We start from the raw sequence: 45845 nt of genomic DNA, 5'->3' as shown, positions 1-45845 counted from the left end.
CGTGCGACGCAGCCGAAGCGGCCTGAAAGATCCGAAGCGGCCCACCGGCTGCTTCATCTTCGCCGGTCCCACGGGCGTGGGGAAAACGCTCCTGGCCAAGGCCCTGGCCGAGTTCATGTTTGGCGACGAAGACGCGCTGATCCAGGTCGACATGAGCGAGTACATGGAAAAACACAACATCAGCCGGCTGATCGGCGCGCCGCCTGGATACGTGGGCTACGAAGAAGGCGGCCAGTTGACCGAGAAGATCCGACGCCGCCCGTACTCCGTGGTGCTGTTGGACGAAATCGAGAAGGCTCACCCCGACGTCTTCAACGTGCTGCTGCAGGTGCTGGACGATGGTCGCCTGACCGCTGGTCAGGGCCGTACGGTCGACTTCCGCAACACCATCCTGATCATGACCTCGAACCTCGGTTCGGAGTTCCTCGCCAGCCAGGGCGAGGGGGATGATGTCGAGGACGCGCGGCCGATGGTGATGGACGTCGTTCGCCGCCACTTCCGTCCGGAGTTCCTGAACCGGATCGACGAGATCATCCTCTTCAAGCGGCTCGGCCGCGCGGAGATGGACAACATCGTCGATATCCAGCTGCAGCGAGTCGAGAAGCTGCTGGCCGACCGGCGCATGTCGATCGTGCTGGACTCCGCCGCCCGGCACTGGATGGCCGACAAGGGCTACGACCCGGTCTATGGCGCGCGACCTCTGAAGCGCGTCATCCAGAAGGAACTGGTCGACCCCATCGCCCGCAAGCTGCTCGCGGGCGATCTGGAGGACGGTTCGGTCATTCAGGTCGGCGCCTCGGCCGATGGCCTGGAGATCGGCCGGGCCAAGGTCCACTAAACGACGAACGCCCCGGGGGTGACCCCGGGGCGTTCTTCATTTCTCGACGCGCAGGTGGCCGCGGTCGCTACAGATCCACGCTCACGGCGCGGCCGTTGCGGATTTCCACCCGGCGCATGACGGCGATGTCTGGCCCCGTGCCAGGGGCAATTGGCTTGGCGACGGTGATCACATACCAGGCGCCGTTGGCCAGGCCCGAAAAGCTGAAGCGGCTGCCCGCGTCGCAGACCGTGCGCTTGACGAAGGCCGAGTAGTCGCCGCTGGGGGCGTTCGGCGTGCGGGCGCGGACCTCGTCGGCCGGCAGGGCCGAGCGATCAGGCGACTTGTAGAGGATGGTCATCCGCCGCCGCGTCCATGGCGTCTCGGGCGTCAGGACGACGCCGGCGCCTTCGCAGCTGTAGCGGGTCTGGCCCGACTTGAAGACCAACCGGCCATCCACGCGACCCTGGCCCGGAACGGCCGACCAGGAGAAATCACCGGCGCGGAACGTATTGGCCGAGGGCGGCCCATCGGCGCCGGGCGGCGGCGGAGGCGGGGGACCCAGGGTCGGCGCGCAGGCGGCGACCAGAAGCAGGGCGGCGGAGGCGGAGATAAGGCGGGTGCGTGACATGTCGCGCGCACCTTATGCGTCTGATTGCACCCACGCCAAGAGCTTGGTTGAGCGTGTTCGATCACGCCTGGGTCTCAGTCGTCGCCGCGAACCTTGCCACGCATGGATTTCACCCCGCCTCGGTGCACCTTGGCCTCGACCCGCCGTTTTTTCGCAGCCAGGGTCGGCCGGGTCTTCTTCCGGGGCGGAGGCGGGGGTTCGGCGGCCTGACGAATCAGCCCCAGCAGCCGTTCCAGCGCCTCGGCCCGGTTGCGTTCCTGGGTCCGATGGGTCATCGCCACCAGCACTAACACGCCGTCCTGCGTCACCTTGCGCCCCGCCAGTTTCATCAGCCGGATCGCCACGTCGTTCGGCAACGAGGGCGAGCGCCGCACGTCGAACCGCAGCTCCACGGCGGTGGATACCTTGTTGACGTTCTGACCGCCCGGACCGGCCGAGCGGATGAACCGCTCGGTCAGTTCGTCCTCCGAGAGGCTGATGGTGGGGGTGACTTCGATCACCGGCTTTTCCGATTTCCTCGTTTGATCTACGTTCAGCGCATGCGCGCCGTGACCGCCCTTATGCACGTGACCATTCAAACCGCCCAGGCCGGGTTGGTGGAAGAGGTCGTGCGCTAGGAGCAACCGAGCGTTCGCATTCGACACCAGCCCCGCCGGCGACGGACGGGGCTTTTTTCTTTGGCTCCGTTCTCCGGCCCACCGAGAGACCATGATGAGCCAAGATGAAATCCTGATCAGGGCGTCCGAACCGGAGGACGTGCCCGACCTGACCGAGGCGCTGAACCAGCCGCGCGCCGTCTGGGGGACAATGCAACTGCCCTTCACCAGCATCGCCACTCGGCGCGAGCGCTTCAAGGTGACGTCAGCAAGCCAAACGCTGCTGGTCGCCGTGATCGATGGAAAGGTCATCGGCAGCTTGGGCCTGAGCCGGCGGGAGGGGCGGCGTAGCCATGTCGGCACTTTCGGCATGGCGGTCCACGACGCCTATGCCGGCCGGGGCGCGGGCGCGGCGCTGATCGCCGCGGCGGTAGAGCAGGCCGACCGATGGCTCAACCTGCGCCGGCTCGAACTCACGGTGTGGGCCGACAACGCCCGGGCGATCGCGCTCTATGAACGTTTCGGCTTCGAGCGCGAGGGTCGTATGGGCGACTATGCCTGGCGGGACGGGGCGTATGCCGACGCCATCGCGATGGCCAGGATCAGGAGCTAGCGGGGGCCGAGCAGGCCGCGCAACGACCGCGGGCTTCCAGGGTGATGGTCGAAACCTGGTAGCCCGCCTTCGTGGCGGCGGCGAGCTGGGCCGTGAAGTCCGGTTCGAACTCGTCGGCCGCTCCGCAGCAGTCGCAGATCAGGAACGCGGCCCGGTGGCTCTGCCCGTCGATGCGGCAGGGAACATATGCGTTCAGGCTTTCGATCCGATGCGCAAAACCCAGGCGTTCCAGGAATTCGAGCGCCCGATAGACGGTTGGAGGCTTGGCTGGTTCGCCGTGTGCGCCGAAGGCTGCGATTAGGTCGTAGGCCTTCTGGGGGGAATTGGATTCGAGCAGCAGCTCAAGGACGCGGCGGCGGGGAGCGGTCAGCCGCTCCTGTGTCGCGGCGCAGCGCTGTTCGGCCGCGCCAAGCGCATGGTTCAGCGCCGAGCCCTTGAGGCCCGGATGCACGCCGTCTGGATGATGGCACTCGGCTCCCATGTCCCTTGGCTACCCGCCTCTTGACCTCTCGGCAAGCAAAGGCGCTTGACGGCCGGTTATGTTATCTCATAACAGGAGGTGTTATTTCGTAACAGCGAGGGGCGATTTCAAGTCCCTCGCCTGTATTCTGTTCGAGGCGTCCTCCGAATGAGCAAGTTCCACCTTCTCGCCGCCAGCGGCATCGCGGCCCTGATCGGCACCCCGGCCTGGGCCGATGCGGCGAAGGAGGTCTCGGAGGTGGTGGTCACCGCCGCGCCTTACGTCGTCTCGATGGATTCCTCCACCACCAGCGTCGAGGTGCTGCGCCGCGATGATCTGGACACGGCCCCGGCCGCTGGCCTGGGCGATGTTCTGTCGGGTCTGCCCGGCGTGCGCTCGACCTTCTTTGGTCCTGGCGCCAGCCGCCCGGTGATCCGGGGCCTCGCCGGTCCTCGGGTAATGGTGCTGACCAACGGGGTGGGCATGATCGACGCTTCGGCCCTCTCCCCGGACCACCAGGTGGCGACCGACCCGCAGGAGGCCGAGCGCATCGAAGTGCTGCGTGGGCCCTCGGCGCTCGCTTATGGCGGCTCGGCGATCGGCGGCGTCGTGAATATCATCGACGACCGGATCTCGGACAAGGTGGTGCAGGGTTTCCACGGCCGTATGCTGGCCGCGACCTCCACCGTCGACGACGGCACGACCGCTTCGGCGGCCTTCAAGGCCGGCGTCGGCAACTGGGTGTTCAGCCTGGATGGCCTGCGCCGCGAGAGCTCGAACTACGACATTCCGGTCCCGGCGGAGTCGCGCCGCGCCATGCAGGCTGAGGGCGAGGCCTATCCTGGCCCCAACGCCTCGACCGTGGAGAACACGGCGGTCGACCTCTACGCTTATGGCGGCGGCGTTTCATATGTCGGCGAGAAGGGCTTCCTGGGCCTGGCGGTCAAGCGGACCGACAGCACCTACGGCGTGCCCGGTCATTCGCATGAAGCCCACGACGACCACGATCATGAGCATGACCATGACCACGATCATGAGGAAGAAGAGGGCGGGGTGGTCATCGACCTGAAGCAGACACGCTACGACCTGCGCGGAGGTCTGGACCTGGACCTGGGCATCTTCAACCAGCTCAAGGTGTCGGCGGGCTATGCCGACTACGAGCATGCCGAGCTCGAAAATGGCGTGGTTGGCACGCGGTTCCTGTCGGACGGTTGGGAAGCGCGCGCCGAACTGGTCCAAGTTGAACGCGACGGTTGGCAGGGGGCAGTCGGCTTCCAGGCCCTGTCGCGCAACCTCGACGCCGTGGGTGACGAGGCCTATGTGCCCTCCACCGAAACCAAGGAATACGGGGTTTTCACCCTGCAGCGCCTGGATCGCGACACCTGGGGCGTCGAAGGCGGCCTGCGTCTCGACCATCGCGAACTGAAAACGCCCGACATGTCGCGCGACTTCACTAATGTCTCGGCCAGCATCGGCGCGTTTCTGCGTCCGGCTGACGGCTGGTTCCTCGGTTTGAGCGGGTCGCGCACCAGCCGGGCGCCGACCGAAGCCGAGCTGTTCGCCAACGGCGCTCACGCGGCCACGCGCGGTTTCGAGGTCGGCGATCCGAGCCTCGACTCCGAGGTATCCTACTCGCTGGACGCCACGATCCACTATGGCGCCGGCCCTTGGGAGGCCGACCTCCATGCCTTCGCCGTCAAGTACGACGGGTTCATCGACCTGCGGGCCACCGGCGCCGAGGATCCCGTCAGCGGCTTTGCGATCTACGACTATCTGCAGACCGACGCCGAGTTCTATGGCGCTGAAGCCGAGGTCTCCTACCGCCTGTGGCAGGACGGCGACCGCAGCTTCTCGCTGGAAGGCGCCGCCGACTATGTGCACGGCGAGACCGACCTGGGCGTCCCGGCGCGTATCCCGCCGTGGTCGGTGACCGGACGGGCGGTGTTCGACGGCGGCTGGTGGACGGGCAAGCTGGAGCTGCGTCAGGTCGGCGAGCAGGATCGGGTGGCTGACTTCGAATTGCCGACCGACAGCTACCGCATGATCAACGCCTCGCTCAGCGCCACCCCCTTTGACGACAAGAACCTAAAACTGTTCGCCGAGGCGCGGAATATCAACGACGCCGAGGCGCGCGAGCACGCCTCGTTCTTGAAGGACCTTGCGCCTCTGCCAGGACGCAGCTTCCGGATCGGAGCGGGCTACAAGTTCTGACGCCAGGCGAAGGGGCGGCCCGCCTCTTAAGCGCTTACCTGCGAAGCCTCGGGCCGCCCAGCCAATCGCCTTACCGATCAGGAGCGTGACGAGCAGCAGCACAGGCGGGCTGAGCGACTAGTCGAAACGCGTTTCGGTTCGAGCTGTTCGGACTCCGAAGCAGCCGGCCGTGGATCGTATATGCTAAAGATGCTTGTCGGGCGGGGAGTAGCGTCTTTGAGCGAAGTGAAGGCGGCGATACGATCAGCGACGGGTGGCCGGGATTTCCCGTTCTACAACGGTGAGCCCCTCCGAATTTCCCTGCCGGGTTGGTTGATTGTTCTCGCGACGGCGGCCGGGGGCTTTGCCGGGCTCATGATCGCACCGACGCTGGCGCCTGGGCGGCTTGGCGGGTGGCTCGGGATTGCTTTCTTCGTGGCGCTGCCGCTGCTCGGCCTCCGCGTGGCGGCGGGCAAGTACTGGACCGCCATCTTCCACCGGCCCACCGCCAGGGACATCTGGATCGGCCTGGCCTTTGCGCCCTGCACTCTGCTGGTTTCAGGGATCGTTGCGCTTGGCATGATGCGCCTGGAGCTCACCGCCGCTAATCCCGTCGTTGCGATGATGCATCAGCTTCAAGGAGCTGACCTCGCCCTATCCATCGCGGCGACGGCGCCGCAGCTTCTCGGCGAGGAACTGATCACGATCATTCCTTTCCTCGCCTTGCTGACCCTTCTCACCGCGAGGTGCGGGCTTTCGCGCAGGGTGGCCATCATCGGCGCGTGGATCGGGTCGGCGCTGTTGTTCGGCGCCCTGCACCTGCCGACCTATCAGTGGCATTTGGGTCAGGTGCTGCTGATCATCGGCACGGCTCGGCTGGTCCTGACTGTCCCCTACCTCATCACCAAGAACATCTGGTCCTCGACCATCGCCCACATCACCAACGACTGGCTCATCTTCGCGGTGGTTCTGATCCTGCCCAAGCTTGGGTGAAGAGGAGCTAGCTTGCGACGGGTTCGGCCTTGGGGAAGCTCCACCGGTGCTCGCGCACTTCCGCCCTCGGACGATACAGCCGCACCAGGTAGTTCCATCCTGGGGGCGTTGGCACGCAGTTCGGCGTTTGATCGTCGCATCCGCCGAACTGTATGGCGATCGAGCCGTCGGCGCTCTTCTTGGCCGTGATGCTGTTGATCGTATAGGCGTTTCGGCTGTTCGGTTCGAAATAGCCGGCGGCGTTGTAGACGCTGATCGACCAGAAGCCGTCGACCGGCACATCCTTGACCGTGAGCCGATAGACCGTCTTGCCGTCGTTTTTATCCGGCGTATCGCCAATGTACATCGCCTCGGAGTCGGGATTGCCGCCCCAACCCGCCGCCGCGCCGATCAGTCGGCGAAGCGGATCGACCTCCTCGCGCGACCCGAACGCATGCTCAAAGCTCGACAGGCCCGAGGCGAGCACCTTCAGCGCGTCTCGGGTTCGGGCCAGGCTCGCCTGATCCCAGGCGGGCAGCTCAACCGCCCCAACGCCGGCTTGGCTGGCCGTCACGGCGTCCTGCAGCCGGCGGACTTCATCAAGGTCGGCTGCGTCGGCGGGATCTGCCAGCGTGCGAATGAGCGCAGCGACGTAGCGTGTGCCGATGCTTGCCTTGGTCAGCACGTGCTTGGCTGGCGCGTGCTCTACGCCGTGGGTGTAGTGGTCTTGGTCGATGATCTGCAGTGCCATGTAGCGCACGCCTGCATCTGGCAGGGTGATTGTCACGTCGCCCGCATCGAGGTCGAAGAGCGCCTGGCTATAGAGGGTGTCGCGATTGAGCCGGACGATGTCCTGCTTATCAATCGAAGCCGGTTCCCTCACATGTACGAACTTGCCGAGCGCGCCGTTCTTGGCGAAGCCCACCAAATAGTTGTCGGTTTCGGCGCGGACGAAATTGTCGGCATTTACGATCAGGGACACCTGGGGGCTCCTTGCTGAGGCTTGGGCAGCCCATCAGAGAGGCGACGGCCAGGCGCATCAATCGGCAATAACCCTGACCCTCAACCTGTGATTGCCCGGCAAGCGCAATCTCAAGGCACAAAAAATCCCTCCCCGGGTGGGGAGGGATTGAATGTTGTCCAGCCTTGGATCTGAAGCCTAGGCTTCCTCGGTCTCGTTCGGCGGAGCGCCTTCGCCGCCCTCGAAGCTGCGCGGGGCGCGGCGACGACGGGCCTTGGGCTTTTCTTCACCCTCGGCGGCGGGAGCGACCTCGGCCTTGGGGGCGCGGGGCGCACGCGGCGCTTTCAGGAAGGCGGGCGCATGGCTTTCGCCGCCATCTTCGTCGCGCAGAACCGGGGAGGCGCGTTCTTCGCTGGGGACCAGAGGCGAGGCCTTCGGCTCCACCACGGCCAACGGGTCGCGCTCGGGGCGGTCCTCGCGGTCGCGGCGGTTTTCATAGCGTTCGCCACGCGGGCGATCTTCACGCTCAGTCCGCGGACGGTCGTCGCGCTGGCGATCTTCGCGTGGGCGGTCCTCGCGCGGACGTTCGTCACGAGGACGATCATCACGAGGCCGTTCGTCACGAGGACGATCATCGCGCGGACGGTCGTCGCGTTGACGATCTTCACGGGGACGATCGTCACGGGCGTCGCGCTGGCCTTGTTGACCTTGCTGGTTTTGTTGACCATCGCGCGGACGCTCGTCGCGGTCGCGCCAACGGTCGCGGCTGCGGCCCTCGAAGCGATCGTTACGATCATTGCGGGGGCGGTCGTCGCGCTGGCCGCCCTGACGGTCTTCGCGCGGGCGGTCGTCACGTGGACGATCGTCACGCCAACGCTCGGCGCGCGGCTGCTGGCCCTCGCCCTCGTTGTTGTTGCTATCTGAGTTATAGGCCTCGCCCGACGCTTCGGCCTCGGCGACGGCGGCCGCCTGGGCGCCGCTCTCGTCCTCGAAGTCGATCTCGAACCCGCTGAGGTTCTCGCGGCCGATGATCTCGGCGGCGGGTTTGGTCGGCTGCATGGCGCGCACGACGCGGAAATAGTGCTCGGCGTGCTGCAGGTAGCCCTCGGCGAGCACCCGGTCGCCAGCCGACGACGCGTCGCGGGCGAGCTGCTGATACTTTTCGAAAACGTGCTGGGCGTTGCCGCGCACCTTAACGCCGTCGGGACCGTTCGAATCGAACGACCGGTTCGCGTTTTGCTGCTGCGGCTTGCCGCCACCGCCGCCGCCACGATTGCGGCCGCGCTGGCGCTTCATACCCTTGAAATCTCTCATTCTTTGTGTCCGCCGCCGCTTCGGTCTCGCCGGTAAGCGCGCGGTCTATCCTCTCGCCTTGGTCGGGCAAATCGCCCGTCAGTCCATGTTGAAGACGTAAGTGTTCCCCGTCGTCCGCCCGGACCTTGAGGCGCGAGACACGCTAGGCCTGCGCGCCTGCCGGGCCGGCTGGCCATCCTGCTTTACAGGGCGGCCTCAACCTCTAGCACCGGCGAATTGGGTGGAGACAGGATGAAGACTTAGCGATTCAGGAGCCGGTTTCCAAGGGGTTTTTCACGCCGACCACAACGCGGTCGTTGGTCGACAAGTCCTTGATGGTCCATACGTCGCCAGCGCCGACCTCGTTGAACAGGGCCTCGACCGCATCCTTCTGGTCATAGCCGATCTCTACGGCGAAGAGCCCGCCCGGCTTCAACACGCGCAGGATCTCCGGAGCCAGGTGCCGATAGGCGTCCAGGCCGTCAGCGCCGCCGTCCAGCGCCACGCGCGGTTCGTGGTCTTTCACCTCGGGCTCGAGGGTCTCTATGACCTCGCTGGCGATGTAGGGCGGGTTGGAGACCACGACGTCGAAGCTGGCGTCGGCCAAGCCCTCGGTCCAATTGCCGCGGGCGAAGGCGATCTGATTGGCGAGCCCCAGATTGGCGGCGTTCTCGCGCGCGACAGCCAGGGCTTCGTCGGAGATGTCGGTCGCCAAGCCCTTGGCCCTGGGCCGTTCAGCCAGGATCGACAGCACGATAGCGCCGGAGCCGACGCCCAGGTCCAGGATATGGAAGGGGGCCGTTTCGTCGGGGAACTTCTTCAGAACGTAGTCGACGATCACTTCGGTGTCGGGGCGCGGCGTCAGCACATCGGGCGTGACCGACAGCATGATCTTCCAGAACCCCTTGCGGCCGAGAATATGGCTGACCGGCTGGCGGCGTTCGCGGCGGGCCAGATAGTCGGCCAGGCGCTCTTCCTGCTCAGGCGTCAGGGTGCGGTAGGGATCGGTGACGATGTCGGCCCGGGTCGCCTCGGCGGCGGCCTCGACCAACAGGCGGGCGTCGATGACTGGTCCGGCGAGCCCGGCGGTCTCCAGACGGGCCTTGGCCGATTGCCAAGCTTGCAACAGGGTCAGGCTCATTGAGCGGGCTCCATCGTCGGCTGCGTGCAGGCGTCGCCAACGGCGATCTGTCCCCCGTCGGTGACGTGGACATAGATGCCCAGGTTCATGTGGCCGTAATTGTCGAACAGCGCCTTGACGACATCCATGTCGCGCTCGGCGGTGACAGGATCGACGTGGGTGGCCGCGCAACGGACGATCGGCTTGTACACCTTGGCGCGGGCGAAGCCGACCATCAGGTCGCGTCCGGCCCATTCGTTCTCGATCCAGGCAGGCCAACCCTCGACCAGCACATTGCCGCGGAAACGCAGCGGATCGACCGGCCGGCCCATCTTGGCCTCAAGGTCGCGGATGCTGGCCAGGTTGAGGATCGAGACGTGACCGAGCGGGTGGTCCATGAACCGGTGACCGTCGGCGGAAATGACCTGCAGCGGACCGGTCGCCTCCTCGCCCAGCAATGTGGCCAGCCAGGTCGCGAAGGCCGCGCGGCCGGAATCTTGAGACAGCGATCCGGAGAAGCGGGCTGACCCGGGGCGGTCGCGGTCAGCGTCGCGCTGGCCTCGTCATAAGCCGTACGGGCCTTGGCGACCTCCGGGATGGCGGCCAGGACCGTGAACTTCTGCTTGGGAATAAATCCCGGCGCACAGGGATCGAAACCGGAAGGGCCGTTCTCCACGGCGTACAATCGGTCGCACGGGAAGGGACCCCCGGCGGTCAATTCGGCATGGCTCAGCCGTTCGGGGGTGAAGCCCTTCACGGGGTGGCGATAGAGCGCTGCGATGTGACCGGTCATGGGCCCTGGTACCTGCAAGTCTGGCGGCGGGACAAGCAGCATATGATTTGACCACCCGTGCGGCGAGCCCTTGCGTCTTGGCGACCGCCGCGATTGGATCGGGGCGGAACGCGCGCCGGTCTTGGGTGTTGTTGCAGCTCTGGCGTGAGGTCCGAAGCGTGAAGCGGCCATCAGTTTCGGTAAAAACGCTCGCCTCGCTCGCTAGCAGGGCCGCGCCGTGGGTGGGGCTGGCCGTTGTCACCACCCTTTGGCGTCGTAGCCTGCGCGCCGCGCCGCGGTCCGATCTCGACCTGGAGCCGCAGGCCACACCAGAGGTCTTTGAAGCCGCCGAACCCGGCCGGGGGCGGCTGGCGGGGTCGCCCTACCACATACCCTTGCGCGGCTGGCGAGACATACTCTGGCGAACCTTCAAGGAGATCGAGCGCGATCGGCTGCCGGCAGTGGCGGGCGGGGTCACGTTCTACAGTTTGCTGGCCCTGTTCCCGGCCATCGGGGTGTTCGTCTCGCTCTACGGCATATTCGCCGACTTCGAGGCCATGCACGCCCAGATGTACGAGATGTCGAAGGTCATCCCGAGCGAGGTCGTGAATATCATCGGCGACCAGATGCTGTTGCTGGCGAGCCGCCCGCAGGCCTCCCTTTCTGTCGCCTTCCTGGTAAGCCTGCTGTTGTCGCTTTGGACGGCGAACGCCGGCATGAAGGCGCTCTTCGACGGCCTCAACATCGCCTATGGAGAGCGCGACAAACGCACCTTCGTCAAGCGCACGGCCCTGACCTACGGCTTCACCTTCGCGGCCCTGGTGTTCCTGGTTGTGATGACCGCGATTCTGGTCGCCGCCCCAGTGGCGCTCGCGCGTGTCGGACTTTACGAACTCGCCGTCATTTGGGTCCCGCTACGTTGGATGATCCTGGTGGCCATGGCGGCGGCCGCCTTCTCGTTCATCTACCGGTTCGCGCCCTGCCGGGCCTCGCCGCGATGGCGATGGGTAACCATTGGCGGAACTTTCGCCGCGTGCCTGTGGCTAGGCGGGTCGCTGATCTTCTCCTGGTACATCAATAACATCGCCCATTTCGACGTCACCTATGGCGCGCTGGGGGCGGTGATCGGCTTTATGATGTGGATCTGGTTCTCGGTGATGGTCGTGCTGCTTGGCGCGGAGCTGAACGCCGAGATCGAACATCAGACCGCGCGCGATTCGACCACCGGTCCGGAACTGCCGCTGGGCGCGCGTGGGGCGGTCATGGCCGACAATGTCGGCCGCGCTTTCCACATCGGCAAGTTCAAGGATCAGGCGATCGACGATGGTCGCCGTCAGGTCCAGCGGGTCCGCGGGATCTTGCGCCGTTAGTTGAACTCGTCTTCCAGCGCCGCCAGACGCGCGGCCTGATCCTCGGCGATCAGCGGATTGATCACGTCGTCCAGGGCCTCGCCCTCAATCACCTTGGTCAGGTTGTAGAGGGTCAGGTTGATGCGGTGGTCAGTAACCCGGCCTTGCGGGAAATTGTAGGTGCGGATGCGCTCTGAACGGTCGCCTGAACCGACCTGGCTCTTGCGAGCGTCGGCGCGGGCGGTGTCGAGGGCCTCGCGCTGTTGGTCGTAGAGCCTAGCCTGCAGGACCTTCAGGGCGCGGGCGCGGTTCTGGTGCTGCGACTTTTCCGATGAAGTCACCACGATTCCGGTCGGAAGGTGGGTGATGCGGACGGCTGAGTCGGTCTTGTTGACGTGCTGGCCGCCGGCGCCGGACGAGCGGTAGGTGTCGATACGCAGGTCCGCGTCGCGGATCTCGATCTCGACGTTCTCGACCTCGGGCAGCACGGCCACCGTGGCGGCTGAGGTGTGGATGCGGCCGCCGGCCTCGGTTTCGGGCACGCGCTGGACGCGGTGAACGCCGCTCTCGAACTTCAGTCGGCCAAACACGCCGTCGCCGGTGATCGAGGCGATGATTTCCTTGTAGCCGCCGACCTCGCCCTCGGAGATTGAGTCGATCTCCACGCGCCAGCCATGGTTTTGGGCGTAGCGTTGGTACATGCGGAACAGGTCGCCGGCGAACAACGCCGCCTCGTCGCCGCCGGTCCCGGCGCGTACTTCCAGGATCGCCGAGGCGTTCTCGTCGCGGTCCTTCGGCGCCAGCAGCAGGGCGACCTCGTGCTCCAGCCCCGGCAGCCGGTCGTTCAGCGCCTGGAGTTCATCCTGCGCCAGCGACGCCATCTCTGGATCGCCGGCCTTGGCCATCTCTTCAAGCTCGGGCAGTTCTTCACGCGCGCGGGCGACAGCCATGACGGCGTCGGCCACTGGCTTCAACTCGGCGTGCTCCTTGGACAACCGCACGATCTCGGCGCCTTCGGTGGCCGCGCCCATGCGCGCCTCGATCTCGCGGAAGCGGTCGAGGACCTGATCCAATCTGGCCTGGGGAAGACGCAAGCGGGTATCCAGTCACGGGTGAATGTGGGGACGCTTCTCTAGCGGTCTGGAGCGCCAATGCCAAACGCCCAACGAAAAGGGCCCCCTCCACGCGTGAGGGGGCCCTTCCTGAACCGCTTGCGCGGAAACGTCTTAGACGCGCACGCCCGAAAGCGGGGCGTTGCCGAAGGCACCCAGCTTGACATTGCCGGTCAGGGCGTCGCCGGCCACGGTGGCCGTGAATTCCAAGGTCATCGGCATGGGCTGGCTGATCGAGCTCGACCAGGTCAGGGTGTCGCCATCGACCTTGCCCTCGATGGTCTGCTCGCCCATCCGGCCGCTCGTCGTGCCGGTGAAGGTGTCGCCGCTCGTCTTGATCGAGGCTTCGACCTCTTGAGCGCCCATCGGCGATTGAATCGTGATCTTCCAGTTGCCGTCAGCGGACATGGTGTTTCTCCCTGGTTTTGGATCAGCACCTAACCAAGGCTGCGAACGCGACGCAAGAGGTGACGGGGGAGTCATCTTTGACAAAGTGCGAATTCGAAATTGCGGGCAGCCCCGGGCCTTAGGAGATGTTCTCTCCCAGAGAGAAACCGACCCCGCGTAGAGCGCTGATCAAGCCGACGATCCGATCATAGGCCTCGTTGGCGCCGCTCATCATCTCGGCCGAGGTGAAGACCGCGCCCGGAACGACAAGGCCTCCCGAAATGCGTTCGACCAGGCCCATATGGATGAACATCTCCACATACCGATCCAGCATGTCGCGCGGCACCCCCAGCGACCGCTGCAACTGATCGTCGGTCACGGGCTTGCTGGTGCTGTCGGGGCCGATGTCGCGAAGGCCGGAATAGCGTTCGTCGCCGATCAGGTGCTCGCCGTTCGCGCTCCAGATGCTGGTGAAGACCAGCAGGGCGAACAGGTCGCCGTCGTGCAACTGGGCCAGCGACCGCAGCGCCTTCAGGATCTCCAGCGTCGTGACGCGTAGGACCGCGCGTCGATTGTCCACGGCCTGGCTGGATGGAAGACTCACGACGGCTCCTGAAGTGCGGGGACGATTCAGGCGTCGCCGAAGCTGAAGCCAGCGTTCCGCATTGCAGCCACCATGCCCACCACCCGCGCGTAGAGATCGTTCGCGCCGCTCACCATTCCAGGTTGGGTGAAGACAGCAGAAGGAACCACCAGACCGCCCGGGGTTCGCTCAACGACGCCGTTCGCGATCATCTTTTCGACATAGGACGTCAGGATGTGATCGGGCATCGGCGTCGTGCGGCGCAGTTCGTCGATGGAGACCGGCCGGCGTTGCGTGTCCGGGGGAATATTCTTCAACGGGGCGTATCGATCGTCGCCGATCAGGTGCTGGCTGTTCAGCACCCAGATGGCGGTGAAGATGAGATATTCGATAACGTCGTCGCCGTGGACGGGGGCCATGGCGGTGGAGATACGCACCATCTCATGGGCGACGATGCGTACAATCGCTCGGCGATTGTCTGTGGGAATGGGGGTTACGGTGGTCACGACAAGCACCTCGGAAACACTATCGAGGCCTAGTTAGCGCCCTTAACCGTAACAGTTGGTGAAACCAAATTCGCGCGACGCGAGAATTATTCCGCCGCCTGAAGGGTGTCGTCCTGGGCTTTGGCAAGCTCGGCGGCCCTGGCCTCCACGAGTTCGACGATGTGATCGACCATCTGGCCGTTGTCCATCTTGTGGTCGGGCTTGCCGGCCACATAGATCATGCCCGCGCCCTTGCCGCCGCCGGTGAAGCCGATGTCCGTCATCAGGGCCTCGCCCGGACCGTTCACCACGCAGCCGATGATCGAAAGGCTCATCGGCTGGGAGATGTGCGCCAGCCGCTGTTCCAGGAGTTCCACCGTCTGGATGACGATGAAGCCCTGCCGCGCGCAGGACGGGCAGGCGATGATGTTCACGCCGCGGTGGCGCAGGCCCAGCGACTTCAGGATGTCGAAGCCGACCTTGATTTCCTCCACCGGATCGGCCGCCAAGCTGACCCGGATCGTGTCGCCGATCCCGGCCCACAGCAGCGAACCCATTCCGATGGCGGACTTCACCGTGCCGTTGCGCAGGGCGCCGGCTTCGGTGACGCCGACATGCAGCGGGCAATCGATCGCCTCGGCCAGTTGCTGATAGGCCGCGACGGTCATGAAGACGTCGGAGGCCTTCACGCTAATCTTGAACTCGTGGAAGTCGTTGTCTTGCAGGATACGGGCGTGGTCGAGCGCGCTCTCGACCATGGCGGCGGGGCAGGGCTCGCCGTACTTCTCCAGCAGGTGCGGCTCCAGGCTGCCGGCGTTGACGCCGATGCGCATCGAGCAGCCGTGATCGCGAGCCGCCTGGATGACTTCGCGCACGCGGTCGGCCCGGCCGATATTGCCCGGATTGATCCTCAGGCAGGCTGCGCCGGCCTTGGCCGCCTCGATGCCGCGCTTGTAGTGGAAGTGGATGTCCGCAACGAGCGGGACCTTGGACTCCCGGGCGATGGTCTTGAACGCCGCCGTTGAATCCTCATCGGGGCACGACACCCGCACGATGTCGGCGCCGGCCTCTTCGAGTTGACGGATCTGGTCTATGGTCGCCGCGGCGTCCGCCGTCAGCGTGTTGGTCATCGACTGCACCGTGATCGGGGCGTCGCCGCCGACCTCCACATTGCCGACGCGGATCTTACGCGAGACGCGCCGGTCGATGGCGCGCCAGGGACGGACGTGGGTGTGGTCTTGCACGGTCATGGCCTGGGAAAATAGGGCCTCGCGCGGCAAAACGCGAGGCCGGCGTGTGGATCAGCTGATGTCCTTACCCGGTTCCAGCCCGCAATCGAGCAGGGACTGCCAGACCGCCTCGGCGTTCTCGGCGAACTTGAAGAGATTGAGGTCGTCGGCCGCGACCATGCCCTCGGCGACCATGGCGTCGAAATTGATCACCGAGCGCCAGTAGGTCTCATCGAACAGGACCACCGGGATCGGCGGCGACTTGCCGGTCTGGCGCAGGGTTAGGATCTCGAACAGTTCGTCCAGCGTGCCGAATCCGCCCGGGAATACGACCAGGGCGTTGGCGCGCATGGCTAGGTGCATCTTTCGCATTCCGAAATAGTGGAAGCGGAAGGTCAGCTCCGGCGTCGAGTACGGGTTGGGAAACTGTTCGTGCGGCAGGGTGATGTTGAAGCCGATGGACGGGGCGCCGGCGTCTGACGCGCCCCTGTTGGCCGCCTCCATGATGCCAGGGCCGCCGCCCGTGGCGATCACATTGTCCCGCGGCTTGCCGCTCGACAGGATCGCCCCGCCGCGTTCGGAGGCGATGCGCCCAAATTCGCGGGCGGCGGCGTACCAGCTGGGGTGATTGCCGTTGCCGTTCTCGCCGACCCGGGCGCTGCCGAACACCACAATGGTTGAGCGCACGCCCCAGGCCCGCAGCGCCTCGTCCGCCTTGGCGAACTCCAGCAGGAAGCGCACGCCGCGCATCGAGTCGCCGAGCAGGAAGTCCTCGTCCAGCGACGCCAGGCGGTAGGAGGGGGAAGCCACCTGGGCTGCGTTGGCCAGCTCCCGATCGATTCCGTCTTCGCCTGCGCTCATGATTCTACTCTCTCAACTGACTTGGCCTCCAGCTTCGCCGCGCGGCCGGGGCAATACAACCGCGCCCCCGGCCCGCTCTTGGCGGCGGCGCGGCTAGATGTTCCTCAAAGCTTGTTCTTGAAGAAACGCACGACCTCCCGGTTGAAGGTCTCGTGGAAGGCGGCGCGGTCGAAGCCAGGGGTGGGCGCGCAGATTTCCGGAGCCGCCGCAGCCAGCCGCTCGCCGCAGGGGGCCAGGAAGTCGAAGTGCCGGGCTCCCTCGACGACGTGATACTCCGGCGGCCGCGGAAGAGCCCCGCGGACGGCTTCGGCATAGAAGGGGCTGGGCAGGATCTGGTCATGGCCGGCGCGCCATAGCTGGACCGGCTGGCGCACGCTGGCCAATCCTTCGCGATCAAAGGTGAAACCCAGGGCCGGCGCCGCGGCGACCACCGCCTTGATGCGGGGGTCATGAACCCAGCGGGACGGCAGGCTGGGCGGTTGGAAACCGGCGGAGACCAGGCGGCAGTCATAGAAGCCTGGATGATCGCGGCAGTGCTCGGTCATGCGCGACAGGTCCGGCTCGCCGCCCGCCGCCGCCAGCACCGTGAACCCGCCCGACGAGAAGCCGAAGGCGCCGACCCGGCCAGGGTCCAGGGCGGCGTGGCCGTCCCAGTCCTTCAGCATGTAGTCGACCAGGACATGCAGCTGGCGCGGGCGTTCTGCGACGTCGGCGGCGCGGCTGTGGTCGCGCCAGTTGTCGCCCGTGTGAGTCAGGCTGGCGACGACGAACCCGGCCTGGGCCAGGGCGCGCGCGGTGTCCTCATGCCCGCGAAAGTCGCCGCCCGTGCCGTGGGACATGACGATCAGGCGGCGGTTCTGACCTGGGGCGGTGTCGGTGGGCCGCCAGACGCCGACCTCGATGGGCAATTGCGCGCCGTCAGGGGCGGCGAGCTTTTGGAACACTACGTCCGGCGCGGTCGGCGCTGCGGCGAGGGCAATAGCAAAGGCGAGGGCGGCGATCATAGGCGGGCTCCGAATGGGGAAGGTGTCGAGCGTCGTGCGCCGGCCGTTGCAGGCTCCGCCAGCGGTGTTTCGCCAATGGGCGAACGGGCGCGCGGTGCGGCGAACGGGGGTGCAGCGCGCGAGGCTGACCGCTAGGGTGGCGCATGGCTTCTGACGCATGGCTAGGAACGTGGCGGACCTCGCTGGCGACCGGGTTTGTCCTGTCGACCGCGCTGGGTGTCGTGCTGGGCGTAATCGGGCCGTTCGGAAGCTATCAGGGCGGCGGCCTTGGGGTGCGGGTGCTCTATTGGACAGCCAGCCTTTGGGCCGGCTGGCTGCTGTTTGGGGTGGCGCTCCCTGTCGTGGCTAGATCTGCGGTCCGGCGGCGCTGGCCATGGTGGGCCTGGTTGCCGGCTGCGGTGGTGGTCTTGGCGATCCCGGCGGCGCTTGTCGGCCGGCTGCTGGCGCAGGCGGTCTGGCCTGGCGTCGGACGTATCGGCGCGGTGGAGTGGTATGGCCAGTTTCTGGCGATCAGCGCCCTGGCCAATGGGCTGATCTTCTGGCGAGTGCTGGCTGGTCAGCCTGAGGCGCCGGCGCCCGACTCCGCCGATCCACGCGACCGCCTGCCGCCGGCCCTGGGGCGCGAAGTCCTGTGCCTGCGGATGGAGGACCACTATGTGCGGGTCCACACGCCGCGCGGCTCGGCTCTGGTGCTCATGTCCCTGGGCCAGGCGATCGCCGGCATGACCGACCTCGAGGGCTTGCAGACGCACCGGTCATGGTGGGTCGCCCGGCGCGCGGTCGAGGGTGTTGTCGAGGACGGCCGCAATCTTCGCCTGCAACTGTCGGGCGGACTGGAGGCGCCGATCTCGCGCGCCCGGATCGGCGAATTACGCGCCCAGGGCTGGCTGCCGGATAGCCGGCCCTAGCCGGCGACAGCCAGTTGGGCCTTGGCCGGTTCACGCTGCGCGCCGCTGGCCAGATAGGCGACCAGGGCGGTGCGGAGGTCCTGCAGAATGGCCTCGAACTTGGCGTCGTCGGGCTCCAGCAGAGTGAAGCGGAAGCCTTCAAGGTCGGAGTTGAAGCCTGTGGACAGCGGCACCACGCAGATCCCGGTATTGCCGAGCAGGTGATAGACGAACCGCGCGTCGAGCGCCTCGCCCAGGTGCGGGGCGATGATGGCCTCGACCTTCGGCGCCATAGGCAGACTTTGGCTTGGCGTCAGGGCTCCGGCCCGGAACACCGCGGTCATATAGAAGGCACCGCGGGCCGGATGAATAATCAGCTCCGGCAGGCTGCCCAGCACCTCGACCGAGCGCCGGGCGCGTTGGTCGTAGGCCGAGACCCGGGTCTCGAGATAAGGATAGTAGCGCGGATCGCCCATGACCCGCGGCAGCACCTTCTGCGGAAGGGTGGTGGCGCAGACCTCCAGCATCTTGGCTTCCAGCAGCGACTTGGCGAAGCGGTCGAAGCTCTGGTCCTGGTCGCGGTTATAAATCTCGATCCAGCCGCAGCGGGCGCCGGGCCACGGGAATTCCTTGGAGATGCCGCGCATGGCGATGGCCGGCACCTTGCCGATGACCGAAGCCAGCTTGCGCATGCCGCTGTCGGCATAGGCTAGGTTCGAATAGATCTCGTCGGAGATGACGAACAGGCCGTGGCGCGCGGCGATGTCGACGATCGCCGCGAGCGTTTCCTCCGGGTAGACGAAGCCCGTCGGGTTGTCCGGATTGATGATGATGATCGCGGCGATGTCGGGGTTGCCGATCACCTTGGCCTCAAGATCGGCCAGGTCGGGCTTCCAGCCGTTTTCAGGATCCAGGCGATAGGTGATGTGCGGCGCGCCGGCGTGCGCGGCTTCGGCCGACGAATGGGTCGGATAGGCTGGGTTGGGGCCGATCACCCGCGCCTTGGGATGCAGGGCGCCATAGATGGTCGAGATCGCGTCGCCCAGCCCATTGAAGAACAGGATGTCGTCGGCCGTGATCTGGATGCCGCCTTCGAGATTGCGCTCGTTGGCGATGTAGTTGCGCGCCTCTTCCAGGCCCTTGGTCGGCGAATAGGCGAAGCTAAGGTCTTCGCCCGCCGCCTGGATCACCATCTGCTTGATCCAGTCGGGCACGCGCTCGCCCTTGGCGACCGGGTCGCCGATATTCTCCCAGCGGATCGCTGCGCCGGTCGCCTCGGTGGCGCGAGCCACCTCCACGATCTGGCGAATTTCGTAGCGTAGGTTGTCCGCGCCGGGATGGACGATTTGCGTGCGCAAGAACTGGGTACCTTTATTCTGCGGGGCGCGCCTGCGCCGCCGCGGCTTTCGCTGATCAGTCGCCAGCGGTTCCTAGTCAATGGCGCGTGGCGTGTAGAGGGTGAAAAAGATCCTGGTCAGGACAGTCTGTCGCGGAAGTCGCGATAGTCGAACTCCCGGATCAGCTTCAGGGAGTCTGTGTCGCTGTTCCACAGTGCGATCGCCGGCAGCGGCACGCCGTTGAAGGTGTTGGTCTTGACCATCGAGTAGTGCGCCTGGTCCAGGAACGCGATGCGGGTTCCGGGCGCGGGCCGCTCGGCGAAGACGTAGTCGCCGATGATGTCGCCGGCCAGGCAGGAGGGCCCGCCAAGCCGGATCCTCACGCCCTCCTCGCGCTCGTCCAGCATCGCGGGCCGATAGGGCGCCTCGATGACGTCCGGCATGTGGCAAGTGGCCGAGATGTCGGTGACTGCGACGGGCACAGAATTGTCGAAGGTATCGAGGATTTCGCCGACCAGTATGCCCGCGTCGAGCGCGATCGCCTCGCCGGGTTCGAGATAGACCTCGACCCCGTGGCGCTCGCCGATCTGGCGTAGGAAGGCGATCAGATCCTCACGCTGGTAGTCGGCGCGGGTGACATGGTGCCCGCCGCCGAGGTTCAGCCACTTCAGTTGGGTCAGCGCGCCCTCCAGCTTGGACTCCACCGCCTCCCAGACGCGGCGCAGCGGCTCGAAGTCCTGCTCGCACAGGGCGTGGATGTGCAGGCCATCGACCCCTTCGAGGTGTTCGGGACGAAGCTGCGAGACCGGGAAGCCGAGCCGTGAGCCACGCTGGCAGGGATCGTACTTTTCGACCTCCGACTCGCTGTGCTCTGGGTTCAGACGCAGGCCGATCTCGAACACCTGGCCCTGTTGGCGCGCGGTGGCGATCTCACCCTTGAAGCGCGCCAACTGGTCCGGCGAATTGAAGATCACCGTGTCGGACAGGGCCAGGATCTCGGGCAGGTCTTCGCGTTTGTAGGCGGGGGAGTAGGTCGTCAGCTCGCCGGAATAGTGCTCACGCGCCAGCCGCGCCTCCCACAGACCGGACGCGCAGACCCCGTCGAGATATTCGCCCACGACGTCGGCCAGCGACCACATGGAGAACGCCTTAAGCGCCAGCAGCACCTTGGCGCCGCCCCGTTCGCCGACATCCTTCAGGACGGCCAGATTGCGCCGAACCGCCGCCTCGTCGACGACGAAACAGGGGGATGGCACGCGGCTCAGGTCGAAACGTGCAAATGCGCCGGGCCCGGCCGCCTTTGTTTCCATGTGTCTCAGATCAATCAGAATGCGAGGGGAGAAGGCAGTTCCTTGACCTGCCAGGGCAGCCCGTGCCGATTCAGCATGTCCATGAACGGATCGGGATCCAGCTGCTCCATGTTGAAGACGCCCTCGCCCTTCCACTGGCCGGTCAGCATCAGCGCCGCGCCGATCATGGCCGGGACGCCAGTCGTGTAGCTCACGGCCTGGCTTCCGGTTTCGGCGTAGGCGGCCTCGTGGTCGCAGACATTGTTGACGTAAAACGTCTTCTGCTGGCCGTCTTTCTCGCCGGTGGCGATGGTGCCGATATTGGTCTTGCCGCGTGTCGTCGGGCCAAGCGAGGACGGCTCGGGCAGCAGCGCTTTCAGGAACTGCAGCGGGATGATCTCGCGGCCTTCGAACATCACCGGATCGATGCGGGTCATGCCGACGTTCTGCAGCACTTCCAGGTGCTTCAGGTAGGCGTCGCCGAACGTCATCCAGAAGCGGATGCGCTTGATCTCCGGGTAGAACTTGGCGAGGGACTCAAGTTCCTCGTGGTACATCAGGTACATGTTGCGCGGTCCGACCTGATCGAAGTCGAACGTCTGCTTCTGGGCTAGGGCCGGCCCCTCAATCCATTGCCCGTTCTCCCAGTGGCGCGACGGCGCGGTCACTTCGCGGATGTTGATCTCGGGATTGAAGTTGGTGGCGAACGGGTGTCCGTGATCGCCGCCGTTGCAGTCCAGGATGTCGAGCGTGTCGATCCGGTCCAGCAAATGCTTGTGGGTGTAGGTGGTGAACACCGATGTCACGCCAGGGTCGAACCCGCAGCCGAGCAGGGCCATCAGGCCGGCGTCCTTGAAGCGGTCCTGATAGGCCCACTGCCAGCTATATTCGAACTTGGCCTCGTCCCGCGGCTCATAGTTGGCGGTGTCGAGATAGTTTACGCCCGCCTCAAGGCAGGCGTCCATGATGGCCAGGTCCTGGTAAGGTAGGGCCAGGTTGACCACCAGCGCCGGCTGCACGGCCCGGATCAGCGCCACGGTCGCGCTCACATCGTCAGCGTCGAGCTCGGCCGTCCCAATGGTCACGCCGGTTCTTTGTTTGACGGAAGCTGCCACGGCTTCGCATTTGTGTATCCGGCGGCTCGCCAGTGTGATGTGCGAGAAGACTTCCTTGCACATCGCCATCTTGTGGACGGCGACCGAACCGACGCCGCCGGCGCCGATAACAAGCACCTTACTCATCTGTGACATTCCTAACGCTGAACAAGCTTTCGCATGACCGCCGAGACGCGGCGACCGTGCGAATATCACGATGACGGCCGCTTCGCGAACCACCCTTGTTACCTATAGGGAATGTCCGTTGCGCGACGAACTGATGCACATCGCGCGCGCAGAGGCCCGATCAGGCGCTGAATTGGGTCTGCGGAGGGGCGCCCGATACGGTCGCTAGCCGCCCGTCAGTTTCGAGGGCGAGATAGTGGGCGAGGGCAGCAGGCCCTTGGATTGGCCGTCGACAAACACCTGGAATGCGGTCGCGTCGGTGGTGTCGATGGTCAGGCCGGCCAGGTTCGGCACCCGGTAGGCCTCGCCGGCCGCGAGCTGCCGGGCGAAATAGACCACGCCGCCGCCGCCGCGCACGATAAGCGAAGCTCCCTTCAGGGCCTGGACCGTCACGGTGGAGGTTCCCGGCTGAGCGCCATAGACCGCGCCCTTAGGCGTGAAGGTGGGCGGCAAGGGGCGAGCGGGAATTGCGGCTTCCGGGGCGGTCGGGTTGGCGGCGGACGCCTTGCGTGCGGCGATCACCGCGTCGGACGAACCGCCCGCGGCGGTCGCCTCGGCCAGGCCCGGCGTTTCATAGGGGATCGGGGTGGTCGACTCGACCGGGGCAGGCAGCGGCGCGCCGAGCGACACCGGCCCTGCGGCGGCGCCCAGCTTGGCGCCCGCCATGGCTGATTCCGGCGCCCGATGCGGCGGCGGGGCGTCCTGGCTCATTGCGCGCTGGGCGATGTTCCAAAGAATGATGGCGGCGAGCACCAGCATGCCGGCGCCGACGATCAACGTCAGGCGTGGGTCCTTGGTCTCGCTCACCCCGATCGGCGCGCGCAGGGCGTTGTCGGTGAGCGGCTCTTCGCGGCGGAAACGATCGACGGCGGCTTCACCGTCCAGGCCCAACGCGTTGGCGTAGGCGCGCACATAGCCGACCGTGAACGGGCGTGAGGGCAGCTCGTCGAGTCGCATTTCCTCGATCGCGGCGAGGTAGCTACGACGGATTCGCGTGGTGTCGGCGAGATCTTGCAGGTTCAGGCCGCGGAATTCGCGGGCGGCTTTCAGAGCCGCGCCAACATCGGGGCCAGTGTCCAAGGTAGGCGTCAAGGACTCGTGACGGTTCGCGTCGCGATCACCGTCCATCTGTAAATGCAGACCTGTAACCCCGCCAGTATCGAGCGGCATGGCTACCTAGCGCCCCTTGCTAGAGTTGCGATTTTAAGGCGAAATTACGCGCCGTCGACATTACTGTCTAAACCCTAATATTACGTTGTGGGTATCATCGTAGGCATTGGGATTCAATGCGCTATTCAGACGCGGACCGGTGTTCGCTAACTTTCGCGTCGCGAATTCTAGATGGCCAAATACAATTTACGCGCGAGGGTCTCGATCTCGTTGCGAATAGTCCCCGCTGACCCCCGGATCAGGGTTTGCACGCCGCGCCGCGCGGCTTCCCGATCGCAGGACAGCACCATCTGCTTGACCGGGCCGATACCCGCCGGCGGCATGGACAGCCGGTCGAAGCCCAGCGCCACCAGCACGAACGCTTCGAGCGGCCGGCCGGCCATCTCGCCGCAGACTGAGACCGGCGTGCCGGTTTCCTCGCAGGCCTTCTGGATGGTCTCCAGCGCCCGCAGGGCCGGAGGCGACAGGAAGTCGTAGCGGTCGGCCACACGTGGGTTTCCCCGGTCGGCGGCGAACAGATACTGCATCAGGTCGTTGGTGCCGACGCTGACGAAGTCGGTCATCGGCAGCAGGGCGTCCAGGTGCCAAATCAGCGAGGGCGCCTCGATCATCGCACCGACATCCAGGCGCGAAGGGGCCGGGCGGCCGCGGCGCTGGGCCCAGGCGACCTCGTGATCGACCAGGGCGCGGGCGGCGCGGAACTCGTCCACGCTGGCCACCAGCGGGAACATGATGCGCAGTGGCCGGCCTCGAGCGGCGGCGATCAGGGCGCGCAATTGCAGGCGCAGCAGGGCCGGGCGATCCAATCCCATGCGGATGGCGCGCCATCCAAGGGCCGGGTTCTCTTCGCGCTCGGCCTCCATGTAGGGAAGCACCTTGTCGCCGCCGAGATCGAGGGTGCGGAAGGTTACGGCGCGGTCGCCGGCGGCGTCCATGACCCGGCCGTAGAGCGCGGCCTGGGCGTTGAAGCGCGGCATCTCCTCGGCGACCATGAACTGGAACTCGGTACGGAACAGGCCGATGCCCTCGGCGCCGGTCTCCTCCAGGATGTCCAGGTCGACGTCGAGGCCCGCGTTCATGAGCAGTGTGATCTTGGCGCCGTCGCGCGTGAAGGCGGGCGTATCGCGCAGCTTGGCGAACTCGGCGCGGCGTTGGAGGCGGACTTCCAACCGCGCCTGAAGGGCCTTCACCACGTCGGGGCGCGGCCGCAGATAGGCCTCGCCGGTTTCGGCGTCGACGATGACCGGATCGCCTTCCGACACCCTGTCACGCAGGCCGGTCAGCCGCCCTACGCAAGGGATGTCGAGGGCGCGGGCCACAATCGCGGCATGGCTGGCCGAGGAGCCTTCCTCAAGCAACAGTCCGCGCAGCTTGGTGCGATCATATTCCAGCAGGTCGGCGGGGCCGAGGTTGCGGGCGATGAGGATAGCGTCCTGCGGCAACTCGCGGGGCGCATGGCCGTCGCCCGACAGGTGGCGCAGCAACCGGTCGGCCAGATCCTCGAAGTCGTGCAGCCGTTCACGCAGATAGGGGTCGCGCGCCTGGCCCAGCCGCGCGCGGTGTTCGGATCGCACGCGCTCGACCGCCGCCTCTGCGGTGAGACCATTGCGCACGGCGTCTTCCAGCGAGCGGTTCCAGCCCCGGTCGTGGGCGAACATACGGTAGGTTTCGAGCACCTCGTAGGATGCTTCGACCAGGCCGTGCTGGCCTTCCAGCATGGTGTCGATCTGGGCCTGAAGGCCGGCGATCGCGGTCTTCAGCTTCTCTTCCTCGGCGACCACGTCCTCGGCGAGCAGTTGCGAGGGGGCGACCGGAGGTTCGTGCAGGACTGCAACGCCAAGAGCCAGACCGTCAGCGAACTTGGAGCCGATCAGCCGTTCGGGGCGGTGGGGCGCGATCTCGACGCCCTTCAGTTCGCCTTCCAGCTCGCTGCCGGCGACCATCTCGGCCAGCACCATGGCGACGATCTGCAGGTCTTCGACCTCGTCGTCCGTATAGCCCCGCTCGGTGCGGTTCTGGACGACCAGCACGCCAATGGCCCGGCCGCCGCGCAGCAGCGGCACGCCCATGAAGGCGTGGAACGGATCTTCGCCGGTTTCCGGGCGGTAGGAAAAGGCCGGGTGGTTCGGGGCGTCGGACAGGTTCAGTGGCCGGCCCAGGCGCATGATCTCGCCGACCAGGCCTTCGCCCGGCTTCATGCGGGTCACGTGGACGGCGCCGGGATCCAGGCCCTCGGTGGCGAACAACTCCATGTCGCCGCGCTCGCGTCGCATATAGAGGGAGCAGACCTCGGCGACCATCGAGCGGGCGATGATCCGCACGACAGTGTCCAGCCGCGTTTGCGCGGGCCCGCCGGAAGCAAGCGCCTCGCGAATCTGCCGAAGCAGGCTGCGTTGTCCTCGAATAGCGACGCTGGGCATGGCCATCAGTTGGCTGTTCTCCCTGTCCTTTTTCGCCTCCTAGCAGCTTTGGACGTCGGAACGGAGACGAAAAGCCAGCCCCGCGATTTTGTGAGCTTCACCACGTGGCGTCCGCTGGTCTGGAAGAAGAGCGCCATTTCCAGCCTGCCTAGTTTGTGGGCATTACAATCAAGCCGTCCAGGTTGCTTTTCCGCGCGGGGCTAGGGCGTCACCAGATAGGCGCAGCGCCTGGCGTCGGCGAGGATGTACTCGACCCGCTTCACCTGGGCCGGGGCTAGCACGGTCTGGAAAAGGGCCAGCTCAGATCGGCAAAACCCCTGACAGGCCGCGGCGGCGGCGCAGATCGGACAGTGGTTCTCGATCAGCAGGTAGGCGCCGTCTTCGCCGTGGCTCCATTCGGCCATGTAGCCTTCGGCGGCGCGGATCTGCGCCAGGCGTTCCAGTCGTTGTTCGAGGGTCGTCGCGCCGGCCATTGCGTTGCGATAGCCGATCTCAATGGCTTGCTCGCGGCGCTTGATCAGTCGGTCCATACCCGCCTCGCCGAACTCGGCGCGGACGCCTTCGATCAGCTCGACGGTCATCTGAGCATGGGTGTCGGGAAAACGCTCATGCCCTTTTTGGCTCAGCGACCAGGACCGGCGCGGCCGTCCGACGCCCATCCGCTCAGTGACGTGCTCGACCAGCCCCTCATCGGCGAGCTTTTCCATTTGCAGGCGTGCGGCCTGACGGGAGACACCAAGAGCCTCGGCCAGTCCCTTCGTCTGAAACGGGCCCTTACTCTTCAGGAGCAGGAGGATCTGGTCTGATGGGCTGCGCATTTGACAAACGAATGATTGCAAAATCGACGGGCAGGGTCTAGCTCGAAATATGCAAATCGGGAGTTTGTCAAATGGCGGTCACGACTAAGGCGGACGGAAGTTGGGGCGACGTCATGGCCGATGGCCGGCTGCCCCGGTTTATCCTGATCTGCCTGGGCGTCTGGATCAGCGCCGCCGACTCCCTGGTGACCGCCACCATCATGCCAAGCGTGGGCGCGGATCTAGGCGGCTACGCCTACTTCGGCTGGGCGACGGCCGGGTTCTTGCTGGGCTCGGTGGTGGCGGGCGCCAGCTCGGGCTTGCTTGCACTTCGCTTTGGCCTGCGCCGGGCGACCGCCGCCGCGGCCCTGCTCTACGCGGTGGGCTGCGCGCTCAGCGCCGCCGGTCCCGACATCTGGAGCTTCCTGGTCGGCCGGCTATTGCAAGGCATGGGCGGCGGCTGGGTCGTCGGCTTCTGCTCGGTCGCCATCGGCCTGCTGTTCCCCGACCGCCTGTTGCCCCGGGTCTATGCCGCGATCACCGCCGTCTGGGGTGTCGCCAGTCTGCTCGGCCCGATGATCGGCGGGATCTTCGCGGACCTTGGTGCTTGGCGCGGGGTGTTCTGGCTGTTTGCAATCCAGGCCCTGGGCGTGGCTTGGGCGGCATTCGTCATGTTGCCGCGCGGCGACCAAAACGAGGCCGACAGCCGGGTCGCCTGGCCCCAACTGGCGCTGATCGCGGCCGGCGTCTCGGCCATCGGTCTGGCAGACATGGCCCATGACTTCGCACGCTCGGCGGCGCTGATCGGGCTCGGGATCGCCCTGTTGGCCGCCATGATCTGGGTCGACGGCCGTTCCAGCGTCCGGTTGCTGCCCAAGGGCTCCGGCAGCCTGAAGACCATAGCCGGGGCGGGATTGGCGACCATGTTCCTGCTCACTACGGCCTCGATGGGGTTCTCCATCTATGGTCCAGCGATCCTGCAGACCTTGGCCGGCTTCTCCGCCCTGGCCGCCGGCTATGTGATCGCGGGCGAGGCCGCGGCTTGGACTGTGCTTGGCCTGATTGTCGCTCACCTGACCGGCGCATGGCCGGTGCGGATGATCCGTCTGGGCGCGGTGGTGGCGACCTTGGGGGTGCTGTTCAGCGCCCTGGTCTTCCCCTCGGGTTCGGTCGGGGGCGTGATCGTGGCGGGGCTGTTCCTGGGCGGCGGCTTTGGCCTGTCATGGGCCTTCATGAGCCAGCGCATCCTGGCGGCCCTGCCCCTGGAAGAGCGAGCCATTGGGGCGGCGGCCATGACCACGGTCAGGCTGACTGGCGCGGCCGTCGGCGCGGCGGCGGCCGGTGCGGTCGCCAACCTTGTCGGCTTCTCGGAAGGCCTGTCGGAGGCGACCGCCAAGGCTGCGGGCCTTTGGGTGTTCATCTCGATCCTGCCGGTGGCGATGCTGGGCGTCTGGACGGCCTGGCGGCTGACCGCTCGGCCAGCCTAGGCCGAAAGGGCGCCTGTCATGATCCGTGACAGGCCCTCGGTGGCTTCAGCCCGGGACAGGCGGCCGGCGGCCGCCGCCTGGGACAAGGCGTCGGCCGCGCCGATCACGCCAAGCAACACCGCGCGGGCCTCGGGGCCTGACAGATCGACGAACCTCGACAGGGCCTGGCGGTAGAGCTCGACATATCCGTCGCGCAGTGTCTGGCGGAACTCGTCCATTTCCTCTGTCGCCGACAGGGCCGCAGCGATGGCTCCAAATTCAGGACCGGCCGACAGCACGCAATCGACATAGGCCGCGCTGAGGATCGCGACCGCGCCGTCCAGCGTCGTGGCGCTCACTTCCAGGGCGAGCTTCGCAGCCTGCACCTGTCGATCGTCATAGTGACGATAGAGCGCGATCAGCAGACCGGCCCGCGTGCCGAAGTGCTCGTAGGTGATGGGTTTGGTGACCCCGGCCTGCTCAGCCAGATAGGCGAGGGTCAGGGCGTCGGTGCCGTGCGACCGCACAATAGCCGAGGCGGTCTCCAGTAATTGCAGCCGCCGCTGCTCTCTTGGCATCCGCTTGGCCGACACGACCATCCCTCTGACCCCGGGCGCATCAACGCGCTTGACCGACCAACGGCGCTGCGTATGTTACGAATAGTAACTTACAGATCGTAATATAGCGACGGTTCTAGCGGAGGGGCCCATGACAGCCAAGTCGATTCAACTCTCTCAGCCGACCCCCGATCAGGCGGCGCGCTTCGCCCCGCTCATCGCGGAGCTGATCTGGGCCACCGGTCCGGTCAGCTACGGCTATCAGTTCGGTGACCAAAGCCTGTTGGCGCGGATTGTCGCCGCGTCATGGAGGGAGCCCGACACGTTGTTCGCGGCCTCGGCGGCCACCCTGGCGACGGATGGGGATGAGCTGGTGGGGCTGGAACTGGGCTTTGCGGGGCCCAACTTCTACGTCTTCAAAAACAACCTGGTCGGTCTCGCGGGCGACTTGATCGCCCAGGGCGTCGTGACGTTCGCCGAACTCGAGGGTCTGGCCGAACGCGCCGAGCAGGCGAGCTATTTGAACGCCCACGTACCTGACGACGTCTATTACCTGCATGCGCTTTCGACGCCGGAGCGTCATCGCGGCAAAGGCGCGGGCCGACAATTGCTGCATGCAGCCATTGGGCGGGCGAGGGCCGAGGGCTATCGCGAGCTTCAACTGGACGTCCTGGCCGACAACTCTGCGGTTGGCTTCTATCAAGCCAATGGCCTGCGTATCCTGTCGGAGACGCGCTCGCCCGAGTTGTCGCGGGAGCACGGTTTTCCGAGCGAATACCGTATGGCGGTGACGCTGTGAGCCCGCGCATCCTGATCGCCGGCGGCTACGGCGTCGTGGGCGGACTGATCGCGCGGCATCTCCATGCGGCGGGCCACGACGTCGATCTGATCCTGGCTGGGCGAAATCCCGCGGACGGCGAGGCCTTGGCGAACGAGCTGGGAGCTAGGACAGCCCGTCTCGATGTCGCCGATCCGAGCGGTGACCTCGCAGAAATCGGCGTGGTGGATGTCGTCGTCGCCGCCTTGCAGGACCCGCGAGAGGCTTTGCTGCTCGGGGCCTTGAGATCGGGAGCGGCGCATATCGGCGTTACCCGCACCGCCGACACCATGTCGCCCGTAGCCGTTGCAGCCAGCGCCTTCGCCTCCCGTCCCGTGCTGATGCTGGGCCATTGGCAGGCTGGCGTGCTCACCCTGGCGGCGCAGGTTGCGGCGACGGCGTTCACCCAGGTGGACCGGATCGAACTTGCGGCGCTTTACGACTATGCCGATCCTATCGGGCCGATGACCGCCGGCGACAGCACCGGCTTCGTCGGTCGCGCCCTGACCCGCCGTGACGGGCTTTGGCTCTCGGTGGATGCAGCAGAGAACGCTCGGCAGGTGACGCGGCATGGCCAACCGGCTTTCGACGCCATGCCCATGGGAGTGCTGGATGTTCCTAGTCTGGCCATCGCTACCGGTGCGCCCAATGTCCGCTTCGACCTGGGGACCGGGGAATCTCGTGGGACTCAGGCCGGCGGTGCGGCTTCGCACGATCTCTTCGTCGACATTTCCGGGCAGGTTGCCGGCGGGGCGCTCGAGACCCGCCGGACCGTCGTCTCCGATCCGCGAGGTCAGGCCCACCTGACAGCCTTGGGCGTCATGGTCGGCGTTGAGCGCATTCTGGCTCTCGATGGTGGTCCGCCGGCGAGCGCCGGCCTGAAGTTCCCGGAGAGCTTCATCGACGCCGCCCGGGCCTTGGCCCGTCTGGAGGCCTTTGGCGTATCGATCACCTCTGAGGAGATCTAGGGCCGGCTCGGCAAATGATACCGCCACCCTGGTCGAGCCGGGGTGGCGGAGCAGTTCCTAGAGTTGGTCGAGGCCGAAGCCGGCGTGCAGGGCGCGCACGGCCAGCTCCGTATAGGCGGCGTCGATCAGCACGCTGATCTTGATCTCGCTGGTGGAGATGACCTGGATGTTCACACCCTTGTCGGCCAGTGACTGGAACATCGTCTTGGCCACGCCGGTGTGGCTGCGCATGCCGACGCCGATGACTGAAACCTTGGCGACTTCCTCGTTCACCTGAACGTCTTCGAAGCCGATCTTCTGTTGGTTGGCGCGGACGATCTCGACCGCACGGGCCGCGTCACGCTTGCCGACAGTGAATTCCATATTGGCCGTTGCGGCCGTGCGCGCGTGGCTCTGAACGATCATGTCCACGTTCACATTGGCGTCGGCCAGTGCGCCGAAGAGCTCCGACGACACGCCCGGACTGTCGGGCAGGCCGAAAAGGCTGATCTTTGCTTCGTCGCGGCTATAGGCGACGCCGCTCACGATCCGCTTTTCCATGATCTCTTCCTCGTCGCACACGATGGTGCCTTGGCCGGGCGCTTCGCCGGGCTCAACAAAACTGGACAGCACTCGCACCGGGACGTTCTGGGCCATGGCCAGTTCGACCGAGCGGGTCTGAAGGACCTTGGCGCCGAGCGACGCCATTTCAAGCATCTCCTCATAGGAGATCTTGTTGAGTTTGCGGGCCTTGCTCTCGATGCGCGGGTCGGTGGTGTAGACCCCGTCCACGTCGGTGTAGATGTCGCAACGGATCGCCTTGACGGCGGCGGCGATGGCTACCGCGCTGGTGTCGGAGCCGCCGCGGCCGAGCGTGGCGATGCGGCCGTCGCGGGTCACGCCCTGGAAACCGGCGATGACGGCGACTTCACCAGCGTCCAGAGCCGCAGACAGCTTCTCGGACGGGACGTCGTCGATGCGGGCGCGGCCGTGGGCGTCGTCGGCGATGATCGGAACCTGCCAACCCAGCCACGACTTCGCGGGCAGGCCCATATTGCGCAGGGTCATGGCCAGCAGACCGGCCGTCACCTGTTCGCCCGAGGCGACCACGGCGTCGTACTCGTCGTCCGAAGGCGCAAGGCCGGGCGCGGCGGGGCCGGCGCCATCGGTCCAGGCGACCAATTCATTGGTCTTGCCGGCCATGGCCGAAACCACGACGCAAACCTGGTGTCCGGCCGCGACCTCCGCGGCCACGAGCCGGCCAACGCGCCGGATACGCTCTAGGTCGGCCACCGAAGTGCCGCCGAATTTCATCACTAGCCGAGACAGCGCAAGAGCTCCGCTTGAGAGGGAAGGCTGCGCCTAATAGCGGCGGGAGCCGTGGGGGGCAATGTCTGCCTTTCCGCAGCGCAAAAACAGCGAGTTCACGCAAGATGGCGCCCGTGGCGATGGGGCGCGTCGCATGGGGGCTGGCGCTATTTCATCTGCGGGAGGAAAAGGGGCCATGTCCGTCGCCGCATCTTCCATCGACCCCGAAGAGGTCGAACGTTTTTCCCGCATCGCCGCCGAATGGTGGGACCCGAAGGGCAAGTTCGCCCCGTTGCACAAGTTCAACCCGACTCGCCTGGCCTTCATCCGCGAGCAGGCCCAGGTGCGGTTTGGCCGCGACGCCAAGTCGCTGCGCCCGTTCGAGGGCTTGCGGTTGCTCGACATCGGATGCGGGGGCGGCCTGCTGTGCGAGCCGATGACCCGGCTCGGTTTCCAGGTCACGGGCGTAGACGCCTCGGAACGCAACATCGGCACCGCCAGCACCCATGCGGCCGAGCAGGGTCTTTCCATCGACTACCGAGCCTCGACGGCCGAGGACCTGCTGGCGGCCGGCGAGCAGCCGTTCGACGTGATCCTCAACATGGAGGTGATCGAGCACGTGGCCGATCCGGGCGAGTACCTGCGCAGCTGCGCGCGGCTGATGGCGCCGGGCGGTCTGATGATCGTGGCGACGCTCAATCGCACCCTCAAGGCCTTCGCCCTAGCCAAGGTCGGTGCGGAATATGTGCTGCGCTGGGTGCCGGCCGGCACCCATGACTGGACCAAGTTCCTGAAGCCCGAGGAGCTTCGCAGCTTCCTCGCCGCCGAACCCGTCGCCATGCAGGGGCCGTTCGGCGTCGCCTATGACCCGCTGTCGAGGCGTTGGTCGAGGTCGTCGGACTGCGACATTAACTACATGATGACGGTCACCCGCGACGCGGCGTAAAGAGGCGGCCTGCAGGGTGGTAACCATGCCTTCGATACGCGTGTTGGGTCACGCTTTCCGTGCCTGGCGTCGCAATAAGAGGTGGGCCAAGCACGAGCCCGAGACCCCTTATCTCGCCGACTTGCTCGCCGGCTCGCCGATCTGCTTGCACGTTGGCGCCAGCGACGGTCGCCATGCCTATGTGGTCACCCAGGTCGCGCCCCGGGCGAAGATCCACGCCTTTGAGCCGTCAGCTTTCACCTTCGAAGTCCTGAAGGTCTGCCTTGCCTGGCACGGCATCGCCGGCCAGGTGAAGCTGATCCACGCTGCAGTCTCGGACAAGGCGGGCGAGTTGTTGCTGGTGACGCCGAAGAAGACCTCGGGCCGCATGGGGCGGGCCTTCGCCTATGTGGCCAGCGAGGCGCCGACAGGCCAGGTGCGGCCGGACTTGGAAGACAGCGGCGTCGAAATTCAGCCCACGCCGGTGGTCACCCTGGATGGCTATTGCGAAAGCGTCGGCCTGAAGCGGGTCGACTTCATCCGAATGGACATCGAAGGCGGCGAGCAGAAAGCCCTGAAGGGCGCGGTGCGACTGATCGACCGCGACCGGCCCCACATTCAGATCGAAATCCATCCGGTGATGTTGGAAAGCCGCTTTGGCGGCACGGCCGAGGGCGTGCTCGATTTCTTCCTGTCACGCGGCTACCGGATGTTCTCGCTGAACGCCGACCGTCTGGAAGAGCGCTCGACCCTCGACAACGATCTTCCCTGGAAAGACTACTTCTTCGTTCACCCCAGCCGCGCGCCGGAACTTCCGGATGGTGTCTTCAAGGCCCGCATGGCGGCCTGAGCCCGGGGAATCCGCGATGATGGAACTGCCAGACGATCTGCCGGTCATTGAGCGCCAGGCGGTGCGGGTGGTGGTTCATGACAGCGACGGCCGGGTTCTGTTGTTCCGAACTCGCGACGCCACCGCCCCGGAGTTCGGCGACTGGTGGGAGCTGCCTGGCGGCGGCATTGAAACGAACGAGACCTATCTGGAAGCGGCTCTTCGCGAACTGCGCGAGGAGACCGGTATTGTCGCCGTCGCGAACCAGGTAGGGCCGCCCTCATGGCGTCGGACGGCGACTTTCCGATATCGGCATGGTCGGCGTCTGCAGCACGAGGTGGTGGTTCGGGTCGCCTTGGCGGGGCCCGGTCCCACGGTCGATGAGGCCGAGCGTCTCGACTACGAAAAGGAAGACCACTTCGATTTTCAGTGGTGGACCGTGGCGGATATCGTGGCGAGCGATCAGCGCTTCTATCCGGGCAGGCTGCCGGCCCTGCTTGCGAGCTTCCTCGACGGCCAGCAGATCGACGAGCCGTTCGAACTCTGGTCCTGACGCAACCCGGGCTGCTTGGGGCGCCGACGGCGCGGGCTAGCGTCCGCGCTGGGCGCGTCCTACCTTTATCTGAACAATGATAAGGGAGGAGCCCGCGATGCTGGCCCTGATGATGGATCGGGCGCTGAACCTGCCCTCGATTCTGGAATATGCGGCCGCCTATCACGGCGACCGCGAGGTGGTGACCCGTACGGTCGAGGGGCCGATCCACCGCTATGGTTATAAGGACGCCTTGGTGCGGGCCAAGCAGATGGCCAACGCGCTGACCGATATGGGCGTAAAGCCTGGCGACCGCGTCGCGACGCTGGCTTGGAGCACCCATCGGCACTTCGAGCTCTACTATGCGGTTTCGGGCATCGGGGCGATCCTGCACACCATCAATCCGCGGCTGCACCCCGACCAGATCGCCTGGGTCGCCAACCACGCTGAGGACAGCGTGCTCATGTTCGATATCAGCTTTGGCGACCTGGTCTCCGAACTGGCGCCCAAGCTTGCGACCGTAAAGACCTATGTCGCCATGACCGACCGCGCGCACCTGCCGCCGGAAGCGCCGACCGGGACGCTGGTCTATGAGGAGCTGATCGCGTCGCACTCGCCCGAATTCATCTGGCCGGAACTGGATGAGCGTCAGGCCTCAGGCCTTTGCTACACCTCGGGCACGACAGGTAATCCGAAGGGCGTGTTGTACGGCCACCGTTCGACGGTCCTGCACGCCATGGCGTTGGTCCAGCCTGACGCCTTCGATCTGTCCGCCCGCGACACCGTGCTGCCCTGCGCCCAGATGTATCACGCCAACGCCTGGTGCACGCCCTACGCCGCGCCGTTGGTCGGCGCCAAGCTGGTGCTGCCTGGCCGGCAGTTGGATGGCCCGTCGATCTGCGACCTGGCGGTGGCCGAGCAGGCGAGTTTCCTGCTGGGTGTGCCGACGATCTGGGTCGGGGTGCTCGATCATCTGGACCAAACGGGGCAGAGGCTGACCTCGGTGCGCAATGTCGCCATTGGCGGGTCGGCGCCGACGGCGGCTCTGATGCGCCGGGTGGAGGATCAACTGGGCGCCACCGTCCGGCAGATCTGGGGGATGACCGAGACCAGTCCGATGGGGGTCATCAACACTGCGCTGCCCGCCCACGCTGGCGAGGACGAGGACGCCGCCTATGCGCGCAAGTTGAAGCAGGGGCGGGGCCTTTGGGGCGTAGAGATGCGGATCATGGGTGACGATGGGACGGTCCAGCCGCGCGATGGCGCGAGCGTCGGCGCCCTGCAGGTTCGCGGGCCATGGGTCTCCTCGGCCTATTTCAAGAACGAGGGAGCGCAGGTCTTCCTGGACGACGGCTGGTTCGACACCGGCGACATCGCCACCATCGACCCCGAGGGCTACCTGCGCCTGACCGACAGGGCCAAGGACGTCATCAAATCAGGCGGGGAGTGGATATCGACCCTCGACCTGGAGGACGCGGTATCCTCCCACCCAGCCGTGGCCATGGCTGCGGCTATCGGCGTGCCGCATCCTAAGTGGGATGAGCGGCCGCTGCTGCTAGTCGTCCTGCGTCCGGGCCACACTGCAGAGGCTGAGGCCTTGAAGGCCCACGTGGCTGAACGGGTGGCCAAATGGTGGACGCCCGATGCGGTGCGGATCGTGGCCGAACTTCCGATCGGCCCGACCGGCAAGGTGTTGAAGCGCGAACTGCGTGACCGAATGGCCACTTCAGCCTGAAACAGGCGGCCCGGTGCGAACCGGGCTCGTCCTCCCGCGTTCAATCACCACGTCAGGATTCTGAAGTGGAGCTTGAACTTTGCCGCATAGAAGACCCAAGGGCGTGCTGTCCATGGGATGGGCGTGTCTCGCATCGGCCGCGGCCGGTCGTACCGAGCACGTCGCCACCTCAGACGACTATCCCGACGACGTCGTGCGCCGCGTGCATTTCGAGGCCGGAGGCGGCCTGGGCTGGAAGCTCTCGGCGATTACGACCCCTCGAACCAAGGCCGCGCCCTGGAAGATCGTGGTGGTCACTGGCGCGCCGTCATGGGCGGAGTACTGGGCCCCTGCCTTGGCGGCCTTGCCGCAGGACCGCGAGATGATCGTCGTCGATCGGCCAGGCTACGCTGGTTCAGAGCCGATCGAATATGTCGGTGACATCGCCGTTCAGGCGAGGGCGCTCGCGCCGCTGCTCGACGCAAAGCCGGGTCAGAAGGTGCTGTTGGTCGGGCAATCCTATGGCGCGGCGATCGCCTCGTTGATGGCGGCTGACAACCCGCGCAAGGTCGCGGGTCTGGTGCTGTTGTCGGGCTATTTCGGCGAGTCCGGCCCCACGGCGCGTTGGTTGCTCGACGTGGGATCCAGGCTTCTGAAGGTTATCCCGCGCGATCTGCGCCATGCCGTCATCGAGGTCTCCAACCAGCCTGGGCAGCTAGATGGCTTCCGCGCCGCCTTGGCGAAGCTGAAGGCGCCAGTTCATGTCATCCACGGTGATAAGGACGACTTCGCGCCGATCGAGATCGCCGAACGCCTGGTGGGTGAGACGCGGACCAGGCGTCCCATGCGCTTCGAGCGGGTTACCGGCGCTAATCATTTCCTGAATGACGGCCCTGTCGAACCGCTGCTAGCGGCTCTGGAGGGCTGTATCTCGGTTCAACGTCCTTTCTTCCACCTCAAGCTCCCGCCGTTCCCCAGCCTAGGGTTCTTCAAGCCCAAAGGGCCTCATAGCGCAGCTCACGCCTAGGGATGGCGGCAAGCTTCGCCGCGATCACGATTAGCGCTCGGCGTGGAACCTCACCAATCCGTGAAGGGTTCTGTCCGCTGCTGGGCGGGTGAAGGACGGAGACGATCAAGATGATCATGAAGCTTCTTCTGGCCACGGCCGCCGCCGCTGCATTCGCCCTGCCGGCCACAGCGCAAGAGTTGGGCACGTCAGGCGCCGCAGCGACCGAACCGGGCGCTTCGATGTATGAACCTTCGACCTCGATGGCGGCTCCGGCCAAGGCTGCCAGGACGGGCCTCGCCGCTGATACCGCGGCGCGCGTGGCCGACACGGATCTCGCCATTGGCGGTACGGTGAAAGACTCCGCAGGCATGGATATCGGCAAGATATCCAAGATCGGAAAGTCGGGCGGCCAGACGATCGTAACCCTGTCGTCCGACGGCAAGACCGCCCAGGTGCCGGCCTCCAGCCTGATGAAGTCTGGCGGGGCGCTGGTCTCATCGGAGAGCAAGGCCCAGGTGTGGTCGCCGAAATAGACTGCACCTCCACCTTGTCGATGCAACGGCCCCTGCGGTGACGCCGGGGCCGTTGTTTTTTGAGCCCTCCAGGCCTAACCGGAAAAACCCGCTTGGCCCGCGCCACCTGAACAGCGATAAGGTTCGGAAGACGAAAGCCGCGGACATACCGCGACTTCGATAATTCCGCCCCGAGTGGGCGCTGTTTGGGGAGTTCGCAATATGAAGGCAGCCGTCCTGCGCCAAGTGGGCACGCCGCTTCAAATCGAAGACGTGCAGATCAATAAGCCGGGCCCGCACGAGGTGCTAATCCGCACCAAGGCAGCCGGCCTCTGCCATTCTGACCTGCATTTCATCGAAGGCTCCTACCCGCACCCGCTGCCGGCGGTGCTGGGTCACGAAAGCGCGGGCGTCGTCGAAGCTGTCGGCTCCGAGGTCCGCACGGTGAAGGTGGGCGACCATGTCATCACCTGTCTCTCGGCTTATTGCGGCCACTGTGAATCCTGCCTGACCGGTCACCTGTCGCTCTGCGTGTCGCCCGACACCAAGCGCGACGCCAAGGACGAGCCGCGCCTGATGCAGAACGGCGCTGGCCTGCCGCAATTCCTGAACCTGTCGTCCTTCGCTGAACAGATGCTGATCCACGAGCATGCTTGCGTCGCGATCCGCAAGGACATGCCGCTCGACCGCGCCGCCCTGATCGGCTGCTCGGTGATGACCGGCGTCGGTGCGGCGATCCACACCTCGAGCGTGCGTCCCGGCGAGACCGTGGCCGTCATCGGCTGCGGCGGCGTCGGCCTGGCGGCGATCAACGGCGCGGCGATCGCCGGCGCGGGTCGGATCATCGCGATCGACATGGTCGCCTCGAAGGGCAACCTGGCCCATCAGTTCGGCGCCACCGACTTCATCGACGCTTCGCAGACCGACGCGGTCAAGGAAGTGATCGAGATGACAAAGGGCGGCGTGCACCACTCGTTCGAAGCCATCGGCCTAGCCAAGACCGCGGAACAGGCGTTCGGCATGCTGCGTCGTGGCGGCACCGCGAACGTCATCGGCATGATCCCGATCGGTCAGATGATCAGCCTGCCGGGCTTCGCCCTGTTGGGCGAGAAGCGCATTCAAGGTTCGATGATGGGCTCCAACCGCTTCCCCGTCGACATGCCGCGCCTCGTCGACATGTACATGAACGGCAAGCTGAAATTGGACGAGATGATCTCGCAACGCATCCGCCTTGATCAGGTTAACGAAGGTTTCGCCGAGATGAAGAAGGGCGAATTGGCCCGTTCGGTCATCGTCTTCGACTGATTGCATCACTGAAAACGCAGAATAGGCCCTTCCATCCGGGAGGGCCTATTTTGTGCGTGGAAGCTTAGAGTGCCCACGATATAGATTAACCAAATAAAAATCTCAGTAACCGGGAAACCGGAAGCTCTCTGGCGGGTTTGGCTTTGCGGTGTGGGGCGTTCTTGCGGGGAGCGATTGATGTCGCACGACGAGAACGAGGAGGTTCGGCTGATCGCCGCCCTCTGGCTGGAACGGTTTGGAGAGCCGCCAGCGATGCTGACTGATGCAGACCTGATGTGGCGGGTGCTACGCAGCATGTCGGAGGGGCCAGGCGTGGAGCCTCGGCCCGCGACCGGCAGATTCAACTATTTGTAAGGCGCTGGCCGGGAAGGCGTGAGGCGGTCGGCCCAAGGTCACTCCTAGGCGGACTTCTCCGCCGTCACGGAGTAATTCCAATGAAGCTAGCCCTTATCGCCGCCGGAGCCCTGGCGGCCTCCGCGCTGGTCGCTGGCGGCGCCTTCGCCCAGGCCCCGACTGCGTCGACCGCTCCCGCCGCGGCCCACAGCGCCTCGACGACGAGCCATTCGACCAAGAAGAAGCATCATCATCACAGTAAGGCGACGGCCGCCCCCGCCCCCGCCGCCACCGCCACCACGAAGTAGTCGGGGCAAGCGCGCGAAGTCCGCCCAGGTCTCGCCGATCGGAGAACGATCATGTCCAATAAACTGCCTCTAGTCGCAGCCCTGGCGCTGGCAGCCGGCATCCTCGGGCCTGGCGCCGCCTCGGCGGCGTCCTGCCGTGATGCGCTGGGGCACTTCACGAAGTGCGCCGCCGCCGCCCCCGCCACGGCTCAGCAGTGCCACGACGCCAAGGACAAGTTTGTGAAGTGTAGCGCCAGCAAGAGCGCCCCGGCCGTCACGGCCATGTCCACCAAGAAGTAGGAGGATCTGCCTGCCTGGCGTGGTCCCCCCGCGCCAGGCGAAGGCCCTACTGGACGAAGAAGCCCAATAGAGCGGGGCGCAGATAGTCTTCCATCAGCCCATCGGTCGAACCCGGATTATTGCGCGGGTCGAGCGGCAGGGAAGCATTGAAAACCACCATCACCGCGTGAGCCGCCAGCAGCGGGTCGACCGGCCGGATCGAGCCGTCGGCGATGCCGTCCGAGATCATGCCTGCGAACGAGTGGGTGATCTGGTGGAAGCGCGACAGCATCTGTCGCCGCATCGCAAGCGGAACGGCCGCCAGGGCGTGGTGGCGCAGCATCCGGCCGCTTTCGCCCGAGGCTTGGTGCATGCTCAACGACGCTGTCGTCAGCCATAGCCGCGCCCAGCCAGGTTCGATGTCCGCCGCGCCGCGCTTGGCCTGGTCAATGATGTCGAACGAGCGAGTGAAGCAGGCGACCGCCAGTTCATCCTTGTCGGCGTTGTGGTGGTAGAATGAGCCCTTGGTGACCTTCAGCTCGGCCGAGATCTTGTCGACGGAAGCGCCGCGATATCCCTCGCGATTGATCAGCTTGGTGGCGGCGACCAGGAAGCGGTCGCGCGTCACTTCGTCGTTGAGAGCGTCCGGCGTGCCCAGCGGCATGAGCGGCAGATCGGGCCAGGCCTGGCCCTTGGCGGCCAGGCCCCCGGTCATCACGTCGGCGACGCGGGCGGCGACGCGCGTGTAGTCGTCGGGCTCGTAGGCGCCGATCCAAGTGTCGGACCAGGTGAGTTGGTTGACCACCAGGCGGGCCAGCGCCTGACGGCGTGGCGGTGTCATCCAGGGCATGTCCGGCGATTTGAACAGCCGGGCGATCCGTACATACAGCGAGTTGAACGCCTCGATCAGCGCCTTCGATTGGTCGCCCTCGACCAGGTAGATCTCACTGAAAGGCGCCAGTGGGATATCACCCTCAGCGGTGATCCGGCGGCGGGCCTCGAAATATGCGGCGACAAAAATCCGCAGGCGGTTCGGCGGCGAGGGTTCGGCCTCCGCCTGGGTCAGCATCTCGCCAAACCGCCCCATGGTGTCATGCAGGACGGCAGCCGCGAGGTCTTCCTTGCGCTTGAAGTAGTAGGTGAGGCTGACCGGATGCAGGTCCATCCGCTTGGCCACCGCGGCCAAGGTGAAGCCGCTCATGCCCTGGGCGGCGAAGACCTTGATCGCCGCGGACATGATCGCATCGCGCTTTGCGGCATAGCGTGCGCGGGGCTTTGGGTGGACGGCAGCGGTCAAATCGACTCTCCGCGCGAAGCAGGCTCAGACGAAACACTAGTCCGCATGCGCCGTGGTTGGAAGCTAGCGGCGGATCGCCGTGGTCTTGCCGTCCTGAGGGGCGGCGGCGGCCAATTGACGGACCTCGGCTTGGTCGGTCTGGCCGCTGATCATGCGATCGATGCGGGCCTTCTGGGCGCGGAAGGCGGCCAGTTCGCCGCCGGCTAGGACCGTGCCTTGCGGAACCTTGGCGCCGACCGGATTGACCCGCTTGCCGTGCTGCCAGATTTCGTAGTGGAGGTGGGGACCGGTCGAGGCGCCGGTCGACCCGACATAGGCGATCACTTGGCCCTGGCTGATGCGTTGGCCGGTGCGCACGCCTTTGCCGAAGCGCGAAAGGTGGGCGTATCCGGTCTCGAAACCGCCGGCGTGGCGAATGCGAACCCAGTTGCCATAGCCGCCCCAGCGACGCGCCTCGACGACGACGCCGTCGCCGGCTGCGAACACCGGGGTTCCCGAGCCCGCGCCGAAGTCGATGCCTTGGTGCATGCGGTTGAAGCCGAGGATCGGGTGGCGCCGCATGCCGAAACGGCTGGTCATCCGGGCGTTGTCGACCGGGGTGCGCAGCAGGAAGCCTTTGATGTTCTTGCCGGTCTCGTCGAAGTACTGGACGTCGCCGTTCGCGCGCTCGAAGCGGTAGAACTGGATGCCCTTGATCGAGGCGTATTCCAGGGCTCCGGTCGCGATGGTCTTTCCGCTCTCGGTGATCTTGCGATCGAAGACCATGGTGAACTCGTCGCCCGGCTTCAGGTCGCGGTCAAAGTCCACCTTGTGGGAGAACAGCTTGACCATGCTACCGACCATCGATGAGTTCGCGCCCAGTCGAGCGGCGCTCTCATGCAGCGAGCCGGAGATCTCGCCGCGGGCGACGGTCTGTTCGTCGCGGATCTTCTCTTCCATCTCGCGCAGGCGCATCGCGCCGTCGAAGGTGCGCGAGAGGGTGATGGAGTTGGCGGGGCCGGTGCGCATCGACAGCCCGATCAGGCGGGCCTGACCACGCTCGGTGCGCGGCTGGGCGATGGCGGCGTCAAAGGCCATGCCGGCCTTGATGTGGACCGTGTCCATCGCCGCGGCCAGGGTTTCGACCGCCTTGCGGGCTTCATCGCGCGGCACGCCGGCGCGCTCGACGGCCGATTCAAGCGTCTCGCCAGGCCGGACCTTGACCGGGACGTTCTCTGGCCGCGCGAAGCCGGGCTGGGCTTCGGCCTGGGCGAAGGCGGCATGTTGGAGGGCCGCAATGGCGGCAGGGTCGAGGGGCGGTTTGATGGGCGCAGCGGGAGCGCCGGTGGTCACTTTCCAGCCGATGGCCAGCGCGGCGACACCGGCGACACCGAGCAGCAGGCCGGGAGTAAGCCGAAGTGTCGGGCGTCGTGGATCAAACTCTTGCATCGTGCCCCCGTACTCGCGATGCCCATGGTCAAGCTTAGGCAAGCCTATCCATGATCTAAGCGCATCGAAAACTGGTTAACTGCCCCAGCCCAGCAACGAATTGGCGGGCCTGACTCTCAAGCGGTTTGGTTAATGGAAGGTAATTTTTTCTGTGGCACCGGTCGGGGGTCATTCGCGATGAAATATGCCAACGCGAAGATTCGAACGGCGTCGCTTTAAAGCAGACCAAGCACCAGTTCGGCAGGACGGCACAGCGCCGCACCCTTCGGAGTGGACACGATAGGGCGATTCACCAGGATTGGGTCCATGATCATCGCCGCGATGATCGCCTCGTCTGAGGTGCCGGGATCGGTGAGGCCGAGCTCGACCGCCTTGGTCCCGCGTTCGCGCAGGATCTCGCGCGCGGACACGCCCATCTTCTGCGTCAGACCTTCGAGTTGCTCGCGGGTCCAACCGCTTTTCAGATATTCCACCACCTGCGGCTCAAGCCCCTTTTCGCGGAGTAGGGCCAGGGTGTTCCGCGACGTCCCGCAGGCGGGGTTGTGATAGATCACGATGTCGGCGGTCATGGGGTCTTCTCCACGGCGGAGGTTGTCAGCGGGATATGTGCGCCGTGGCGACGCGCGGCGCGGCAAGATAGCGGAGGCGAAGACGAGCGCCTACCGCCACGGCGCGAAAACCACGGCGGCGCGGGTTCCGCTTACCAGGTCAGTCGCTGGGTTCCGCCGACGATGGTGGCGTCGGAGGCGTCAAAGCCCATGACGTCGGCCGGGCGCGGGGGCAGGGGCTTGGCTCCGGCGGGCCAGGCCTCGGTGACAGCTATGAAGCCGACCTCCAGCGCGCCGGGGCCGGCGGCCTTGAAGTTGAGCTCGAGGCCTTGCGGTGCGAACTGCCAATTGATGCGGGTCTCGGCGCCGGGCGGGGCCAGCTCCTGGACCGGCCTCCCGTTCAGGGTCGCGTCGCCGAGCGGAACGGTGGACTTCAAGACCAGTCCGAGCGTCCGAGCGCCCGGCGGCGGGCTGACCAGCAGGCGTTGGGAGCCGTCCGGCTGTCTGGTCAGAGCGAATGTCGGGGAGGCTGCCTGAACCGGCGTAGCCCGCCCCGCCCAGACCTGGCCTCGCCAGCCCGCAGGGAGGGTAGTCTGGGTGATCTCGCCGCCATCGGCGGTCAGCATCTGGCGGGTCCAGTCCGGAATATCCGGGGTCATGCTGATCCGCGAGGCGCGGTTTTCGCCGGGCTCCACGAAGTAGGCGGCGTGGGTCGCTTGGGGATAACGTTCGTTCCAGGGCGGATCGAGGCGAACCACGGCGACCATGACGAAGCCCAGCATGATCAGAGCCACGGCGGTGACGCGTACGCCCTTCTCGTTCTCGCCGGTGTGGGCCAGCGGCCAAAGCAGCAGCGCCGACAGCCAGACGATGACTGCGAGCAATTCCGGTAGGTCCAGCCCGAGGAAGACGCCGTGCCCAAAGCCCAGCAGCCAACTGACGCCGATCGCCCCCAGAACGGCGAGGACGCCCAAGAACGCCAGGCTGCGTTTGGAGCCCATGGCGGTGATGGCGGCCCCTAGGCCGGCGAGCGCCAGGGGCCAAGCCGCGAGGAAGGCGGTCGGCGGCGCGAGGATCTGAAGCGCCAGCGCGACGAGGGAGCCGGTCGCCAGCACGCCGGCCCAGGATCCGGCGGCGGTTGCCGGGCGGCCAAAGCTGACCGTGGCTAGGATCGTCCCAGCCAAGCCGAGGCCGAGGCCGATGGGGTCCCAGCCGCCAAAGGCCGAGCAGGCGGCGCCAGAGCCAAGCACGATCATGCCTGTCGCCAATCTCGTTCGGCCGCGCCCCGCCGCCGAGGCGGCGATGGCGAGAGCCCCGATGGCCAGCAGGATCAAGGCGATCTCCCACCGGGTCACCTGGGCCAGCAGGTAGCGCTGCTCCATGAAACCGAAGTCGGCGCCCGTCGCTCGGCGAGCCAGCCGGAATAGTACGGCCGACAGCGCGATCAGGTAGAGCGCCGCGCCCATGCCCTGGATCACGTCCAGCCAGGGCAGAAGGCCTTTGCTGCGCGCTCGCCAGGCGCCGATGGCGACAAGCAAGCCCGCAAGCGCCAGGACCGCCCAGCCGACCACTGGTGGGTAGGCGAGCATGTGGCCCGCGAAGGTGTTGGCATAGACCAGGCTTGGCGTCTTGGCGGGCAGCGCGCTGGCGAAGGCGGCCTCCCGCGCGGCGGCCAAGGTCTCTTGCCCGATGTGCTGCAGCGAGCCCTTCTCCAGGTTCGCGGGCGTCGAGGTCGGTGAGTGGTAGTCGAACTGACGCCCGATGAAGGCGTAGTTCAGTCCCGGGACGCCAGCCGCCTTGGAAATGGTGAAGTCGGTGTCGTTGGGCATCTTCTCGTACATGAAGACGGTCAGCGACGAGGCGGTCGGCGAGATCGCCGTCTTGCGGAACAGGTCGATCGTCTCCCCGTTTTCCGCGCCGGTCTGGAACATCTGGGCCCGGCCGCCGCCGCCCCGCGCCTCCATGTTCAGCAGGAAGTCGATCCGCTGGGCTAGGGGATGTTGTTCGAAGAAGGCGGTGGCGCCGAGCAGGCCGCTCTCTTCACCATCGGTGAGCACGATGATCACGTCGCGAGCCGGCTGACCCTGGGCCTTCAGGGCGCGGACGATTTCCAGGGCGGCCGCGACGCCGGTCGCGTCGTCGGCTGCGCCGGGAGAACCGGGCACGCTGTCATAGTGGGCCATGACGGCGACTGCTGGCGCGGTGCGGTCGCGGCCGGGCAGCACGCCGATAATGTTTTCGACCTGGCCGCCGGCGATGGCGATGTCTCTACGCCCCTTGCGTTCGAACAGGGCTTCGGCGCGTTGGATCTGAGGTTCCAGGCCAAGGGCGGTCATGCGCTGGATGAGGTAGTCGCGGACGGCGACGTTCTGAGGCGACCCTATCGGGTGTGGCGCCTTGGCGATGATCTCGACGTCGGGGAAGGCTCGCGCGGCGGAGAAGCTGGTCGCCGGGGCGTTGGCGGGCGCCGGGCTCGGCGGCCGCTCGGCGCTCCAGGCCAGCGCGAAGGCCGCGATCAGGCAGAGAGCCAACGCGATGGATCGTCCCAAGGTGTCGCCTCCCCAGCAGACTGTTGGCCGGGACCCTAACCTGGAACGCGGGCAAAAAGAAAACGCCCGCCGGAAGGAGCGGCGGGCGTTTCGTATTCGGTCGGAAGTGCTTGTCGGCCTAGGCGGCGACGGCGGCTTCCTGCGGGTCGCGCAGCACGTAGCCGCGGCCCCAGACGGTTTCGATGTGGTGCTTGCCGTCGGCGGCCGCGGCCAGCTTCTTGCGCAGCTTGCAGATGAAGACGTCGATGATCTTCAGCTCAGGCTCGTCCATCACGCCATAGAGGTGGTTCAGGAACATTTCCTTTGTGAGCGTGGTGCCCTTGCGGAGCGAGAGCAGCTCCAGCATCTGGTATTCCTTGCCCGTCAGGTGGACGCGGGCGTTGTTCACTTCGACGGTCTTGGCGTCGAGGTTCACGGTGATGTCGCCGGTCTTGATGACCGATTGCGCATGGCCCTTGGAGCGACGGACCACGGCGTGGATCCGGGCGACCAGTTCGTCCTTGTGGAACGGCTTGGTCATGTAGTCGTCGCCGCCGGCGCCGAAGGTCTTGACCTTGGTGTCAATCTCGGCGGAGCCCGACAGGATCA

The 45845-nt window shown here is 66.0% G+C and carries 45 protein-coding genes and 1 pseudogene; 19 read left to right on the top strand and 27 right to left on the bottom strand.

What is annotated here, in order from left to right:
• Positions 1 to 838: AAA family ATPase (locus Q8M13_RS11905; protein WP_305300162.1), on the top strand; the 838-nt coding region annotated here is incomplete at its 5' end.
• A 67-nt stretch (positions 839 to 905) separates the two neighbouring features.
• On the opposite strand, the gene Q8M13_RS11900 is transcribed toward Q8M13_RS11905, so the two are convergent.
• Entirely contained in the window at positions 906 to 1448 is a 543-nt protein-coding gene (locus Q8M13_RS11900) for a hypothetical protein (protein WP_305300161.1), read from the bottom strand.
• A gap of 74 nt (positions 1449 to 1522) precedes the next feature.
• On the bottom strand, positions 1523 to 1948 hold the full coding sequence (arfB, locus tag Q8M13_RS11895) for an alternative ribosome rescue aminoacyl-tRNA hydrolase ArfB (protein WP_305300160.1): 426 nt from the start codon (positions 1946 to 1948) through the stop codon (positions 1523 to 1525).
• 211 nt (positions 1949 to 2159) lie between these two features.
• On the opposite strand from arfB, the gene Q8M13_RS11890 reads away from it, so the two are divergent.
• Positions 2160 to 2657 carry a GNAT family N-acetyltransferase gene (locus tag Q8M13_RS11890; RefSeq protein ID WP_305300159.1) on the top strand — a complete coding sequence of 166 codons (498 nt, stop codon included), beginning with the start codon at positions 2160 to 2162 and terminating at the stop codon, positions 2655 to 2657.
• Here Q8M13_RS11890 and Q8M13_RS11885 read toward each other — a convergent pair.
• Positions 2647 to 3138 (bottom strand): Fur family transcriptional regulator, encoded by a 492-nt coding sequence (locus Q8M13_RS11885; RefSeq protein ID WP_305300158.1) that lies wholly within the window; start codon positions 3136 to 3138, stop codon positions 2647 to 2649. The two genes, Q8M13_RS11890 and Q8M13_RS11885, sit on opposite strands and share 11 nt — an antisense overlap.
• Positions 3139 to 3285: 147 nt before the next feature.
• Between Q8M13_RS11885 and Q8M13_RS11880 the strand changes: the two genes are divergently transcribed.
• Both Q8M13_RS11880 and Q8M13_RS11875 read left to right on the top strand, forming a co-directional pair.
• Positions 3286 to 5328: a TonB-dependent receptor gene (locus Q8M13_RS11880; protein ID WP_305300157.1), complete on the top strand. Its 2043-nt coding sequence runs from the start codon at positions 3286 to 3288 to the stop codon at positions 5326 to 5328.
• A gap of 225 nt (positions 5329 to 5553) precedes the next feature.
• The gene (locus Q8M13_RS11875; RefSeq protein ID WP_370870042.1) at positions 5554 to 6300 is read left to right on the top strand and encodes a type II CAAX prenyl endopeptidase Rce1 family protein; all 747 of its coding nucleotides are present in this window, start codon (positions 5554 to 5556) and stop codon (positions 6298 to 6300) included.
• A gap of 7 nt (positions 6301 to 6307) precedes the next feature.
• Here Q8M13_RS11875 and Q8M13_RS11870 read toward each other — a convergent pair whose 3' ends face one another.
• From Q8M13_RS11870 to Q8M13_RS11855, 4 genes and pseudogenes are all read right to left on the bottom strand, one after another.
• A complete protein-coding gene (locus tag Q8M13_RS11870) occupies positions 6308 to 7261 on the bottom strand; it encodes a DUF1214 domain-containing protein (RefSeq protein WP_305300155.1) in 954 nt (317 codons plus the stop codon).
• Positions 7262 to 7438: 177 nt separating this feature from the next.
• Positions 7439 to 8554 carry a DUF4167 domain-containing protein gene (locus tag Q8M13_RS11865; protein WP_305300154.1) on the bottom strand — a complete coding sequence of 372 codons (1116 nt, stop codon included), beginning with the start codon at positions 8552 to 8554 and terminating at the stop codon, positions 7439 to 7441.
• 247 nt (positions 8555 to 8801) lie between these two features.
• Positions 8802 to 9674: a peptide chain release factor N(5)-glutamine methyltransferase gene (prmC, locus tag Q8M13_RS11860; RefSeq protein ID WP_305300153.1), complete on the bottom strand. Its 873-nt coding sequence runs from the start codon at positions 9672 to 9674 to the stop codon at positions 8802 to 8804.
• Positions 9671 to 10446: pseudogene (locus Q8M13_RS11855) on the bottom strand (MOSC domain-containing protein). The gene prmC and the pseudogene Q8M13_RS11855 overlap by 4 nt, the downstream one beginning before the upstream one ends.
• Before the next feature lie 221 nt (positions 10447 to 10667).
• Here Q8M13_RS11855 and Q8M13_RS11850 point away from each other — a divergent pair.
• Positions 10668 to 11795, top strand: a complete 1128-nt coding sequence (locus Q8M13_RS11850; RefSeq protein WP_305300152.1) for a YihY/virulence factor BrkB family protein — start codon at positions 10668 to 10670, stop codon at positions 11793 to 11795.
• Here the strand turns inward: Q8M13_RS11850 and prfA are convergent.
• From prfA to Q8M13_RS11815, 7 genes are all read right to left on the bottom strand, one after another.
• Entirely contained in the window at positions 11792 to 12868 is a 1077-nt protein-coding gene (gene prfA / locus Q8M13_RS11845) for a peptide chain release factor 1 (protein WP_305300151.1), read from the bottom strand. The two genes, Q8M13_RS11850 and prfA, sit on opposite strands and share 4 nt — an antisense overlap.
• 132 nt (positions 12869 to 13000) lie before the next feature.
• On the bottom strand, positions 13001 to 13294 hold the full coding sequence (locus tag Q8M13_RS11840) for a hypothetical protein (protein ID WP_305300150.1): 294 nt from the start codon (positions 13292 to 13294) through the stop codon (positions 13001 to 13003).
• A gap of 118 nt (positions 13295 to 13412) precedes the next feature.
• Positions 13413 to 13877, bottom strand: a complete 465-nt coding sequence (locus tag Q8M13_RS11835) for a hypothetical protein (protein WP_305300149.1) — start codon at positions 13875 to 13877, stop codon at positions 13413 to 13415.
• A 26-nt stretch (positions 13878 to 13903) separates the two neighbouring features.
• Positions 13904 to 14362, bottom strand: a complete 459-nt coding sequence (locus Q8M13_RS11830) for a hypothetical protein (protein WP_305300148.1) — start codon at positions 14360 to 14362, stop codon at positions 13904 to 13906.
• 86 nt (positions 14363 to 14448) lie between these two features.
• Positions 14449 to 15591, bottom strand: coding sequence for a flavodoxin-dependent (E)-4-hydroxy-3-methylbut-2-enyl-diphosphate synthase (gene ispG, locus Q8M13_RS11825; protein WP_305300147.1), 1143 nt, complete (start codon positions 15589 to 15591; stop codon positions 14449 to 14451).
• A gap of 51 nt (positions 15592 to 15642) precedes the next feature.
• Complete coding sequence (locus Q8M13_RS11820; protein ID WP_305300146.1) at positions 15643 to 16431, bottom strand: TIGR00730 family Rossman fold protein; 789 nt, start codon at positions 16429 to 16431, stop codon at positions 15643 to 15645.
• Positions 16432 to 16535: 104 nt separating this feature from the next.
• A complete protein-coding gene (locus tag Q8M13_RS11815) occupies positions 16536 to 17594 on the bottom strand; it encodes a dienelactone hydrolase (RefSeq protein ID WP_305300145.1) in 1059 nt (352 codons plus the stop codon).
• Here Q8M13_RS11815 and Q8M13_RS11810 point away from each other — a divergent pair.
• A complete protein-coding gene (locus Q8M13_RS11810) occupies positions 17579 to 18343 on the top strand; it encodes a LytTR family DNA-binding domain-containing protein (RefSeq protein ID WP_305300144.1) in 765 nt (254 codons plus the stop codon). The two genes, Q8M13_RS11815 and Q8M13_RS11810, sit on opposite strands and share 16 nt — an antisense overlap.
• Here the strand turns inward: Q8M13_RS11810 and Q8M13_RS11805 are convergent.
• The 6 genes from Q8M13_RS11805 to Q8M13_RS11780 form a co-directional block, all read right to left on the bottom strand.
• Positions 18340 to 19680, bottom strand: a complete 1341-nt coding sequence (locus Q8M13_RS11805; protein WP_305300143.1) for a pyridoxal phosphate-dependent aminotransferase — start codon at positions 19678 to 19680, stop codon at positions 18340 to 18342. The two genes, Q8M13_RS11810 and Q8M13_RS11805, sit on opposite strands and share 4 nt — an antisense overlap.
• A gap of 116 nt (positions 19681 to 19796) precedes the next feature.
• Positions 19797 to 20969 (bottom strand): carboxynorspermidine decarboxylase, encoded by a 1173-nt coding sequence (locus Q8M13_RS11800; protein ID WP_305300142.1) that lies wholly within the window; start codon positions 20967 to 20969, stop codon positions 19797 to 19799.
• Between the two features lie 14 nt (positions 20970 to 20983).
• Positions 20984 to 22189, bottom strand: coding sequence for a saccharopine dehydrogenase family protein (locus Q8M13_RS11795; protein ID WP_305300141.1), 1206 nt, complete (start codon positions 22187 to 22189; stop codon positions 20984 to 20986).
• A 204-nt stretch (positions 22190 to 22393) separates the two neighbouring features.
• Positions 22394 to 23398 (bottom strand): RodZ family helix-turn-helix domain-containing protein, encoded by a 1005-nt coding sequence (locus Q8M13_RS11790; protein ID WP_305300140.1) that lies wholly within the window; start codon positions 23396 to 23398, stop codon positions 22394 to 22396.
• Between the two features lie 167 nt (positions 23399 to 23565).
• The gene (ptsP, locus tag Q8M13_RS11785; protein ID WP_305300139.1) at positions 23566 to 25824 is read right to left on the bottom strand and encodes a phosphoenolpyruvate--protein phosphotransferase; all 2259 of its coding nucleotides are present in this window, start codon (positions 25822 to 25824) and stop codon (positions 23566 to 23568) included.
• A gap of 194 nt (positions 25825 to 26018) precedes the next feature.
• Complete coding sequence (locus Q8M13_RS11780) at positions 26019 to 26636, bottom strand: metalloregulator ArsR/SmtB family transcription factor (RefSeq protein WP_305300138.1); 618 nt, start codon at positions 26634 to 26636, stop codon at positions 26019 to 26021.
• A 71-nt stretch (positions 26637 to 26707) separates the two neighbouring features.
• On the opposite strand from Q8M13_RS11780, the gene Q8M13_RS11775 reads away from it, so the two are divergent.
• Entirely contained in the window at positions 26708 to 28102 is a 1395-nt protein-coding gene (locus tag Q8M13_RS11775; protein ID WP_305300137.1) for an MFS transporter, read from the top strand.
• On the opposite strand, the gene Q8M13_RS11770 is transcribed toward Q8M13_RS11775, so the two are convergent.
• The gene (locus tag Q8M13_RS11770; RefSeq protein WP_305300136.1) at positions 28099 to 28659 is read right to left on the bottom strand and encodes a TetR/AcrR family transcriptional regulator; all 561 of its coding nucleotides are present in this window, start codon (positions 28657 to 28659) and stop codon (positions 28099 to 28101) included. The two genes, Q8M13_RS11775 and Q8M13_RS11770, sit on opposite strands and share 4 nt — an antisense overlap.
• Positions 28660 to 28789: 130 nt before the next feature.
• Here Q8M13_RS11770 and Q8M13_RS11765 point away from each other — a divergent pair, with 130 nt between their 5' ends.
• Positions 28790 to 29437, top strand: coding sequence for an N-acetyltransferase (locus Q8M13_RS11765; RefSeq protein WP_305300135.1), 648 nt, complete (start codon positions 28790 to 28792; stop codon positions 29435 to 29437).
• Positions 29434 to 30423 carry a hypothetical protein gene (locus Q8M13_RS11760; RefSeq protein ID WP_305300134.1) on the top strand — a complete coding sequence of 330 codons (990 nt, stop codon included), beginning with the start codon at positions 29434 to 29436 and terminating at the stop codon, positions 30421 to 30423. The genes Q8M13_RS11765 and Q8M13_RS11760 overlap by 4 nt, the downstream gene beginning before the upstream one ends.
• A 57-nt stretch (positions 30424 to 30480) precedes the next feature.
• Here the strand turns inward: Q8M13_RS11760 and Q8M13_RS11755 are convergent, their stop codons facing one another.
• Entirely contained in the window at positions 30481 to 31731 is a 1251-nt protein-coding gene (locus Q8M13_RS11755) for an aspartate kinase (RefSeq protein WP_305300164.1), read from the bottom strand.
• Positions 31732 to 31864: 133 nt separating this feature from the next.
• Here Q8M13_RS11755 and ubiG point away from each other — a divergent pair, with 133 nt between their 5' ends.
• The 10 genes from ubiG to Q8M13_RS11705 all read left to right on the top strand — a co-directional run bounded on the left by ubiG (position 31865) and on the right by Q8M13_RS11705 (position 39456).
• On the top strand, positions 31865 to 32656 hold the full coding sequence (gene ubiG, locus Q8M13_RS11750; RefSeq protein ID WP_370870039.1) for a bifunctional 2-polyprenyl-6-hydroxyphenol methylase/3-demethylubiquinol 3-O-methyltransferase UbiG: 792 nt from the start codon (positions 31865 to 31867) through the stop codon (positions 32654 to 32656).
• A gap of 25 nt (positions 32657 to 32681) precedes the next feature.
• Complete coding sequence (locus Q8M13_RS11745) at positions 32682 to 33485, top strand: FkbM family methyltransferase (RefSeq protein ID WP_305300132.1); 804 nt, start codon at positions 32682 to 32684, stop codon at positions 33483 to 33485.
• A gap of 16 nt (positions 33486 to 33501) precedes the next feature.
• Positions 33502 to 34017 (top strand): NUDIX hydrolase, encoded by a 516-nt coding sequence (locus tag Q8M13_RS11740; RefSeq protein ID WP_305300131.1) that lies wholly within the window; start codon positions 33502 to 33504, stop codon positions 34015 to 34017.
• Positions 34018 to 34114: 97 nt separating this feature from the next.
• A complete protein-coding gene (locus tag Q8M13_RS11735; RefSeq protein WP_305300130.1) occupies positions 34115 to 35731 on the top strand; it encodes a long-chain fatty acid--CoA ligase in 1617 nt (538 codons plus the stop codon).
• 112 nt (positions 35732 to 35843) lie between these two features.
• On the top strand, positions 35844 to 36737 hold the full coding sequence (locus Q8M13_RS11730; RefSeq protein ID WP_305300163.1) for an alpha/beta fold hydrolase: 894 nt from the start codon (positions 35844 to 35846) through the stop codon (positions 36735 to 36737).
• A 116-nt stretch (positions 36738 to 36853) separates the two neighbouring features.
• Complete coding sequence (locus Q8M13_RS11725; RefSeq protein WP_305300129.1) at positions 36854 to 37252, top strand: hypothetical protein; 399 nt, start codon at positions 36854 to 36856, stop codon at positions 37250 to 37252.
• Positions 37253 to 37453: 201 nt separating this feature from the next.
• Positions 37454 to 38536, top strand: coding sequence for a Zn-dependent alcohol dehydrogenase (locus Q8M13_RS11720; RefSeq protein ID WP_305300128.1), 1083 nt, complete (start codon positions 37454 to 37456; stop codon positions 38534 to 38536).
• 177 nt (positions 38537 to 38713) lie between these two features.
• Positions 38714 to 38890, top strand: a complete 177-nt coding sequence (locus Q8M13_RS11715) for a hypothetical protein (RefSeq protein ID WP_305300127.1) — start codon at positions 38714 to 38716, stop codon at positions 38888 to 38890.
• A gap of 80 nt (positions 38891 to 38970) precedes the next feature.
• Positions 38971 to 39177, top strand: coding sequence for a hypothetical protein (locus tag Q8M13_RS11710; protein WP_305300126.1), 207 nt, complete (start codon positions 38971 to 38973; stop codon positions 39175 to 39177).
• Positions 39178 to 39228: 51 nt separating this feature from the next.
• Complete coding sequence (locus Q8M13_RS11705; RefSeq protein WP_305300125.1) at positions 39229 to 39456, top strand: hypothetical protein; 228 nt, start codon at positions 39229 to 39231, stop codon at positions 39454 to 39456.
• Positions 39457 to 39502: 46 nt separating this feature from the next.
• On the opposite strand, the gene Q8M13_RS11700 is transcribed toward Q8M13_RS11705, so the two are convergent.
• The 5 genes from Q8M13_RS11700 to Q8M13_RS11680 form a co-directional block, all read right to left on the bottom strand.
• On the bottom strand, positions 39503 to 40732 hold the full coding sequence (locus Q8M13_RS11700) for a TetR/AcrR family transcriptional regulator (RefSeq protein WP_305300124.1): 1230 nt from the start codon (positions 40730 to 40732) through the stop codon (positions 39503 to 39505).
• A gap of 63 nt (positions 40733 to 40795) precedes the next feature.
• Positions 40796 to 42160, bottom strand: a complete 1365-nt coding sequence (locus Q8M13_RS11695) for a M23 family metallopeptidase (protein WP_305300123.1) — start codon at positions 42158 to 42160, stop codon at positions 40796 to 40798.
• Between the two features lie 215 nt (positions 42161 to 42375).
• The gene (arsC, locus tag Q8M13_RS11690) at positions 42376 to 42729 is read right to left on the bottom strand and encodes an arsenate reductase (glutaredoxin) (protein WP_305300122.1); all 354 of its coding nucleotides are present in this window, start codon (positions 42727 to 42729) and stop codon (positions 42376 to 42378) included.
• Positions 42730 to 42860: 131 nt separating this feature from the next.
• Positions 42861 to 45257: a M20/M25/M40 family metallo-hydrolase gene (locus tag Q8M13_RS11685; RefSeq protein WP_305300121.1), complete on the bottom strand. Its 2397-nt coding sequence runs from the start codon at positions 45255 to 45257 to the stop codon at positions 42861 to 42863.
• A gap of 118 nt (positions 45258 to 45375) precedes the next feature.
• On the bottom strand, positions 45376 to 45845 hold a 470-nt coding region (locus tag Q8M13_RS11680; protein ID WP_305300120.1), incomplete at its 5' end, for a response regulator transcription factor.

It is taken from the genome of Phenylobacterium sp., from assembly GCF_030681155.1.
Taxonomy (GTDB): Bacteria; Pseudomonadota; Alphaproteobacteria; order Caulobacterales; family Caulobacteraceae; genus Phenylobacterium.
Note: the sequence above shows the minus strand (reverse complement) of the source record. Positions and strands in the feature narration are given on the sequence as shown.

Coding starts and splice junctions, on each gene's coding strand:
- Q8M13_RS11900 (WP_305300161.1), bottom strand. CDS start 1,448: ATGTCACGCACCCGCCTTATCTCCGCCTCCGCCGCCCTGCTTCTGGTC.
- Q8M13_RS11890 (WP_305300159.1), top strand. CDS start 2,160: ATGAGCCAAGATGAAATCCTGATCAGGGCGTCCGAACCGGAGGACGTG.
- Q8M13_RS11885 (WP_305300158.1), bottom strand. CDS start 3,138: ATGGGAGCCGAGTGCCATCATCCAGACGGCGTGCATCCGGGCCTCAAG.
- Q8M13_RS11880 (WP_305300157.1), top strand. CDS start 3,286: ATGAGCAAGTTCCACCTTCTCGCCGCCAGCGGCATCGCGGCCCTGATC.
- Q8M13_RS11865 (WP_305300154.1), bottom strand. CDS start 8,554: ATGAGAGATTTCAAGGGTATGAAGCGCCAGCGCGGCCGCAATCGTGGC.
- prmC (WP_305300153.1), bottom strand. CDS start 9,674: ATGAGCCTGACCCTGTTGCAAGCTTGGCAATCGGCCAAGGCCCGTCTG.
- Q8M13_RS11840 (WP_305300150.1), bottom strand. CDS start 13,294: ATGTCCGCTGACGGCAACTGGAAGATCACGATTCAATCGCCGATGGGC.
- ispG (WP_305300147.1), bottom strand. CDS start 15,591: ATGACCGTGCAAGACCACACCCACGTCCGTCCCTGGCGCGCCATCGAC.
- Q8M13_RS11820 (WP_305300146.1), bottom strand. CDS start 16,431: ATGAGCGCAGGCGAAGACGGAATCGATCGGGAGCTGGCCAACGCAGCC.
- Q8M13_RS11810 (WP_305300144.1), top strand. CDS start 17,579: ATGGCTTCTGACGCATGGCTAGGAACGTGGCGGACCTCGCTGGCGACC.
- Q8M13_RS11815 (WP_305300145.1), bottom strand. CDS start 17,594: ATGCGTCAGAAGCCATGCGCCACCCTAGCGGTCAGCCTCGCGCGCTGC.
- Q8M13_RS11800 (WP_305300142.1), bottom strand. CDS start 20,969: ATGGAAACAAAGGCGGCCGGGCCCGGCGCATTTGCACGTTTCGACCTG.
- Q8M13_RS11795 (WP_305300141.1), bottom strand. CDS start 22,189: ATGAGTAAGGTGCTTGTTATCGGCGCCGGCGGCGTCGGTTCGGTCGCC.
- Q8M13_RS11790 (WP_305300140.1), bottom strand. CDS start 23,398: ATGCCGCTCGATACTGGCGGGGTTACAGGTCTGCATTTACAGATGGAC.
- ptsP (WP_305300139.1), bottom strand. CDS start 25,824: ATGGCCATGCCCAGCGTCGCTATTCGAGGACAACGCAGCCTGCTTCGG.
- Q8M13_RS11780 (WP_305300138.1), bottom strand. CDS start 26,636: ATGCGCAGCCCATCAGACCAGATCCTCCTGCTCCTGAAGAGTAAGGGC.
- Q8M13_RS11775 (WP_305300137.1), top strand. CDS start 26,708: ATGGCGGTCACGACTAAGGCGGACGGAAGTTGGGGCGACGTCATGGCC.
- Q8M13_RS11770 (WP_305300136.1), bottom strand. CDS start 28,659: ATGCCAAGAGAGCAGCGGCGGCTGCAATTACTGGAGACCGCCTCGGCT.
- Q8M13_RS11765 (WP_305300135.1), top strand. CDS start 28,790: ATGACAGCCAAGTCGATTCAACTCTCTCAGCCGACCCCCGATCAGGCG.
- ubiG (WP_370870039.1), top strand. CDS start 31,865: ATGGGGGCTGGCGCTATTTCATCTGCGGGAGGAAAAGGGGCCATGTCC.
- Q8M13_RS11745 (WP_305300132.1), top strand. CDS start 32,682: ATGCCTTCGATACGCGTGTTGGGTCACGCTTTCCGTGCCTGGCGTCGC.
- Q8M13_RS11740 (WP_305300131.1), top strand. CDS start 33,502: ATGATGGAACTGCCAGACGATCTGCCGGTCATTGAGCGCCAGGCGGTG.
- Q8M13_RS11735 (WP_305300130.1), top strand. CDS start 34,115: ATGCTGGCCCTGATGATGGATCGGGCGCTGAACCTGCCCTCGATTCTG.
- Q8M13_RS11730 (WP_305300163.1), top strand. CDS start 35,844: ATGGGATGGGCGTGTCTCGCATCGGCCGCGGCCGGTCGTACCGAGCAC.
- Q8M13_RS11725 (WP_305300129.1), top strand. CDS start 36,854: ATGAAGCTTCTTCTGGCCACGGCCGCCGCCGCTGCATTCGCCCTGCCG.
- Q8M13_RS11720 (WP_305300128.1), top strand. CDS start 37,454: ATGAAGGCAGCCGTCCTGCGCCAAGTGGGCACGCCGCTTCAAATCGAA.
- Q8M13_RS11715 (WP_305300127.1), top strand. CDS start 38,714: ATGTCGCACGACGAGAACGAGGAGGTTCGGCTGATCGCCGCCCTCTGG.
- Q8M13_RS11710 (WP_305300126.1), top strand. CDS start 38,971: ATGAAGCTAGCCCTTATCGCCGCCGGAGCCCTGGCGGCCTCCGCGCTG.
- Q8M13_RS11705 (WP_305300125.1), top strand. CDS start 39,229: ATGTCCAATAAACTGCCTCTAGTCGCAGCCCTGGCGCTGGCAGCCGGC.
- Q8M13_RS11695 (WP_305300123.1), bottom strand. CDS start 42,160: ATGCAAGAGTTTGATCCACGACGCCCGACACTTCGGCTTACTCCCGGC.
- arsC (WP_305300122.1), bottom strand. CDS start 42,729: ATGACCGCCGACATCGTGATCTATCACAACCCCGCCTGCGGGACGTCG.